This is a genomic window from Kitasatospora sp. NPDC101108 (assembly GCF_055584725.1).
Map to the genome: position 1 here is coordinate 1 of NZ_JBVJLM010000014.1, position 54,221 is coordinate 54,221.

The 54,221-nt window shown below is 73.0% G+C and carries 55 protein-coding genes, 2 tRNA genes and 1 other RNA gene (2 of these 58 only partly in view); 29 read left to right on the forward strand and 29 right to left on the reverse strand.

The features are described from left to right. Positions 1-149: 149 nt before the first annotated feature. A complete protein-coding gene (locus ACZ6Z8_RS26820) occupies positions 150-2,438 on the reverse strand; it encodes a hypothetical protein (RefSeq protein ID WP_465612597.1) in 2,289 nt (762 codons plus the stop codon). A gap of 464 nt (positions 2,439-2,902) precedes the next feature. Here ACZ6Z8_RS26820 and ACZ6Z8_RS26825 point away from each other — a divergent pair, with 464 nt between their 5' ends. Beyond that, entirely contained in the window at positions 2,903-3,739 is an 837-nt protein-coding gene (locus tag ACZ6Z8_RS26825; protein ID WP_465612598.1) for a tyrosine-protein phosphatase, read from the forward strand. A 12-nt stretch (positions 3,740-3,751) separates the two neighbouring features. On the opposite strand, the gene ACZ6Z8_RS26830 is transcribed toward ACZ6Z8_RS26825, so the two are convergent. The 8 genes from ACZ6Z8_RS26830 to ACZ6Z8_RS26865 all read right to left on the reverse strand — a co-directional run bounded on the left by ACZ6Z8_RS26830 (position 3,752) and on the right by ACZ6Z8_RS26865 (position 8,636). After that, on the reverse strand, positions 3,752-4,639 hold the full coding sequence (locus ACZ6Z8_RS26830; RefSeq protein ID WP_465612599.1) for an RNA polymerase sigma factor SigF: 888 nt from the start codon (positions 4,637-4,639) through the stop codon (positions 3,752-3,754). 145 nt (positions 4,640-4,784) lie between these two features. Then, positions 4,785-5,567: an RNA polymerase sigma factor SigF gene (locus ACZ6Z8_RS26835; RefSeq protein ID WP_465612719.1), complete on the reverse strand. Its 783-nt coding sequence runs from the start codon at positions 5,565-5,567 to the stop codon at positions 4,785-4,787. A gap of 334 nt (positions 5,568-5,901) precedes the next feature. Further along, a complete protein-coding gene (locus ACZ6Z8_RS26840) occupies positions 5,902-6,195 on the reverse strand; it encodes a Dabb family protein (protein WP_465612600.1) in 294 nt (97 codons plus the stop codon). A 12-nt stretch (positions 6,196-6,207) separates the two neighbouring features. Next, complete coding sequence (locus ACZ6Z8_RS26845) at positions 6,208-6,372, reverse strand: hypothetical protein (protein ID WP_188304848.1); 165 nt, start codon at positions 6,370-6,372, stop codon at positions 6,208-6,210. A gap of 446 nt (positions 6,373-6,818) precedes the next feature. Then, positions 6,819-6,905 (reverse strand) — tRNA-Ser (locus ACZ6Z8_RS26850). Positions 6,906-6,972: 67 nt separating this feature from the next. Then, positions 6,973-7,500, reverse strand: a complete 528-nt coding sequence (tadA, locus tag ACZ6Z8_RS26855; RefSeq protein ID WP_465612601.1) for a tRNA adenosine(34) deaminase TadA — start codon at positions 7,498-7,500, stop codon at positions 6,973-6,975. Between the two features lie 50 nt (positions 7,501-7,550). Next, positions 7,551-8,108: a tRNA adenosine deaminase-associated protein gene (locus ACZ6Z8_RS26860; RefSeq protein WP_465612602.1), complete on the reverse strand. Its 558-nt coding sequence runs from the start codon at positions 8,106-8,108 to the stop codon at positions 7,551-7,553. Positions 8,109-8,399: 291 nt separating this feature from the next. Beyond that, positions 8,400-8,636, reverse strand: a complete 237-nt coding sequence (locus tag ACZ6Z8_RS26865) for a hypothetical protein (protein WP_465612603.1) — start codon at positions 8,634-8,636, stop codon at positions 8,400-8,402. Between the two features lie 162 nt (positions 8,637-8,798). On the opposite strand from ACZ6Z8_RS26865, the gene upp reads away from it, so the two are divergent. Further along, the gene (gene upp, locus ACZ6Z8_RS26870; protein WP_030278500.1) at positions 8,799-9,434 is read left to right on the forward strand and encodes a uracil phosphoribosyltransferase; all 636 of its coding nucleotides are present in this window, start codon (positions 8,799-8,801) and stop codon (positions 9,432-9,434) included. A gap of 96 nt (positions 9,435-9,530) precedes the next feature. Here upp and ACZ6Z8_RS26875 read toward each other — a convergent pair whose 3' ends face one another. Beyond that, the gene (locus ACZ6Z8_RS26875) at positions 9,531-10,229 is read right to left on the reverse strand and encodes a LytR C-terminal domain-containing protein (RefSeq protein ID WP_465612720.1); all 699 of its coding nucleotides are present in this window, start codon (positions 10,227-10,229) and stop codon (positions 9,531-9,533) included. A 250-nt stretch (positions 10,230-10,479) separates the two neighbouring features. Further along, a complete protein-coding gene (locus tag ACZ6Z8_RS26880; protein ID WP_014136828.1) occupies positions 10,480-10,776 on the reverse strand; it encodes a type II toxin-antitoxin system VapB family antitoxin in 297 nt (98 codons plus the stop codon). A gap of 181 nt (positions 10,777-10,957) precedes the next feature. On the opposite strand from ACZ6Z8_RS26880, the gene ACZ6Z8_RS26885 reads away from it, so the two are divergent. Continuing rightward, positions 10,958-11,173, forward strand: a complete 216-nt coding sequence (locus tag ACZ6Z8_RS26885; protein ID WP_465612604.1) for a hypothetical protein — start codon at positions 10,958-10,960, stop codon at positions 11,171-11,173. A 1-nt stretch (position 11,174) separates the two neighbouring features. Here the strand turns inward: ACZ6Z8_RS26885 and ACZ6Z8_RS26890 are convergent, their stop codons facing one another. Both ACZ6Z8_RS26890 and ACZ6Z8_RS26895 read right to left on the reverse strand, forming a co-directional pair. Next, complete coding sequence (locus tag ACZ6Z8_RS26890) at positions 11,175-12,341, reverse strand: hypothetical protein (protein WP_465612605.1); 1,167 nt, start codon at positions 12,339-12,341, stop codon at positions 11,175-11,177. Between the two features lie 85 nt (positions 12,342-12,426). Next, on the reverse strand, positions 12,427-13,101 hold the full coding sequence (locus ACZ6Z8_RS26895) for a rhomboid family intramembrane serine protease (protein WP_465612606.1): 675 nt from the start codon (positions 13,099-13,101) through the stop codon (positions 12,427-12,429). Positions 13,102-13,184: 83 nt separating this feature from the next. Between ACZ6Z8_RS26895 and ACZ6Z8_RS26900 the strand changes: the two genes are divergently transcribed. Continuing rightward, positions 13,185-13,703 (forward strand): YbhB/YbcL family Raf kinase inhibitor-like protein, encoded by a 519-nt coding sequence (locus ACZ6Z8_RS26900; RefSeq protein ID WP_465612607.1) that lies wholly within the window; start codon positions 13,185-13,187, stop codon positions 13,701-13,703. 101 nt (positions 13,704-13,804) lie between these two features. On the opposite strand, the gene ACZ6Z8_RS26905 is transcribed toward ACZ6Z8_RS26900, so the two are convergent. Next, complete coding sequence (locus ACZ6Z8_RS26905; RefSeq protein ID WP_465612608.1) at positions 13,805-14,773, reverse strand: helix-turn-helix transcriptional regulator; 969 nt, start codon at positions 14,771-14,773, stop codon at positions 13,805-13,807. 94 nt (positions 14,774-14,867) lie between these two features. Between ACZ6Z8_RS26905 and ACZ6Z8_RS26910 the strand changes: the two genes are divergently transcribed. Together ACZ6Z8_RS26910 and ACZ6Z8_RS26915 are read left to right on the forward strand one after the other, a co-directional pair. Continuing rightward, on the forward strand, positions 14,868-16,349 hold the full coding sequence (locus tag ACZ6Z8_RS26910; RefSeq protein ID WP_465612609.1) for an MFS transporter: 1,482 nt from the start codon (positions 14,868-14,870) through the stop codon (positions 16,347-16,349). A 107-nt stretch (positions 16,350-16,456) separates the two neighbouring features. Then, a complete protein-coding gene (locus tag ACZ6Z8_RS26915) occupies positions 16,457-16,678 on the forward strand; it encodes a KTSC domain-containing protein (RefSeq protein ID WP_465612610.1) in 222 nt (73 codons plus the stop codon). A gap of 25 nt (positions 16,679-16,703) precedes the next feature. Here the strand turns inward: ACZ6Z8_RS26915 and ACZ6Z8_RS26920 are convergent, their stop codons facing one another. Further along, complete coding sequence (locus ACZ6Z8_RS26920) at positions 16,704-17,345, reverse strand: HhH-GPD-type base excision DNA repair protein (RefSeq protein WP_465612611.1); 642 nt, start codon at positions 17,343-17,345, stop codon at positions 16,704-16,706. A gap of 284 nt (positions 17,346-17,629) precedes the next feature. Between ACZ6Z8_RS26920 and ACZ6Z8_RS26925 the strand changes: the two genes are divergently transcribed. The 4 genes from ACZ6Z8_RS26925 to ACZ6Z8_RS26940 all read left to right on the forward strand — a co-directional run bounded on the left by ACZ6Z8_RS26925 (position 17,630) and on the right by ACZ6Z8_RS26940 (position 21,961). Continuing rightward, a complete protein-coding gene (locus tag ACZ6Z8_RS26925) occupies positions 17,630-17,977 on the forward strand; it encodes a DoxX family protein (protein ID WP_465612612.1) in 348 nt (115 codons plus the stop codon). A 158-nt stretch (positions 17,978-18,135) separates the two neighbouring features. Further along, positions 18,136-20,535, forward strand: a complete 2,400-nt coding sequence (locus ACZ6Z8_RS26930) for a terpene synthase family protein (protein ID WP_465612613.1) — start codon at positions 18,136-18,138, stop codon at positions 20,533-20,535. 137 nt (positions 20,536-20,672) lie between these two features. Then, complete coding sequence (locus tag ACZ6Z8_RS26935) at positions 20,673-21,470, forward strand: VOC family protein (protein ID WP_465612614.1); 798 nt, start codon at positions 20,673-20,675, stop codon at positions 21,468-21,470. Next, positions 21,470-21,961 (forward strand): DinB family protein, encoded by a 492-nt coding sequence (locus ACZ6Z8_RS26940; RefSeq protein WP_465612615.1) that lies wholly within the window; start codon positions 21,470-21,472, stop codon positions 21,959-21,961. The genes ACZ6Z8_RS26935 and ACZ6Z8_RS26940 overlap by 1 nt, the downstream gene beginning before the upstream one ends. Positions 21,962-21,983: 22 nt before the next feature. On the opposite strand, the gene ACZ6Z8_RS26945 is transcribed toward ACZ6Z8_RS26940, so the two are convergent. Beyond that, complete coding sequence (locus tag ACZ6Z8_RS26945; RefSeq protein WP_465612616.1) at positions 21,984-22,751, reverse strand: ArsR/SmtB family transcription factor; 768 nt, start codon at positions 22,749-22,751, stop codon at positions 21,984-21,986. An 82-nt stretch (positions 22,752-22,833) separates the two neighbouring features. On the opposite strand from ACZ6Z8_RS26945, the gene ACZ6Z8_RS26950 reads away from it, so the two are divergent. Beyond that, positions 22,834-24,108, forward strand: coding sequence for a cytochrome P450 family protein (locus tag ACZ6Z8_RS26950; RefSeq protein WP_465612617.1), 1,275 nt, complete (start codon positions 22,834-22,836; stop codon positions 24,106-24,108). Next, positions 24,105-24,896 (forward strand): isocitrate lyase/PEP mutase family protein, encoded by a 792-nt coding sequence (locus tag ACZ6Z8_RS26955; protein WP_465612618.1) that lies wholly within the window; start codon positions 24,105-24,107, stop codon positions 24,894-24,896. Before ACZ6Z8_RS26950 ends, ACZ6Z8_RS26955 begins: the two co-directional genes overlap by 4 nt. A gap of 30 nt (positions 24,897-24,926) precedes the next feature. Here ACZ6Z8_RS26955 and ACZ6Z8_RS26960 read toward each other — a convergent pair whose 3' ends face one another. Further along, positions 24,927-25,703: a TetR/AcrR family transcriptional regulator gene (locus ACZ6Z8_RS26960; RefSeq protein ID WP_465612619.1), complete on the reverse strand. Its 777-nt coding sequence runs from the start codon at positions 25,701-25,703 to the stop codon at positions 24,927-24,929. Positions 25,704-25,947: 244 nt separating this feature from the next. Between ACZ6Z8_RS26960 and ACZ6Z8_RS26965 the strand changes: the two genes are divergently transcribed. Together ACZ6Z8_RS26965 and ACZ6Z8_RS26970 are read left to right on the forward strand one after the other, a co-directional pair. Continuing rightward, positions 25,948-27,465 (forward strand): MFS transporter, encoded by a 1,518-nt coding sequence (locus ACZ6Z8_RS26965; protein ID WP_465612620.1) that lies wholly within the window; start codon positions 25,948-25,950, stop codon positions 27,463-27,465. Between the two features lie 177 nt (positions 27,466-27,642). Further along, complete coding sequence (locus tag ACZ6Z8_RS26970) at positions 27,643-28,341, forward strand: helix-turn-helix domain-containing protein (RefSeq protein WP_465612621.1); 699 nt, start codon at positions 27,643-27,645, stop codon at positions 28,339-28,341. A 9-nt stretch (positions 28,342-28,350) separates the two neighbouring features. Here the strand turns inward: ACZ6Z8_RS26970 and ACZ6Z8_RS26975 are convergent, their stop codons facing one another. Further along, on the reverse strand, positions 28,351-28,752 hold the full coding sequence (locus tag ACZ6Z8_RS26975; RefSeq protein ID WP_465612622.1) for a VOC family protein: 402 nt from the start codon (positions 28,750-28,752) through the stop codon (positions 28,351-28,353). Positions 28,753-28,950: 198 nt separating this feature from the next. Between ACZ6Z8_RS26975 and ACZ6Z8_RS26980 the strand changes: the two genes are divergently transcribed. Then, positions 28,951-29,916, forward strand: a complete 966-nt coding sequence (locus ACZ6Z8_RS26980) for a molybdopterin-dependent oxidoreductase (RefSeq protein WP_465612623.1) — start codon at positions 28,951-28,953, stop codon at positions 29,914-29,916. Here the strand turns inward: ACZ6Z8_RS26980 and ACZ6Z8_RS26985 are convergent. Further along, entirely contained in the window at positions 29,891-30,976 is a 1,086-nt protein-coding gene (locus ACZ6Z8_RS26985) for an alpha/beta fold hydrolase (RefSeq protein WP_465612624.1), read from the reverse strand. The genes ACZ6Z8_RS26980 and ACZ6Z8_RS26985 overlap by 26 nt on opposite strands. Before the next feature lie 118 nt (positions 30,977-31,094). Here ACZ6Z8_RS26985 and ACZ6Z8_RS26990 point away from each other — a divergent pair, with 118 nt between their 5' ends. Further along, a complete protein-coding gene (locus tag ACZ6Z8_RS26990; protein WP_465612625.1) occupies positions 31,095-31,826 on the forward strand; it encodes a TetR/AcrR family transcriptional regulator in 732 nt (243 codons plus the stop codon). Between the two features lie 81 nt (positions 31,827-31,907). Here ACZ6Z8_RS26990 and ACZ6Z8_RS26995 read toward each other — a convergent pair whose 3' ends face one another. The 4 genes from ACZ6Z8_RS26995 to ACZ6Z8_RS27010 all read right to left on the reverse strand — a co-directional run bounded on the left by ACZ6Z8_RS26995 (position 31,908) and on the right by ACZ6Z8_RS27010 (position 38,696). After that, complete coding sequence (locus tag ACZ6Z8_RS26995; RefSeq protein WP_465612626.1) at positions 31,908-33,659, reverse strand: helix-turn-helix transcriptional regulator; 1,752 nt, start codon at positions 33,657-33,659, stop codon at positions 31,908-31,910. Positions 33,660-33,874: 215 nt separating this feature from the next. Continuing rightward, positions 33,875-35,155 carry an MFS transporter gene (locus ACZ6Z8_RS27000; RefSeq protein WP_465612627.1) on the reverse strand — a complete coding sequence of 427 codons (1,281 nt, stop codon included), beginning with the start codon at positions 35,153-35,155 and terminating at the stop codon, positions 33,875-33,877. Positions 35,156-35,265: 110 nt separating this feature from the next. Further along, positions 35,266-36,600 (reverse strand): preATP grasp domain-containing protein, encoded by a 1,335-nt coding sequence (locus ACZ6Z8_RS27005; RefSeq protein ID WP_465612628.1) that lies wholly within the window; start codon positions 36,598-36,600, stop codon positions 35,266-35,268. A gap of 35 nt (positions 36,601-36,635) precedes the next feature. Beyond that, the gene (locus tag ACZ6Z8_RS27010; protein WP_465612629.1) at positions 36,636-38,696 is read right to left on the reverse strand and encodes an anthranilate synthase family protein; all 2,061 of its coding nucleotides are present in this window, start codon (positions 38,694-38,696) and stop codon (positions 36,636-36,638) included. 283 nt (positions 38,697-38,979) lie between these two features. Here ACZ6Z8_RS27010 and ACZ6Z8_RS27015 point away from each other — a divergent pair, with 283 nt between their 5' ends. The 3 genes from ACZ6Z8_RS27015 to ACZ6Z8_RS27025 all read left to right on the forward strand — a co-directional run bounded on the left by ACZ6Z8_RS27015 (position 38,980) and on the right by ACZ6Z8_RS27025 (position 42,267). Continuing rightward, positions 38,980-40,302, forward strand: a complete 1,323-nt coding sequence (locus ACZ6Z8_RS27015; protein WP_465612630.1) for an NAD(P)-dependent malic enzyme — start codon at positions 38,980-38,982, stop codon at positions 40,300-40,302. A 47-nt stretch (positions 40,303-40,349) separates the two neighbouring features. Further along, on the forward strand, positions 40,350-41,531 hold the full coding sequence (locus ACZ6Z8_RS27020; protein ID WP_465612721.1) for a 3-deoxy-7-phosphoheptulonate synthase: 1,182 nt from the start codon (positions 40,350-40,352) through the stop codon (positions 41,529-41,531). Between the two features lie 100 nt (positions 41,532-41,631). Next, a complete protein-coding gene (locus ACZ6Z8_RS27025) occupies positions 41,632-42,267 on the forward strand; it encodes an isochorismatase family protein (RefSeq protein ID WP_465612722.1) in 636 nt (211 codons plus the stop codon). A 179-nt stretch (positions 42,268-42,446) separates the two neighbouring features. Here the strand turns inward: ACZ6Z8_RS27025 and ACZ6Z8_RS27030 are convergent, their stop codons facing one another. The 3 genes from ACZ6Z8_RS27030 to ACZ6Z8_RS27040 form a co-directional block, all read right to left on the reverse strand. Further along, on the reverse strand, positions 42,447-43,139 hold the full coding sequence (locus tag ACZ6Z8_RS27030; protein WP_465612631.1) for a transglycosylase family protein: 693 nt from the start codon (positions 43,137-43,139) through the stop codon (positions 42,447-42,449). Between the two features lie 511 nt (positions 43,140-43,650). Then, positions 43,651-44,055 (reverse strand): carboxymuconolactone decarboxylase family protein, encoded by a 405-nt coding sequence (locus ACZ6Z8_RS27035; RefSeq protein ID WP_465612632.1) that lies wholly within the window; start codon positions 44,053-44,055, stop codon positions 43,651-43,653. Next, the gene (locus ACZ6Z8_RS27040) at positions 44,052-44,717 is read right to left on the reverse strand and encodes a class II aldolase/adducin family protein (protein WP_465612633.1); all 666 of its coding nucleotides are present in this window, start codon (positions 44,715-44,717) and stop codon (positions 44,052-44,054) included. Before ACZ6Z8_RS27040 ends, ACZ6Z8_RS27035 begins: the two co-directional genes overlap by 4 nt. Before the next feature lie 141 nt (positions 44,718-44,858). Between ACZ6Z8_RS27040 and ACZ6Z8_RS27045 the strand changes: the two genes are divergently transcribed. Continuing rightward, on the forward strand, positions 44,859-45,242 hold the full coding sequence (locus ACZ6Z8_RS27045; protein ID WP_465612634.1) for a MerR family transcriptional regulator: 384 nt from the start codon (positions 44,859-44,861) through the stop codon (positions 45,240-45,242). A 271-nt stretch (positions 45,243-45,513) separates the two neighbouring features. Here the strand turns inward: ACZ6Z8_RS27045 and ACZ6Z8_RS27050 are convergent, their stop codons facing one another. From ACZ6Z8_RS27050 to ACZ6Z8_RS27060, 3 genes are all read right to left on the reverse strand, one after another. After that, complete coding sequence (locus ACZ6Z8_RS27050; RefSeq protein ID WP_465612635.1) at positions 45,514-45,780, reverse strand: Txe/YoeB family addiction module toxin; 267 nt, start codon at positions 45,778-45,780, stop codon at positions 45,514-45,516. After that, a complete protein-coding gene (locus ACZ6Z8_RS27055) occupies positions 45,777-46,055 on the reverse strand; it encodes a type II toxin-antitoxin system Phd/YefM family antitoxin (RefSeq protein ID WP_465612636.1) in 279 nt (92 codons plus the stop codon). Before ACZ6Z8_RS27055 ends, ACZ6Z8_RS27050 begins: the two co-directional genes overlap by 4 nt. 90 nt (positions 46,056-46,145) lie before the next feature. After that, positions 46,146-46,230 (reverse strand) — tRNA-Ser (locus ACZ6Z8_RS27060). Between the two features lie 108 nt (positions 46,231-46,338). Here ACZ6Z8_RS27060 and ffs point away from each other — a divergent pair. Next, positions 46,339-46,435, forward strand: an RNA gene (gene ffs, locus ACZ6Z8_RS27065) — signal recognition particle sRNA small type. A 77-nt stretch (positions 46,436-46,512) separates the two neighbouring features. Further along, entirely contained in the window at positions 46,513-48,696 is a 2,184-nt protein-coding gene (locus ACZ6Z8_RS27070) for a DNA polymerase III subunit gamma and tau (RefSeq protein ID WP_465612637.1), read from the forward strand. Positions 48,697-48,799: 103 nt separating this feature from the next. Beyond that, the gene (locus ACZ6Z8_RS27075; protein ID WP_380417389.1) at positions 48,800-49,141 is read left to right on the forward strand and encodes a YbaB/EbfC family nucleoid-associated protein; all 342 of its coding nucleotides are present in this window, start codon (positions 48,800-48,802) and stop codon (positions 49,139-49,141) included. A 206-nt stretch (positions 49,142-49,347) separates the two neighbouring features. Next, complete coding sequence (gene recR, locus ACZ6Z8_RS27080; RefSeq protein WP_402817020.1) at positions 49,348-49,947, forward strand: recombination mediator RecR; 600 nt, start codon at positions 49,348-49,350, stop codon at positions 49,945-49,947. After that, positions 49,940-50,671, forward strand: coding sequence for a DUF5063 domain-containing protein (locus tag ACZ6Z8_RS27085; RefSeq protein ID WP_465612638.1), 732 nt, complete (start codon positions 49,940-49,942; stop codon positions 50,669-50,671). Before recR ends, ACZ6Z8_RS27085 begins: the two co-directional genes overlap by 8 nt. Positions 50,672-50,991: 320 nt before the next feature. Continuing rightward, positions 50,992-52,272: an aspartate kinase gene (locus ACZ6Z8_RS27090; protein ID WP_030288196.1), complete on the forward strand. Its 1,281-nt coding sequence runs from the start codon at positions 50,992-50,994 to the stop codon at positions 52,270-52,272. Between the two features lie 28 nt (positions 52,273-52,300). Beyond that, entirely contained in the window at positions 52,301-53,362 is a 1,062-nt protein-coding gene (locus tag ACZ6Z8_RS27095) for an aspartate-semialdehyde dehydrogenase (protein WP_465612639.1), read from the forward strand. Between the two features lie 318 nt (positions 53,363-53,680). Beyond that, positions 53,681-54,221, forward strand: partial view of a SigE family RNA polymerase sigma factor gene (locus tag ACZ6Z8_RS27100; protein WP_465612640.1) — the 5' portion only. It continues 5 nt past the right edge of the window; only the first 541 of its 546 coding nucleotides appear in the window; its start codon is at positions 53,681-53,683; the stop codon falls past the right edge of the window. Next, positions 54,219-54,221, forward strand: the start of a protein-coding gene (locus tag ACZ6Z8_RS27105) for a hypothetical protein (protein WP_465612641.1). It continues 1,152 nt past the right edge of the window; only the first 3 of its 1,155 coding nucleotides appear in the window; it begins with the start codon at positions 54,219-54,221; its stop codon lies off the right edge, out of view. The genes ACZ6Z8_RS27100 and ACZ6Z8_RS27105 overlap by 8 nt, the downstream gene beginning before the upstream one ends.

The following is a 54,221-nucleotide window of genomic DNA, read 5'->3' on the forward strand; positions in this document are numbered from 1 at the left end:
GGGGGGGGGGGGGGGGGGGGGGGGGGGGGGGGGGGGGGGGGGGGGGGGGGGGGGGGCCCGGGGGGGCGGGGGGGGGGGGGGGGGGGGGGGGGGGGGGGGGGGGGGGGGGGCCGCCCCCCCCCCCCCCCCCCGCCACGGGGTGTTACGTGTTACCGCTTGCCGGGGTGCTGGGCGCCGTTGCCCTTGACGGCGTCCTTGCCGGGCACCGGGATTCCGCTGCCGGGCACGAGGGACTTGGCGGCGGGCTTGCGGGTGGTGTCGCCGGGGCCCGCCGGGACGGGGGTGGCGACGCCCTGCGGCACGACCTTCTTGTCCGCCGGCGCCGGTGCCGGGACGGACTTGGCCGCGACGCTCGGCGCGACGGCGGCCGGGGCGGCCGGTGCGACGGCGGTCGGGATCTGCAGGGTGACGCTGCTCTGCAGGGCGCCCGGGGAGGCCCAGCCCGAGAGCGTACCGGCGTAGGCCGAACCGAAGGCGGCCGTACCGATGGCCATCTTCTGAGCAGTTCCGGTCGGCATGGTGGCCTGGACCTGAACACCGGCCGGCGCGCTGACGGTGACGGTGTTGCCGATCCGGTAGGCGGTGACCTGGCCGGAGGCGAGGGCGTTGTTCCACGCCGCGCGCTTCTGGAACTCCTGGCCGATCTCACGCTCGCCGAGGTTCATGATCGGGGTGCTGTCGGCGAACAGCGAGCGGTAGTTGCCGAGGATCTTCTCCAGCACCGGGTACAGGATCCGGCCCTCGGAGAGGTTCGACTGGTGCACGAAGTGCGGGCGCGGGTCGTTGTTCAGCACGTGGCCGAGGTCGATCCGGGCCTCCAGCGGCACGATGTACGACTGGTAGCCGGTGGCGGTGTCCAGCGGCTGGGGCAGGCAGGTGGAGTTGGCGTTGTTCTCGCAGACGCCGCTGCCGCCGTTGGCCTTGCTGGTGTAGATCCAGTTGTACTCGTCGGTCTCCTCCTGCGCCGAACCGGCGTTGTAGAAGACGTTCATCGGGTACCGCGGCACGGTCAGCGTGGACGAGCCGACGGCCCGCTGGGCGGGCTCGCGGGAGGCGTCGCTGCCGGTGAACCTGATGCCGTTGGCGGCCAGCGCCGGCGCCAGGTTCGGGTTGTCGCTGGTCTCCTGGGGGGCGGTGAGCAGACCGGAGTGCTCACCGGTGACGAGCACCTGCGGGTCGGCCTTGAGGCCGTTGGCGGTGGCCCAGTCGAAGTTCTGCTTGATCTGGGTGGAGATGGTGTTCTGGTCGGTCCAGACGGTGTTGCCCGCGGCGTCCTTGGAGCACTTCCACGGCACCACGCTGACGTCCTGCACGCAGCCCAGGTACGGGTGGGAGTAGGTGTGGTTGACCCAGCGGTAGCTGTTCTGGTCGGCGATCATCTGGCTGGCGGTCGGGTCCACCGTGGCCTGGTGGTCGGACTTCCAGTCCTCGCTGCCGCCGCCGTTGAACAGCATGTCCAGCGTGAAGTTGTTGGTGGTCTGCCACTGCTTGAGGACCTGGGCGTCGGCCTGCGTCATCCGGATCGGGTTGCCCGTGTCCGGGGTGCCGGGCGGGCAGGTGACGTCGCCGGGGGTGCACTTGAGCGTGGTGCTCCAGCGGTCGTCGGCCAGGAAGACGTCGTCGACGTGGGTGGCGAAGTAGTTGCGGTCGTAGCCGAGGTGGACGCCCTGGGTGATCCAGTCGACCATGCCGCGGGCCAGCAGCCGGTACTGCTGCTGGTACTGGTTGTAGACGAAGGTGACGACCAGTTCCTTGCGGCCGTCGTGGGTGTACTCACCGACCAGCGAACCGCGGCTGGTCGTGTTCGGTATCGCCGCGTCGACCAGCGGGACGAAGGACGCGCCGGACGGCAGGTTGGCGAGCGGGGTCGCCAGGTAGCCGTAACTCTCGCTCACGTTGGGGTCGTTGTCCTCGAACGGGACGCTGCCCTTGAGGTACCCGAACGGACCGGAAGTCCCGGCCGAGGTGGTGGCCGCCTGGAATCCGTCGAGGGTGCCGACGAATCCCGGATTCTGGGCGTAGTTCAGTCCGACCGCCGGACTGGCCCACGTGTACGCGTCGATCTGCCGGACGTTGAAAGCGGCTTCGTACGTGGCGATCGCCGTCATCTCGGCGGCGCTGTTGGGGAAGGGGTTTTCGTTGGGCAGCACGATGCCCTGGTACTTGCCCCGGGGGGACCCGTTCACCGTGTCGCTCAGGAAAGCCGAGTTGATCACGGGGCGGTTGGGGTCATTGAGGGTGACGACCTTGTACGGCGTGCCCTGGCTCTTCAGCTCGGCGGTGATCGCCGCGACGGACGGTCCCCCGTCGTCGATGACCAGGACGGTGAGGTCGATCCTGGGCGGCGTGGTGTCGCCGTGGGCCAGGGTGGTCTGCAGGCCGCTGGCCAGCAGAACTGCCGCTGCGCAAGCGGCAAATCTTCGGGTCGCGTGACCCATGTCTGATCCTCCCCTTGGGTCAGGCACCGCGCTGCTCGGCGCTCGCCTGCCCGTGTAGCTGTTCGCGGGCAGCAGGCTGCCCGGCGCCCATCCTGGTCGAGGGTCGACGGTGCGAGGGACCAATTGGGCGAGAGTGCAGCGAACCTGTTACCAACGTTCATGGTGAAGCCATGGAGGCGCTGATTGTGACCGCATCCGGACCGCCCGCGCAAATAATGAATTGAAAATGAAAAACCGGAAGCCGACCGCTACAGCTGGTTACCGACAGTGCGGCTCACACGGATCCGTGGGACACCTACACTGTCGTCGTTGCGCCAGACACTCTCGCACATCTCGCCGCCCGAATGGGCAGGTTCATGCAATATCGAGCACCGCTGTGCCATGTGACAGTCCGAATATGCAATGGAGGCTCACGGGTGACGGAAGGTCGGATCGCGTCCGAGCGAATCGGGGCCGTACGGAATGTGCTCCCGGAGCCGGACCGGGCGGTCCTGGCCGGACGCAGTCTCGGCCTCCGCGGTGCGGTCAACGCCCGGGACCTGGGCGGCTACCGGACGGCCGGAGGGCGGGTGGTGCGCGGTGGCGCGGTCCTGCGCAGTGACGGCCTGAACCATGTCACCACCGAGGACCTCGACCCGCTGGGCGCGCTCGGCCTGCGCGCGGTGGTCGACCTGCGCAGCGCCGAGGAGGTCCGCGAGGCCGGCCCGGACCGGCTGCCGGACGGCGTCGCGACCCACCACCTCCCTTTGTGGGCAGCGGACTTCGACATCAACGCGACGCTGCGCGACGCCCTCGCCGACCGCAGCGCGCGCCGGCAGCGCAGCCTGCTCGGCAACGGCCGGGCGGCCGCCATGATGACCGGCCTCTACCGCTGGTTCGTCACCGACCCGGTGGCCCGCGAGCGGTTCGCCGCCCTGCTGCGGCTGCTGGCCGACCCGGACGGCGTCCCACTGCTGTTCCACTGCTCGGCCGGCAAGGACCGCACCGGCTGGGCGGCCGCGCTGGTGCTGACCGCCCTGGGCGTGGAGCGCGAGACGGTGTTCGCCGACTACCTGCTCACCAACGAGCGCTCCGCCGCCGTGGTCGAACGGGTGCTGGCGGACTTCGGCAGCCGGGGCGTGATGCACGAGCCCGAGCTCCTCCTGCCGGTGTTCCGGGCCGACCGCGGCTACCTGGACGCGGCCTTCGCGGAGGTCGAGGCCGGCTGGAGCGGCTTCGACGCCTTCTGGCGGGAGGGGCTCGGGCTGGACGACGAGGTGCTCGACGGGCTGCGCGCCAACCTGCTGGACGGCGCGGGGTGAACCCGGCGGCGGTCAGCCCTCGCTGATCAGCCCCTCGCGGAGCTGGGTGAGCGTCCGGGTGAGCAGCCGGGAGACGTGCATCTGGGAGATCCCGATCTCCTCGCCGATCTGCGACTGGGTGAGGTTGCCGAAGAACCGCAGCATGATGATCCGGCGCTCGCGCGGCGGCAGCTTGGCCAGCAGCGGCTTGAGCGACTCCCGGTACTCCACGCCCTCCAGCGCGAGGTCCTCGTAGCCGAGCCGGTCGGCCAGCGGACCCTCGCTGTCCTCCTCGCCGGGGCTGGAGTCGAGCGAGCTGGCGGTGTAGGCGTTGCCCACCGCGAGGCCCTCGACGACGTCCTCCTCGCTGACCCCGAGGCAGGCGGCCAGCTCCGCCACGGTGGGGGAGCGGTCCAGCCGCTGGGACAGCTCGTCCCCGGCCTTGGTGAGCGCCAGCCGGAGCTCCTGCAGCCGACGCGGCACCCGGACCGACCAGCTGGTGTCCCGGAAGAAGCGCTTGATCTCGCCGACCACGGTCGGCATCGCGAAGGTGGGGAACTCCACCCCGCGCTCCGGGTCGAAGCGGTCGATCGCCTTGATCAGGCCGATGGTGCCGACCTGGACGATGTCCTCCATCGGCTCGTTGCGGCTGCGGAAGCGCGCCGAGGCGTACCGGACCAGCGGCAGGTTGAGCTCGATCAGGGTGTCGCGGACGTAGGTGTGCTCCTCGCTGCCCGGGTCCAGCGCGGCCAGCCGCAGGAACAGCGAGCGGGAGAGCGTCCGGGTGTCCAGCCCGGAGCCGGGCGGTGCCTGGGCCGGCGCCCCGGAGCCGGCCCGTTGGAGCGGGATCCGGTCCTCGGTGACCGTCGTACCCTCGGCCTGACCAGCGTGGATCTCCGCAGTGCCCAGCTCTCCGGACATGCGCCCACCCCCTTGTGACTGACAGTTGAACGGGGGCCGTCGCACGGAGGTTCCCGGCGGGGGCCCAACCCCCTCCATACCGGAACACGGTGCACGGCAAACCCGAACGTCGCAAGATGTCACGCGGGGGTAACGCGCTGCAATCTCATTCTTCCCAGGAGTTGCCGGTCCGAAGCCTCGTCAGGATCCGGGAGAGCAGTCGGGACACGTGCATCTGGGACATCCCGAGCTCGGTGCTGATCTGCGACTGGGTCAGGTTGGCGAAGAACCGCAGCATCACGATCCGCCGCTCCCGCTCGGGGAGCTGGACCAGCAGGTGGCGGACCATGTCGCGGTGCTCGACCTCGGCCAGCGCGGCGTCCTCGTAGCCGAGCCGGTCCAGCAGGGCGAGGCCGCCCTCGTGCTCCTGGGCGGCCTCCAGGGAGGCCGCGTTGTAGGCGCGCCCGGCGTCCAGGCAGGCCCGGACGTCCTCCTCGGGGATCCGCAGGCTGGCGGCGATCTCGGGCACCTTGGGGGCCCGCCCGTGCAGCACCGTCAGCTCCTCCATGGCGCCGCTGACCTGCACCCACAGCTCCTGGAGCCGGCGCGGGACGTGCATGGTGCGGACGTTGTCCCGGAAGTAGCGCTTGATCTCGCCCAGGATGGTCGGCAGCGCGTAGGTGGGGAACTGGACGCCCCGGGTCGGGTCGAAGCGGTCGATCGCGTTGATCAGGCCGATGGTGCCGACCTGGACGACGTCCTCCATCGGCTCACTGCGGCTGCGGAAGCGGGTGGCCGCGTAGCGGACCAGCGGGATGTTCACCTCGATCAGCGCGGCCCGGACCCGCTCCCGTTCGGGGGCGTCCGGGGGCAGCTCGGAGAGCCGCTCGAACAGCACCCGGGTGAGCGTCCGGACGTCCACGGCGGGTCGGCCGCCGGGGCCGCGCAGCCCGTCGGGGCGGAGCTCCCCGGCCGGGCTGATGATCGCAGCCAGCACCTCGTCCACGGACACGTCACCCCTCCCAAAGTCTCGTCAACGGCGGGCCCTGCGGATCGGGTGTCGGGGCTGGTTCACACCTCGCCATGTCCGGCAAAACCGGTCATAGCATCACAAGGCGGGCGCAGGTCGGGCAAGCACCCGGCGGAGGTGTGTTGGTGGGGTGCCCGATCTCCGCGGCGCCCGTCGACGAGGCGCCGCACGGGTCGTTCCCGGACAGAGCAGAACGCCCCGCCCGGAGGCCGGGCGGGGCGACGCGGGCCGTCCGGGGGACGGCCGGGCGGGATCAGACCTCGATGTCGGCGATGACCCAGGTCGCGAACTCGCGCCACTGGCCGGCCGCCGCCTGGTGGGCGGGGTGGGTCAGGTAGGCCTGGAGGGACTTGCCGTCCTCGACCAGGCTGTTGATCGCGTAGTCGTACGCGATGTCGCGCTCGGTGGTGTTCCAGCCGCACTCCCACTCGCGCAGCTCGGGGATCAGCGAGCCGAGCTCGGCGAACGCCTTGGCGCCGGCGAGGACGCGCTGGTCGTCCCTGGCGACGCCCTCGTTGAGCTTGAACAGGACGAGGTGGCGGATCACGATGGCCGCTCCTTACTTGATCAGACCGGTCATGAAGGTGCCGACCGCCTTGGCCGCGTTCGAGATGCCCTCGAAGCCCAGCTGGACGAGTTCGGCGGACCGGGCCGGTGAGGTGATGATCGAGTAGAGCACGAAGATGAGCAGGAGGGCCATGCCGATCTTCTTCGCCTGCGCCATCGTGACCTTCCTCCCTGCGGTGGGCCGCCGTCATCCGGGTCCCCGAGCAGCCCTGCAGGGCAGCTTATCCACCGGACGGGCTATCAAGTGTGCGGCGCGTTGGCCCGGCGGGACGAAGGTCCCCGTGAGTGGGGCCTTTCTCCGGGTGCCCGGCCGCCGGCCGGGCGGCAGGATGGATGGCGTGCCGAGGGTCTGGCAGGAATCCCCGGCACGTGGATCCGGAGATCCCCGCTGTGGGACCGGTCGTCGCGACTCCCCCCGACGCGGCACCGGTTGTGGGACTCCGCCGGGGGAGCGGTCAGTCCCCCGAGCCGCTCCCCCTCCAGGCTCCGTACGAGCCGGGCCGTGGTGGTCACGGGCCCGGAGGTGCGGAGCCCTGTCCGCGTCCGAGGGTGCGCGGAAACGCCGAGGGCCCGTCCGGATCGGACGGGCCCTCGGGCTTTCAGCGGTAGCGGTGGGATTCGAACCCACGGTGGAGTTGCCCCCACACACGCTTTCGAGGCGTGCTCCTTTGGCCGCTCGGACACGCTACCGAGGGGAACTCTACCGGACGGGTGGCGCGGTCACGAAATCCGTGTCCGCGGGCGGCCCCTGGCGGGGTCAGCGGTGGGTGTCGAAGAAGGCGCGCAGCTGCTCGCCGCACTCCTCGGCGAGGACGCCCCAGATCACCTCGGGCCGGTGGTTGAGCCGGCGGTCGCGCATCACGTCGAAGAGCGAGCCGGCCGCGCCGGCCTTCTCGTCGAGGGCGCCGTAGACCACCCGGTCGATCCGGGACAGCACGATGGCGCCGGCGCACATCGTGCAGGGCTCCAGGGTCACCACCAGGGTGCAGCCGCTGAGCCGCCACTCCCCGATCTTCTCGGCGGCCTGCCGGATCGCGACCACCTCGGCGTGCGCGGTCGGGTCGCCCACCGCCTCGCGCTCGTTGTGGCCGCGCCCGAGCACCTCGCCGTCCGGGCCCAGGACGAGCGCCCCGACCGGGACGTCCCCGGTGGCCGGCGCCAGGGCGGCCTCGGCGATGGCGAGGCGCATCGGCGCCGCCCAGCGGTCGCGGACCGGGTCGGGGCGGACGGGAGCGGGCAGCGGGGGGACGTGCGGGACGGTCAGCGGGGTGGATGCGGGCTGCATGGCATCCAGTGTCGGGCATCCGGTGGTGGACACCGGCCTGACCGGTGCCGCTACCGGACCGCCTCCAGTACCTCGCCGCAGCCCAGGGCCTCGGCGATCTCCTCCAGGGCGTCGCCCGGCACCGCACCCTCGCCGCTGAGGGCGAGCAGCTCGTCGGCGGCCAGGCCGAACTCGGTGAGCAGGTGGGCGTCGCCCAGCGGGCCGACCGGGACGCCGCCGCGGCCGTCCGCGTCCTCGTCGGCCTGCTCCTCGGCCTCGGCCTCCTCGTCCAGCAGGTGGTCCAGGTCGCCGAACTCGCTCTCGCCGGCCTGGTCGACCAGCTCGTCGGTGAGGACGGAGCCGTAGGAGCTGCGGGCGGCGGCGGCGCCGTCCGACACGAAGATCCGCGGGTCGTCCTCACCGTCCACCCGGACGATGGCGAACCAGGCGTCCTCCTGTTCGATGAAGATCAGGACGCTGTCGTCGTCCTGCGCGGCGTCGCGGGCCAGATCGGTCAGATCGGCCAGGGTTTCGACGTCGTCGAGCTCCGTCTCGCTCACATCCCACCCGTCCTCGGTGCGAGCAAGCACTGCAGCGAAGTACGCCACCAGGGACACTCCCAAGATCATCGGTCTCGGCTGTCGGCGCGCTCGGGCGACGCGAAAATCTGGCCGCCCCCGCGCCAGAGGCGGTCCGCTTGTTCGGACCGTCCCATCGGAATCGTGACAGAAAGCCCGCCGTTGCGGGGGGTGTTCGGCAGCGCGTCTTTGCAGGTCGTGTCGGAAGGGCCGGGCGGTGGACGGCGGAGCCGGGCCGGGGCCCGCCGAAGCCGGTCGAAATTTGGCCCGAACGCCTGTCGGACCGCCGAGGGACGGGGACGGGGTCGGGTCGCGGGAGTGGGGAACCGGGCCGGGCCCGGGTCAGATGCGGAAGGTTCGCATCCGCATCGCCTCGCGCATCCGGCGTTCCTTCGTCCGCCGGGGCTGGACCCGCTCCCTCAGCTCGCGGGCCTCGGCGAGCTCACGCAGGAAGACGGCCCGCCGTTTGCGGCGCTCCGACTCGGTCTCCGGGGGGTCCTGCGGCGGGCCGGCGCGAAGGGCCGCTCCGCCGACGGGCTCGTCCTCCGAGCCGTCCCCGGCTTTCGGGTTGCTCGTCATAAGACGTGACATTCCCAGAACGGCCGGGTTGATACCACAGGAACCGGTTCGGTCCGGACATTCGCCCGCCGTCACGGCGTGTCACGGACAGGTGACCGCAGCCGGTGGGCGGCCTGGCACGGCGTGTCGTACAGGCGTCCAGGACCGGGCTAACCTCGGTACATGCGTCTCCACGTCGTCGACCACCCCCTGGTCGCCCACAAGCTCTCCACCCTGCGCGACGAGCGCACCGACTCGCCGACCTTCCGTCGCCTGACCGACGAGCTGGTGACCCTCCTCGCCTACGAGGCCACCCGGGACGTCCGCACCGACGAGGTGGAGATCACCACCCCCGTGGCGGTCACCCTCGGCACCCGGCTCAGCTACCCGCGTCCGCTGGTCGTGCCGATCCTGCGGGCCGGTCTCGGCATGCTGGACGGGATGACCCGCCTGCTGCCGACCGCCGAGGTCGGCTTCCTCGGCATGGTGCGCAACGAGGAGACCCTGGAGGCCTCCACGTACGCCACCCGGATGCCGGACGACCTCTCCGGCCGCCAGGTCTACGTGCTCGACCCGATGCTGGCCACCGGCGGCACCCTGGTCGCGGCGATCAGGATGCTGATCGAGCGCGGCGCCACCGACGTCACCGCCGTGGTGCTGCTGGCCGCGCCGGAGGGCGTCGAGGTGATGAAGCGCGAGCTGGCCGACCTGCCGGTCACCGTGGTCACCGCCGCGCTGGACGAGCGGCTGAACGAGAACGGCTACATCGTCCCCGGCCTGGGCGACGCGGGCGACCGGCTGTACGGCACGGCCGGCTGATCCCCCGTCCGAACGTCCGAGAGCCCCCGGCACTGCGTCTGCCGGGGGCTCCGTTCTTGTCCGGTCCTTCTTGCCGTCTTCCTTGCTGTCGTGCGGTCAGCAGCTGCCGGTGGCACTCGGGGTGGGGGAGGGCTTGGTGGCCAGGGCGAGGGCGGCGGCCGCCTGGGTCTCGTCCAGCAGGGCGTTGTAGCTGTCGCCGATCACGAAGTCCACGCTGGCGTCGGAGCGGGCGTCGGCGGTGACGGTGGCCCCGGCGATCTGGGAGCTCACCAGGGTGCCGGCGGCGGCGCCGGTCGGGCCGGCGATCACCTGGGCGGTGCCGGGCACCTTCTTGTCCAGTTCGGCGGGCGCGTTGCCGACCTTGCCGATGACGAAGCCGCGCTTCTTGAACTCCTCGGCGGTCCGCCCGGCCAGGCCGGCCTTGGTGGTGGCGTTGTAGATGTTCACCGTGACGGCCGTGGGCGCGGGGACGGCGTGCGGGTCCACCGGGGCGGCCGGGGCACCGGAGGCCGCGGGCGCGCCGGAGGCCGCGGGTGTGCCGGGGGTGGCGCCCGGGGTCGGGGCGGCCAGCGGCTTGCCGGACGGGTTGGCGCAGGCCCGCGCGGCGGAGTTCCCGGACCTGCCTCGGAAGATGTCGTACAGCTGCATGCCGCCGAGGCCGATCAGGGCCAGGGCGAGCAGGGCCGCGAGCGCGGCGATCACCTTGCGACTCTTCTTCGGGGGCCGGCCCAGCCGTGGGTAGGCGTTGCCGGTGACGCGGTACTGCTTCCCCTTGAGGCCTTGGGGAGTCAACATGCTCACGGTTTGTCTCCCCCTCGTCGGGGTGGGGTCGGGATGACGGGTGGACCGGGCAGAGGCGTCCTCCCGGTGCGGGCGGATCCCCTGGTCGCGGCCGTAGTCAGCAGCGTAGTGCCGGACGGCTGCGAAGGTACTAAACGATCATCATCTGGAGTACCCCGGTACCCGAAAGGAGGTACCCGGGTACGCGCGGACCGCCCTCCGCCGGGTGGCGAGGGGGCGGTCCGGTGAGGTCGACGCGCGGCCGTCAGTCCATTTCGAGGACGCGGGCGTGCAGCACCTGGCGCTGCTGCAGCGCGGCCCGTACGGCCCGGTGCAGCCCGTCCTCCAGGTAGAGGTCGCCGCGCCACTTCACCACGTGGGCGAAGAGGTCCCCGTAGAAGGTCGAGTCCTCGGCCAGCAGGGTTTCCAGGTCGAGTTGGCCCTTGGTGGTCACCAGCTGGTCGAGCCGCACCGGACGTGGGGCGACGTCAGCCCACTGGCGGGTGCTCGTCCGGCCGTGATCCGGGTACGGCCGCCCATTGCCGATGCGCTTGAAGATCACACGGAAAGCCTACCGTTCGGACGGCGGATGGCCCAGCAGCTGCGGGGGCGCCACGCGCACGGTTGTGAGCTGCGGGTGGGCGATTGCGGCTGTTTGATGGGAAATGTCGTGAACATCGCCCGGTCGCGGCCGGGTTCAGGCCGTGCTTCCGGCCTCCGATCCCGTCCAGGAGCGTGCACCGATGTCCTCCGCCCCCACCCCGCAGACCGTCCGGGAGATCGCCGACGGGTCCGCGCCGTCCGGACGGGCCCGGCGGGAGGAGACCGCGGGGGTGGGCGGGCTGCTGGGGTCGCTGCTCAGCAACCCGGCGGTGAAGTCCTTCGCCCGCTCGGCCGGGAGGCAGCTCGGGCAGGAGATCTCGCGCAGCCTGTTCGGGACGTCCAAGCGGCGGCGCTGAGTCAGCTCCCGAGGGCGGCGCCGATCCGGTCGAGCGAGGACAGCCGCATCAGGCCGTAGTGGTAGAACTCGACCTCGGGGACGCCGAGCCCGCGCAGGACGGCGATCTTGGCGGCGAGGTTCTCCGGGCCGTCGCAGTCCGCGGCCATCGGGCGCAGGATCACCGCCATCCGCTCCGGGCGGACGCCGTGCAGGGCGAAGGCGGCGAGCTTCTCCCGAACGGCCTCCGCGGTCCCGGCGTAGCCGAGGGTCTCGATCTGGTCGGTGGCCCCGGCGAGGGCGGGCAGGTCGATGCCGGCCAGCCAGCCCCTGCCGGGGCCGCCGCCGTCCATGAAGCTCAGCCGCATGCCGTGGTGGCGGGCCCGTTCGGTGAGTTCGGCGGCGAGCGAGGTGACGGTGGCGGCGGAGGCGTCCACGTAGGCGGCGAAGGCGCCGTCGGCGAGGGCGCTCAGGTCGGTGGGCTCGGCGGCGGCCTCCTGGTCGGCCAGGCGGCGGCGCAGCTCGGTCCGGACGGCCTCGGCGACCAGCTCGGCGGGGACGCCCGCGCGGGTGGCGGCGGCGCGGCAGTGCGGGCAGAAGCAGACGCCGAGCAGCGCCTCGGCGGTCGGGCCCAGTTCCTCGAAGTAGCGCTCGTGGTGGTAGCCGTGGCGCAGGCCGTGGAAGTGCAGGGACTCGGCGCGGATCGCGTCCACGCCGTACCGGGCGAGCTCGTCGACCAGGGTCAGGGCGTACTCGCGGACCTCGGGGTGGGCCGGGCAGAGCTCGGTGAGGTGGCGGTCGCCGAAGGCGTTGGCCGGCGCGCAGTCGGGGTGGGCGAAGCCGAGCCGGTCGTTGTGGCAGAAGACCGTCCAGGCGTGCAGTTTGAGGCCGCGGCGGCCGGCCTCGGCGGCGGCCTCGGCGAAGGGGTCGCGCTCGCCGATCGCGCCGGACGGGGCGGGGGAGAGGCGGCGGCCCGTCCAGCGGGCCGGGTCGGGGCGGAAGTAGGCGGCGCCGGGCTCCAGGTAGCGGATCACCCGGCGGGGGTTGTGCGGGAAGACGTCGCGGGCCTCGTGGTAGACGGCGGCCAGGGTGACGCCGCCGACGCCGGCCCGGTCGGTGAGGTTGCCGAAGAAGGTGTCGGCGCCCTCGTCGAGCAGGTCGGTGGCGAAGGCGAGGACGGACGACTCCACGGTGCGGCTCCGGAGCTGGGGGCGGGTGCGGCGTTCACGCTAGCCGGAGGGGCGGGAATGGTCTATACCTGGCGCCCCGTTCGGGTCACAGGCCCAGGTCGTCCAGTTCCTTGAGCAGGGCGGCGTTGGGGCCGGTGGGGGCGGGTGCCGCGGGGACCGGCTCCGGCCGCTCCCGGTCGCGGAGCTGCGCCGGGTTGCGGAGCAGGTAGGCGGCGGCCAGTCCGCCGAGCAGCCCGCCGAGGTGGCCCAGCCAGCTGACCCCGTGGGACACCGGCAGCAGGCCGATCAGGCTCGTCCAGTAGACGGCGGCGACGCCGAGGCCGACCACCGCGTCCAGCACGTTCCGGTCGAGGACGCCGCGCAGCACGACGTAGCCCAGGTAGCCGTAGACCATGCCGCTCGCCCCGGCCGTCACGGTGTTCGAGCTCTCCAGCAGCCAGATGGTGAGCCCGCCGGACACCGTGATCACCAGGCTGGCCAGCAGGAACTTCCGCATGCCGCGGTAGGCGGCCAGGAAGCCGAGCACGAACAGCGGCCAGGAGTTGGAGATGATGTGGTCCCAACCGAAGTGCAGGAAGGGCATGGTGAACATCTCGGGCAGGTCGTCCACCCGCTCGGGGCGCAGGCCGTACTCCTTGGACAGGTCGTAGTCGTCCAGCCAGTTCACCACCTGGAGGGACCAGATGACGGCCTGGAGGCCGAGCATGGTCAACAGCGCGCGGCGGGAATCCGAGAGCAACTGGGCGAGTTTCGAGGCCATGACGCCGACTGTAGGGGCGGCCTGATCGGTCGTGCACCCCATTACAGTGATCAATGTCATTCCGACCGTGAGAGGTGCACCCCATGAGTGTTCGTCCGCCGTTGCCGTACGAGTTCCTGCCGCAGGTGCCGTCCTTCGAGCTGAGCAGCCGGGACATCACCGAAGGCGGCACGCTGGGCCAGGAGTTCATCCACGGCGGCGGCAACCTCTCGCCGCAGCTGGCCTGGTCGGGCCTGCCGGAGGGCACCCGGAGCATCGCCGTCACCTGCTACGACCCGGACGCGCCGACCGGCTCCGGCTGGTGGCACTGGCTGGCCCTCAACCTGCCCGCCGACACCACCGAGCTGCCGCGCGGCGCCGGCTCCTCGGACGAGGCCCTGCCGGGCGCGGCCTCCTTCCACGGGCGCAACGACTTCCCGGACAACAAGTACGACGGCGCCGCCCCGCCGCCCGGGGCCCCGCACCGGTACGTGTTCGCGGTGCACGCGCTGGACGTGGAGAAGCTGGACGTCACCGCCGACACCCCGGCCGCCCAGATCGGGTTCAACCTCACCTTCCACACCCTCGGGCGGGCGCTGCTGACGGCCGAGTACGGGGTCTGAGTCCGCTTTTCGCACCGGGGTCCGTCGTCCACGGCGGGCCCCGGTTCGACTTCCCCGGCGGGACCTGCCCGGCGCGACTTCCCCGGCTCAGCTCTGCCGGTTCAGGTCTCCCGGTTCGCCGCGCGGCCGGCCCTGGCCGCGAGGGTGCGCAGCTGCTCGCGCAGCTCCGGGGGTTCGTGCACCTCGAAGTCGCAGTCCAGCATCAGCAGTCCGGCCGCCAGCCACTTCAGGGATTCGGCCCGGGAGCGCAGGCGGCAGCTGTGGTCGTCGATCGGTTCGATCTCGTAGTCGCCGGTCCAGGGCATACAGCCGTCGACCTCGGCGGCGGGGCGGTGGACGGTGGCCACCATGGTGTGGGTCGGTGATCGGCGGCGCAGCCGGCTCGCCACGAACACGGCGGCGTCCTCGGCCGGGAGCGGGCGCGGGGTGAAGCGGGCGCCGGTGGCGAACGGTTCGGTGATCCGGTCGACCCGGAAGAGCCGCCAGTCCTCCCGGTCCAGGTCGTAGCCGATCAGGTACCAGCGGCGGCCGGTCGAGACGAGCCGCTCGGGCTCGACGTTGCGCCTGGTCTCGGCGCCGTCGCGGGCCCGGTAGGCGAAGCGCAGCCGCTCGTGGTTGGTGACGGCGCCGGCGAGCAGGGTCAGGGCCTCCGGGTCGACGGTCGGGCCGTCCCCGGTGAGCAGCGGCACGGTGGCCGTGTTCAGGGTGCCGACCCGGTGCCGCAGCCGGCCCGGCAGCACCTGGAGCAGCTTGCCGAGCGCCCGTACCGAGGCCTCCTCGATGCCGACCACCGCGTGCCCGGCGGCCGCCCGCAGGCCGACCGCGATGGCCACCGCCTCCTCGTCGTCCAGCAGCAGCGGCGGCATCGCGGTGCCCGCGACCAGCCGGTAGCCGCCGACCGCGCCCATGGTGGCCTGCACCGGGTAGCCGAGGTCGCGCAGCCGGTCGATGTCCCGGCGGATGGTGCGCGGGCTGACGCCGAGCCGCTCGGCGAGTTCGCTGCCGGGCCACTCGCGCGGGGTCTGCAGCAGGGACAGCAGGTTCAGCAGCCGGGCCGGCGTGTCGCTCATGCCCTCCAGCATGCCGGAGCAAGTGGGACAGGACCTGACCTATATGGCCCGTACCGTTCCGGACGTGCAGCAGCGGACGAGTGAGGAGAACGGCATGAGTACGGCGGGAGCCGACCGGCGGAGGTGGATCGCGCTGGCGATCGTGATGGTCGCCTCCTTCATGGACCTGGTGGACGTCACCATCGTCAACATCGCCATCCCGAGCATCCAGCAGGACACCGGCGCCTCCTTCAGCGCCATCCAGTGGGTCACCGGCGGCTACGCGCTGGCCTTCGCGATCGGTCTGATCACCGGCGGGCGGCTCGGTGACATCCACGGCCGCAAGCGGCTGTTCCTGCTCGGCATCGGCGGCTTCACGCTGGCCTCGGCGCTGTGCGGACTGGCCTCCGGCCCGGAGATGCTGGTCGCGATGCGGATCCTGCAGGGCGGGACGGCGGCCCTGATGGTGCCGCAGGTGCTGTCGATCATCCACGCGACCTTCCCGGCGGAGGAGCGCGGCAAGGTCTTCGGGATGTTCGGCGCGGTGGTCGGGCTGGGCGCGGTGTCCGGTCCGATGATCGGCGCGCTGCTGACCGAGTGGGACCTGCTGGGCCTCGAATGGCGGCCGATCTTCCTGATCAACCTGCCGGTCGGGATCGCCGGGCTGCTGCTCGGGCGCCGCTTCATCGACGAGTCCAGGGCCGAGCACGCGCTCAAGCTGGACCTGGTCGGCGTGGCGCTGGCCAGCCTCGGTCTGCTGATGCTGATCTACCCGCTGACCCACGGCCGGGAGGCCGGCTGGCCGCTCTGGGGCTACCTGTCGATGGCCGGGAGCCTGCCGGTGTTCGTGCTCTTCGTGGTCTACGAGAAGGCCAAGACGCGGCGGGACGGCTCGCCGCTGGTCGAACTGTCGCTGTTCCGGGTGAAGAGCTTCGCGGCCGGGATCTGCGTCCAGCTGGCCTTCGGTGTCGCGCTCGGCATCTTCTTCCTGGTCTGGACGCTCTACATGCAGGTCGGCCTCGGCTGGAGCCCGCTCAAGGCGGGCGCCACCGGCATCCCGTTCTCGCTCGCGGTCTCCACGGCGGCCGGGATCTCGGTGCAGAAGCTGGTGCCGCGGTTCGGGCGCAAGGTGCTCCAGGCGGGCGCCCTGATCATGGCGGCGGGCGTGCTCACCTACATCGGGGAGGCGCACCGGTACGGGACGGGCATCGAGCCCTGGCAGATGGCCCTGCCGCTGGTGGTGATGGGCCTCGGGATGGGGCTGATCGTCGCGCCGATCACCGACGCGATCCTGTCCGAGGTGCCGCGCCGGCACGCCGGGTCGGCCTCGGGGCTGATCAACACCGTGCAGCAGGTGGGCAACGCGCTCGGGCTCGGGCTGGTGTCGGTGGCCTTCTTCGGGGCGATGGACGACGTGGTCGCGCCGGACGCGCTGGGGACGGCCTTCGGCGGGGCCTTCGTGCACGCGATGTGGTGGGTCGCGGGGGTGCTGCTGGCGGTGTTCCTGCTGATGTTCGCGCTGCCGCGCGAGCGGGGGGTGGCGGCCGGGGCCGGTGACCCGGACGGCGCGGAGCGGCGGGAGCCCGTCCTGGTGTGACGGGTCCGGCTCCGGGTTCCCCGGGACCGGCCCGGAGCCGATGGTTCCGGGGTGAGGGCCTCGGTCGCGCTGCGCGGCCGGGGCCCTCATCGCACACTGGGAGGGTCATGGACCGTACGGCGGTGGACTCCTCGGTGCTGCGCTCGGTCGGGTACGACCCGCGGGCGCGGGTGCTGGAGCTGGAGTTCACCGGAGGGCCGGTGTACCGGTACGCGGACGTGCCGGCCCGGGTGCACCGGGAACTGCTCGCGGCGGAGAGCCACGGACGGTACTTCGTCCGGTCGATCCGCGGGCGGTACGCCTACGCCCTGGTGTCCGGGCGCGGCTAGCCGCTGCTGTCCCGGGGCCGTGGCCTCAACGGGCCGCGGCGGAGGCGGCGGTGGCGGTCCGGGTGGTGGTGCGGGGCTTGGCGGCGGCCTTCGCCTCCTTCGCCGCGCGCTTCGCCTCCTGCTTGAACTCGCGTACCAGGGCGAGGGATTCGGGGCCGGTGATGTCGGCGACCGAGCGGTGTGCGCCCTCCTCGCCGTACACGCCGGCCGCCTCGCGCCAGCCCTCGGGCCGTACCCCGTACTGCTTGCCGAGCAGGGCCAGGAAGATCTGCGACTTCTGCTTGCCGAAGCCGGGAAGGGCGTTGAGGCGGCTGAGCAGTTCCTTGCCGGTGCGGGCGTCCTTCCACAGCGCGGCGGCGTCGCCGTCGTACTGCGCGACGAGGAACTGGCACAGCTGCTGCACCCGTTTGGCCATCGCGGCCGGGTAGCGGTGGACGGCCGGTTTCGCGGAGAGCAGCGCGACGAACTCCTCCGGGCTGTAGGTGGCGATCTCGTGGGCGTCGAGGTCGTTGCGGCCGAGGCGCTGGGCGATGGTCAACGGGCCGGTGAACGCCCATTCCATCGGCACCTGTTGGTCCAGCAGCATGCCGACGAGCGCGGCGAGCGCACTCCGTCCGAGCAGTTCGTCGGCCTCGGGCTGCTGGGCGAGCCGGACGGTGACGTTCATGAGGTTTGGCCTCCTCGGAGTTGACGTCGGTCGGCGCCCAGTCTGGATGACGCGGCGTGGACGGACCCGGTCAACACGCCCGTATCTGAGGAAGTCTTGGTGTTTCCAGCCCTTGTCAGTCCTGCTTTGTTCGTTGGCGGAGCGGTTGTTGAAAGTTCCCCCGAGTCGGCGCGGAAACATTTTTGTCCGCGGCTGTCACATCCGCCGGGCGCTCCGGGTCAGTGCTGTGTCCGACCGGATCCGACCGGCCCGGATCGACCAGTCACCGAACGGGGAGCACTCCAATGTCCGTCGCCCACACCGTCGTCACCGTCCTCGGCGCCCTCATGGTCGGCTTCTCGGCGTACTCCGTCTTCGCCGGCGCCGAGTACGTCGTGGGGCCGCTCGCCGAGTACGGCGTCCCGCGCGCCTGGTGGACCTGGCTCGGCGTGGCCAAGGCCGCCGGAGCCCTCGGGCTGCTGGTCGGTCTCGCCGTCCCGGCCGTCGGCTACGCGGCCGCCGTCGGCATCGTTCTGTACTTCCTCGGCGCCGTGATCACCGTCGCCCGCGCCCGCGCCTACGCCCACATCCCCTTCCCCCTGATCTACCTGGCTCCGGCCGCCGCCTCCCTCGCCCTGGGCCTCGCGGCCTGACCGGCCACCCGCCGCAGGGGCGGGCCGCCATCCGGTGGCCCGCCCCTGTTCGTTGTCAAATGGGTCATCTCATATGACTGTTGCTGTTGTTGCGGTGAACCGAGGTGACGTGGCGTCATCCTTGGTCCAATCGACGTGTCCAGAAAGGCTCGCCCGCCGTGACCCAGCCGTTCGAACTGCCGTCCTTCTACGTGCCGCACCCGGCGCGGCTCAATCCCCATCTGGACGGGGCACGGGCCCACTCCTCGGAATGGGCGCGGGAGATGGGCATGTTGGAGGGATCCGGGATCTGGGAGCAGACCGACCTGGACGCCCACGACTACGGGTTGCTCTGCGCGTACACCCACCCCGACGCCTCCGCCGAGGCGTTGTCGCTCGTCACCGACTGGTACGTCTGGGTGTTCTTCTTCGACGACCACTTCCTCGACATGTACAAGCGCACCAACGACCGGCGGGCGGGCAAGGCGCACCTCGACCGGCTGCCGCTGTTCATGCCGGCCGATCCGGAGGCCCCGGTGCCGGAGCCGGAGAACCCGGTCGAGGCGGGGCTGGCCGATCTGTGGCGGCGGACCGTGCCGGTGATGGGGGAGGACTGGCGGATCCGGTTCGCCGAGAGCACCCGCAACCTGCTCAACGAGTCGCTGTGGGAGCTCGCCAACATCGACGCGGGCCGGATCGCCAACCCGGTCGAGTACATCGAGATGCGCCGCAAGGTCGGCGGGGCGCCGTGGTCGGCGCAGCTGGTCGAGTACGCGGCCGGGGCCGAGGTGCCGAAGGAGGTGTCCGGTTCGCGGGCGCTGCGGGTGCTGATGGACGCCTTCTCCGACGGCGTGCACCTGCGCAACGACATCTTCTCGTACCAGCGCGAGGTCGAGGACGAGGGCGAACTGAGCAACGGCATCCTGGTGTTGGAGCGGTTCCTGGAGTGCTCCACCCAGGAGGCCGCCGAGGCGGTCAACGACCTGCTCACCTCGCGGCTGCAGCAGTTCGAGAACACCGTGTTCACCGAACTGCCGGTGCTGTTCGCGGAGACCGGGCTCGACCCGGCGGGCCGGGCCCGGGTGATGGCGTACGTCAAGGGGCTGCAGGACTGGCAGTCGGGCGGGCACGAGTGGCACATGCGGTCCAGCCGGTACATGAACGGCGGTGGGGCGGCGGCGGGTTCGGCCGGTGAGGTGGCACCGGGCTCCGGCGGGGAGCTGCCGGGGGCGCCCGGGTCCGGCAACTGGTGGGACCAGTACGCGATCGGCGGGATCGGGACCTCGGCGCTGGACGTGCTGCGCAAGGGCGCCGGGACGCCGCAGGCCCCGGCGGCTCCGGCCGTACGGCGGGCGCGCTCGCACGGACATGTGCCGTTCCGGCCTGTCGGGCCGTCCCGGCTGCCGGAGTTCGAGCTGCCGTTCGCGCTGTCGCTCAGCCCCCACCTGGACGGCGCGCGGGAGCGGGTGGTCGAGTGGGCCGAGCGGGTGGGCCTGCTGGCCGAGCACCCCGGAGTCCCCGGCTCGGGCATCTGGGACGCCGCGGCGATGCGCGACTACGACCTGCCGCTGTGCGCGGCCGGCATCCACCCCGACGCCACCGCCGACCAACTCGACATCAGCTCAGCCTGGTTGGCCTGGGGCACCTGGGCCGACGACTACTACCCGAGGATCTTCGGCCGCACCCGCGACCTGGCGGGCGCCAAGGCCGCCAACGCGCGGCTGCCGCTGTTCATGCCGGTGGACGGCGAGCCCGTGCCGGAGCCGGCCAACGCGCTGGAGCGCTCCCTCGCCGACCTCTGGGAGCGGACCGCCGGCCCGATGACCGTCGAGAACCGGGGCGCGCTGCGCGAGTCGGTCGAGGTGATGACGGCCGGCTGGATCTGGGAGTTGGGCAACCAGATCCAGAACCGTGTGCCGGATCCGGTCGACTACCTGGAGATGCGCCGCTCCACCTTCGGCTCCCAGCTCACCTCGATGCTCGCCCGGCTCGGCCACGGGAGGACCGTCCCGGCGGAGGTGCGCCGGCACGGCTCGATGCGCGCGCTGGAGAACTCCGCGATGGACTACGCGTGCATGATGAACGACGTCTTCTCGTACCAGAAGGAGGTCGAGTACGAGGGCGAGCTGCACAACGCGGTGCTGGTGGTGCAGAACTTCTTCAACTGCGACTACCCGTCGGCGGTGCGGATCGTCGACGACCTGATGCGCTCCCGGCTGGACCAGTTCCAGCACGTCGCGCGGCGGGAACTCCCGGTCATGTGCGAGGACCTGGAGCTCGGCGCGGAGGCCAGGGAGCTGCTCGACGGGTACGTGAAGGAGCTGGAGAACTGGCTCGCGGGCATCCTGAGCTGGCACCGGGGTTGCCGCCGGTACCGCACCGAGGACCTGGAGCGGCACTTCGGCACCGGGCGGGACCTCGCGGGCGCGGTCCGGGCCCGGGCGGCGGCAGCGGTCGAGGCCGGGGCCGGGGCGGGGACCGGAGCAGGGGCGGTGACGGGCGCGGTGCCGCTCGGCCCGACCGGCCTGGGCACCACCTCGCTGCGCCCGCCGGTGCGCGGGGCCGTGCCGGCGGGCTGAGCCGGGCACCGCGCCGCGGGAGCGCACCCGCGCGGGCCATCCCGCGCGGGTTCGCCGGACGCGCCCTAGGCTGACCAGTCGGGGGCCGTGCGCGCCTGACGGCGCGCGTCCGCACCGTCATGGACGAGGGCTGAGAGATGGCTGCGCTACCTGAGGGCACACCCTGTTGGGCCGACGCGATGTTCAGCGACGTGGAGGGCGCCAAGGCCTTCTACGGCGACGTGCTGGGCTGGACCTTCGGCGAGAGCTCGTCGGAGTTCGGCAACTACACCCAGGCGTACTCGGACGGCAAGGCGGTCGCCGCGATCGTGCCGCCGATGCCGGGCAGCCAGGCGCAGTCCGCCTGGTGCCTCTACCTGGCCTCGCCGGACGCCGCCGCCACCGCCGAGCGGATCCGCACCCATGGCGGCGAAGTGGTGATGGGCCCGATGCGGGTCGGCGACTTCGGCACCATGGTGATCGCCAGGGACCCGGGCGGAGTGGTGTTCGGCGTCTGGCAGGCCGGCATCCACCACGGCTTCGAGAAGCAGGGCGAGCCCGGGGCGTACAGCTGGGCCGAGATCGTCACCCGCGAACCCGGGAAGGCCGACTCCTTCTTCCCGGCGGTCTTCCCGTACGGCACGCAGAAGATGGACTCCGAGCAGATCGACTACCGGATGTTCCTGGTCGGCGGCCGGCCGGTGCTGGGCCGGATGGGGGCGGTGGGTGACTTCCTGCCGCCCGAGGCGCCCTCGTACGTGAGCGTCTACTTCGCCGTGGACGACACCGACGCGGCGATCGAGCGGCTGAGGAAGCACGGCGGCAAGGTGTACTTCGGGCCGATGGACAGCCCGTTCGGGCGGTTCGCGGCGGTCGGCGACCAGCAGGGCGCGGCCTTCGGGCTGATCGACCTCGGCCGGACGGAGGGCGAGCGGCCGCCGACCGTGGACGTCTGATGGGGGAGCGCGAGGACCTCGTCGAGACCCTGGACAAGCACCGGAACCTGCTGCGCCGCACCCTGCGGGACCTCACCGACGAGCAGGCAGCCCGGCGCACCACGGTCAGTGCGCTGTGCCTGGGCGGCCTGGTCAAGCATGTGGCGGCGGTCGAGGCGCGCTGGGTGCGGTTCATCACCGGCGGCGCGGAGGCGATGCGCGGCGGTGAGGGCGAGGGGGACTGGGCGGAGCAGTTCCGGATGACGGAGGGCGACACGCTGGCCGGGCTGCTCGCCGGGTACGAGGCGGTGGCGCGTGGCACGGACGAACTGGTGCGGAGCCTGCCCGACCTCGACGCCGCCCACCCGCTGCCGTCGGCGCCCTGGTTCGAGCCGGGGGCGAGCTGGTCGGCCCGGCGGGTGCTGCTGCACCTGATCGCGGAGACCGCGCAGCACGCCGGGCACGCCGACATCATCCGGGAGGCGCTGGACGGGGCGAAGTCGATGGGCTGAGCGGCCGCTGTCGCGAGTGGTCTCAGGACACCTCGACGCCGAGCAGCTCGTGCAGCGTCCGGCAGCCGCCCGGCGTGACCTTCAGGGCCCGGCCGGAGCCGATCGGCTCGACCCAGGCGCGGTCCAGCGCGGTGCGGCACAGGGCCGCGCCCAGCGCGCCGCCGAGGTGGCTGCGGCGCTCCGTCCAGTCCAGGCAGCTGCGCACCACCGGGCGCCCGCCCGGTCGGCCGGCGTGCGGCGGCAGTGCGATCGCCTGGGCGGCCAGCCAGCTGTGGCCGCGCTCGGTGACGGCGAGCCCGGCGCGGTCGGCGACCAGGCCGCGGTCGAGCAGGGCGTCGGCGACGGCCACGCCCAGGCGGCCGGCCAGGTGGTCGTAGCAGGTGCGGGCGCGGGCCTCGGCGCTCTGCCGCGTGGCCTGGCGGAGGTTCCGGGGCTCCGGCCGGCCGGTGCGGCTGGGAGCGCTGCCCGCGGGAGCGGTCCGGCCGGGCGCAGCGGCCTCGGCCGTGGCCTGGGCGAAGACGGCGAGGTCCTCGATCATCGTCGCGACGGCGGCGGAGGCCAGCCGGACGTACCGGTGCCGCCCCTGCCGCGCCTCGGCCAGCAGGCCGCCCGCGATCAGCCGGGACAGGTGCTCGCTGGCCGTCGACGGTGCGACGCCCGCCGACCGGGCCAGCTCGCCCGCCGTCCAGGCGCGGCCGTCCAGCAGCGCGCAGCAGAAGGCGGCGCGGGTGGGGTCGGCGAGCAGCGCGGCGAAGGCGGTGAGCGCCGGGCCCCGCGGGTCCACTGTCATGCGTCCATGGTCGGCCATGCCTCCAGGGTCGACCCGGCACTGTTCGGCCGGGACCGAAACGACCCGGGGCCACGATGACGGCATGAGCGATCCGAGGACCCAAGATCCGACGTGCCCCGCACTGACCCTCTCCCGCCACGAGGACGTGACGGCGGCCCTGGCCGACCCGGCACTGGTCCCGCCGCCCGCGACGCCCGGCCCGTACGGCACGGTGGCCTGGCTGCGGTCCACCGTCGCCCGGTTCAGCGCGGGCGAGCCGCACGCCCGGCGCCGGGCGCTGGTGGTGGCCGACCTGGAACGGCTGGACTCGGCCGAGCTGCGGGTCCTGGCCGCGGGCGGCTTCGACCCGGACCTCCGGCTGCGGGTGGTGCGGACGCTCGCGCGGGCGCTCGGCCTGGCGGACCCGGAGGCCGTCGCCCGGGACGTGAAGGCGGTCGCCCGGGCGTACTTCGAGCCGGCGCCCCACGATCCGGCGGCGGACGCGGCGGTGGCCCGGCTGCTGCCCGCGATGGGCGACGACGACCCCGAGACGGCCGCCAACCGGATCGGGCTGCTCGTCCAGGCCTGCGAGGCCACCGCCTCCCTGGTCGAGCACGCCCGGCGCAGCGGTGGCGGACCGGCCGACGCCCTGCGGGACGATCCGCCGGTCCGGGCGATGCGCCGCTTCGCCGCCCGGGCGACCGAGGTCGGCGGGATCGCGGTCCCCGCCGGGACGCACGTGCTGCTCGACCTCGACGCCGCCCGGGAGCCGGGCCGCGAGCCACTGGCCTTCGGTGCCCCGCCCCGGCTATGCCCGGGCCGCGCGCAGGCGCTGGTGATCGCCGAGGGCATCCTCCACGGCTCCTCCGATCCGGCGGACACCTCCCGGCCGCCCGCCGAGGAGCCCCTCGACCAGGCCGAACTCGCCGCCCTCATCCCGGAGATGATCGACCACGTGCTCGCCCTGGCGGACACCTGGACGGCCTGGGACGGCCGCCCGTTCCGCTCCGACGGCCGGACCTACACCCCGCACAAGGCGATCCGCCGGGTCACCGACCACCTCCTCGACCACTGGGCCGAGTGGGAGGCCCGGCTGGCCGGCGAGCCGGCCCCCGCCGACCACTGGCACGCCTCCAACGTCACCACCCCGGCCGACCTGGCGCCGTTCACCACCGCCGACCTGGACGAGGCCCGCAGCCGCCTCACCCGGCTCGGCCGGATCTGGTCCCTGCGGGTCGCCGCACTGCCGGAACGGCAGTTGGACGACTCGCCGGGGACGGGCTGGAGCTTCCGGCACATCGTGTGCCACCTCGCCGGGGCCGGCTTCTACTACGCGGACTCGGTGGGCCCGATCGAGCGGACGGAGGCGGCGCGATGACGCCCTCCGTCCCGACGGCCGCCTTCGCCGCCCTGCACCACCGCCCCGGCCGTCCGCTGCTGCTCCCGAACGCCTGGGACCACGCCTCGGCCGCCGCCCTCGCCGCGGCCGGCCACCCCGCGATCGGCACCACCAGCCTGGGGGTGGCGGCCGCCGCCGGACTGCCCGACGGCGCGGCCGCCACCCGCGCGGAGACCGTACGGCTGGCCCGGCGGCTGGGCCGCGACGGCTTCCTGCTGAGCGTCGACGTGGAGTCCGGCTTCAGCGACGACCCGGCCGAAGTGGCCGCTCTGGCCGTGGAGTTGGCGGAGGCCGGCGCGGTCGGCATCAACCTGGAGGACGGTCGGCCGGACGGCGCGTTGGCGCCGTCCGCCGTCCACGCGGCGAAGGTCGCGGCGGTGAAGGCCGCCGTGCCGGAGCTCTTCGTGAACGCCCGCACCGACACCTACTGGTGCGGCACCGAGGACCCCGAACCGGAGACCGTACGGCGGCTGGACGCCTACCGGCGGGCGGGCGCGGACGGGGTGTTCGTGCCCGGGCTCGCCGATTCGGCGGTGATCGCCCGGCTGGTCGACCGGCTGTCCGTCCCGCTCAACATCCTCTGGACGCCGACCGGTCCGGGCCTCGCCGAGCTGGCCGGGCTCGGGGTGGCCCGGGTCAGCCTGGGCTCGCTGCTGTACCGCTCGGCGCTGGCGGCGGCGGTGGCGACGGCCGCCGCCGTGGCCTCGGGGGGATCGGTCGCTCCGGTGCCGGGTTACGCGGAGGTCCAGGCGCTGAGCGGGAGTTGACGGCGCGTGGTCGGGGGAGGCGGTCCGGGCTCAGCGCGCGGGCCGCCTCGCCTCGATCCCGTCCAGGATCATGTTGAGGCCGCGCAGGAAGCTGCTGTCCCGGCCGGCCTCGATCTCGTCCGGCACCTGGGTGGTGTACAGGCGGTGCAGTCGCGGGTGCGTCCTGGTGGCCTCGACGACGGCGGGCAGCAGCTGCTCCATGAACTCCTGCTCGCCCTGGCCGCTCCTGGTCAGCGCGCTCAGCCAGGCGGCCTCCACGCTGGCGGTGCCGATGGTGTAGCCCATAACGACGCCCATCACGTCGTTGGCCTCGCCGATCTCGAAGCCGGCCGTCTCCATCAGGGCCAGCAGGGCCTCGGAGATCCGCATCCAGTTGGGGCCGAGGTAGACCATCCCGACGTCGCCCATCACGGCGACCATCCAGGGGTGGCGCACGACGGCGGCGCGCATGGCCTGGGTGCACTCGACGATGGCCGCGCGCCAGACCTGCGGGTCATCGGCGCCCTCGGCCCGGGCCAGCGGGAGTTCGCCGAACACGTGGTCGACGACCAGGGCGAGCAGTTCCTCCTTGTTGGCGACGTGGGTGTAGAGCGAGGTCGCGCCGGCGTTGAGGCGGGCGCCGAGCTTGCGCATGCTCAGTGCGTCGATGCCCTCGGAGTCCAGCAGCGCGAAGGCCTCGGCGACGATCTGCTCGCGGCTGAGGGCGGGCTGGGTCCGCCGTTTCTGCGGACGGTTCCACGGCGACGGGATGCCCGGCTGGGTACCGGTGCGTCGCTCCGGCGCGGTGTCCTCCGACTTGGCCGTCATCAGGCCCTCCATTCCACGTGCCCCCTGGTCGGGGGCGGTGCGTCCAGCATAGGCCCCGGCTCCGCACAGCGTACGGCCTTGCGAACGGTGTTCGGTCTCCGTACAGTGTTCGGCGTGGCGCACACCGTTCGGTCAGGGACGGGCGAACGGTGTGCGCCACGAGGGACTTCCGCGCGGCTCGTCGCCGACGCGAGGACGTGCGCGGGGCCGTGGCCGACGCGCCGAAACACAAGGGGGGATCGCGGTGGACCGTCACCCGCGTCGCTGGCTCATCCTGGTCGTGCTCTGCCTCAGCAGCCTGGTGCTGGTGATCGACAACATGGTGCTCACGGTGTCCATCCCGCCGATCGCGGAGGACCTCAAGGCCGGGGCGCAGGACATCCAGTGGATCATCGACTCGTACATCCTGGTCTTCGCCGGTCTGCTGCTGACCTCGGGGAGCCTCTCCGACCGGTTCGGCCGACGAAAAGTGATGATCCTCGGGCTGGCGCTGTTCGGTGCCGCCTCACTGGTCGCGGCGGTCGCCGGGAGCCCCGGTGAGCTGATCGCCGGCCGGGTGCTGATGGGCGTGGGCGGCGCCCTGGTCATGCCGAGCACCCTCTCCATCCTGATCACCGTCTTCGACGACGAGGAGCGGCCCAAGGCGATCGCCGCCTGGAGCGCGGTGGCCATGATCGGCCTGGTCGGCGGCCCGGTGCTGGGCGGCGCCCTGATCGCGCACTTCTGGTGGGGCGCGGTGTTCCTGCTCAACGTGCCGGTCGCGGTGGTGGCCATCGTCGCGGCGGTCGTGCTGATGCCCGAGTCCAAGGGCCCGTGGCGCAAGCCCGACCTGCCCGGCATGCTGCTCTCGATGGTCGGGATGACCGCCCTGGTCTGGTCGATCATCGTCCTCCCGAGGGACGGCTTCACCCACGTCGGCACCCTCGGCTCGATGGCCGTCGCGGTCGCCGCGCTCACCGGCTTCGGCATCCGGCAGGTCCGTACCGACTCGCCGATGGTCCCGCTCCAGCTGTTCCGCAACCGGGTCTTCACCGGCGCGAGCTTCTCCCTCGTCCTGCTCACCTTCGCCACCGGCGGCCTGATGCTGGTGCTCACCCAGTACCTGCAGTTCGTCCTGGAGTTCACGCCCACCGACACCGGCCTGGCCTTCATCCCGCTGGCCGTCGCCTCGCTCGCCTTCAACGTGATCGGCGCCGCGCTCGGCAAGAAGCTCCCGGCCCGGGTGCTGACCGCCGTCGGCATGGTGATCATCGCGGCCGGCTTCGGCCTGCTGGCCACCCTCTCGGTCGGCGACGGCTTCGCCAAGGTGGCCCTGGCCATGCTGGTGCTCGGCATCGGCTCCGGCCTGGGCATGCCGGCCGCCGCCAACGCCCTGATGGGGGCGATCCCCGGCGAGCACGCCGGCGTCGGCTCCGCGCTCAACGACACCATCCAGCAGTCCGGCGCCGCGCTCGGCGTGGCCGTCCTCGGCACCGTGCTCTCCAGCACCTACACCGGCTCGATGCCCGCCGACGCCCCCGCTCCGGCCCGGCACGCCGTCACCGACGCCCTCGCCCTCTCGGCCGGCAGCGGGGACACCGCCCTGGCCGGGGCCGCCCGGGCGGCCTTCAACACCGCCACCTCCACCACCTTCACGGTCGGCGGGATCGCCGTCCTGGTGGCGGCGGTGCTCACCCTGGTGCTGATGCGGGGCACGGCGGCCGCGGAGGCCCCGGTCGAGCCCGCCGAGGCCGCCGAGCCCCCCGTCGAGGCGGTGGTCTGAGCCCCTTCGAAGCGGCCGGTACCCCGCCGGCCGTAACCCCCCACCGGCCCCGGCTGCCCAGTGCAGCCGGGGCCGGCGGGCTTCCCGGGGCGCGGGCCTTCCCGGGGCCCGCAGGCTTCGCGGGGGGCGCGGGTTCTCAGGGCGCACGGCCCGTCCGGCCCGCGTAGCCTTCGGAACATGTCCACCCACTACGCGGAGCGCCCGTCCCGTTTGCCCGGAGCGGTGCTGTGGACGAAGACCGGCGCGGGGACCGACGGCGCAGCGGACGGGCTGGTGCTGCCGGACGGGTGCATGGACCTGCTGTGGACGGAGGGCCGGCTGCTGGTCGCCGGGCCGGACACCCGGGCGTTCCGGCCCGGACCGGGGCTGCGCGGGCCGTGGGCGGGCGTCCGCTTCCGCCCCGGGGCGGCGCCCGCGCTGCTCGGCGTACCGGCGCACGAACTGCGGGACCGCCGGGTCGAGTTGGCGGACCTGTGGCCCGGCCGCGAGGTGCGGCGGCTGACCGGGCGGATCGACGCGGCACCCGACCCGGCCGCCGCGCTGGAGGAACTGGCACTGCGCCTGGCGGCCGCGGCGCCGCCCGAGGACCCGCTGGTACGGGCGGTGGCCGCCGCGCTCGCGGCCGGGCACGGCGTCGCGGCGACGGCCGGGGCCGTCGGGATCGGCGCCCGGCAGCTGCACCGCCGCTCGCTGGTCGCCTTCGGCTACGGCCCCAAGACCCTCGCCCGGATCCTGCGGCTGCAGCGCGCCCTGGGGCTGGCCCGTTCCGGCGTCCCGCTCGCCGAGACGGCGGCCCGGACGGGCTACGCGGACCAGGCTCACCTCGCCCGCGACGTACGGGAGTTGACCGGGACGCGGGTGACGGCGCTGCTGTGACGCGGGGCGCTACAGCGGTGCGAGCAGGTCGACCCCGTTGCCGTCCGGATCGCGCAGCGAGGCGTACCGCTGACCCCAGAAGGCGTCCCACGGCTTCAGCTCCCCGTGGTACCCGGCGTCCGTCAGCTCCCGGTACACCGCGTCCACGTGCGCCGGGCTCTGGCAGCGGAAGGCCAGGGCCGCCCGGGCACCGCCGGTCGGCGGCTGCCAGCCGGGGTGGAACGAGCGGATGGTCGCCTCGGCGTCGAGGACCAGGAGCAGCCCGCCGGGCAGCTCGGTCTCGACGTGCGGCTCCTGCTCGGAGCCCTCGGGGAAGACGAGCCCCAGCCGCCGGTAGAAGGCGACCGAGGCGGCCATGTCGGCGACGGCGAGGCCGACGAAGGCGAACTGCGGTGCGGGTGTGCTGTCCATGCCCGCCACGGTAGGCGGGGAGCGGGCGGGCGGTCTTGAACGAATCGGACGTCCACGGGCAGTACCCAGCGGCCGCCGGGGAGTCGCTGAGCGCCCGCCGGGGAGTCCGGGGCCGGGCGGGGGCCGGGAGGCCCGTTGTCAGTCGTTCCTTGTACCGTCGATCACGGCAACAGTGGTCTTTGCACGGGGGTGTGACGCATGTTCAGGACGGATCCGGAGACGCCGGACGTCTTCCGCACGCCGGTCGACGAGGTCTTCGTCCGCAGTCACCTGGGCCGGTACCCGCGGCTCGGCCCCGCCGCCTGGACGCTCACCGTCGAGGGCCTGGTGGAGCGGCCGCTGCGGCTGGACTTCCGGGATCTCGAACGCCTGCCGCAGACCGCCTTCACCGCCGTCCACGAGTGCTTCGGCAATCCGCTGCACCCCACCGTGCCGACCCGCGCCGTCACCAACCTGGAGTGGGCCGGCGTCCCGCTCGCCGAGGTGCTGGCGCAGGCCGGTCCGCTCCCGGAGGCCCGGCACGTCTGGCTGGAGGGCGCCGACCGCGGCGACTTCGCGGGGGAGAGCGACGTCAGCTACCTCAAGGACCTGCCCCTGGAGGAGGCGCTCGCCGAGGTCGTCCTCGCCCACACCATGAACGGCGAACCGCTGCGCCCCGACCACGGCCACCCGGTGCGGGCGGTGGCGCCGCGGATGTTCGGCACCAACTCGGTCAAGTGGCTGACCCGGGTCGTGCTGGCCGCGGAACGGCCCGAGCACCTCTTCACCACCCGCCTGTACACCCGCGTCCTGCCGGGGGAGAGCGAGTCGCGGCCGGTCCGGGAGAAGGACGTCAGCAGCAAGCTGCTCAGCCCGGGGGACGGGCGGTCCGTCCCGGCCGGGAACTGCGAACTGGCGGGCTACGCCTGGAGTTCCACCGAGGTGACCGCCGTCGAGGTCGCCGTGGACGACGCCGACTGGCGGCCCGCCGAGCTGGACCGGCGCGGCCCCGGCCTCGGCTGGCAGCGGTTCCGGCTGCGGTACGACCTCACCCCGGGCCCGCACCGCATCCGCTGCCGGGCCACCGACTCCGCGGGGCGGGTCCAGCCGCTCACCGGGGACCGCAACGCCGTCCACGAGATACGGGTGACCGCGGAGGTCAGCGGGCGGCCGGCTGCGCGGTGACGGCCGGGCGGACGCGGGTGAGCATCAGGTCGAGGAACTGGTCGGGGTGGCGGAAGCTCGCGAAGTGGCTGGCGCCGCGGATCAGCGCGAACTCCTTGACCGGGGCGGTGACGTCGTCGAAGAACCGCCTGGCCGGCGCGGGCGGGGTCAGGACGTCGCTGTCGCCCTGGAAGACGAAGAACGGGATCCGGAAGTCCGTCCCCTCCGCCCGCTCGTCGACGGCGGCGGCCTCCAGCTGGAGCCGCTCGGAGAACTCCATGGCCTTGAGGTAGGACCGCAGGCCGCGCAGGGTGTGCAGGGGTGAGAACCAGAGCGAGCGCATCACCACGGTCTTCATGGTGTCGTAGGAGAGCGGGTCGCTGGTGAGGACCAGCTTGTTGAACTCGGCGAGGTCCTTGGTGGTCCACTTCGAGCGGTCGGGGCCCATCGCCACGGCGGTGGCCAGCTCCTTCTCCTTCTTCCGGCCGGCCGCGCGCAGCCGGGCGAGCAGGGCGTCGTAGGCGGTGCGTTCCCGGCCGCCGTCGATGATGTTCTGGTCGGTGCCGACGTAGCCGGAGTACAGCTCCGGGTGGTTGCGGGCCAGCCGCAGGCCGAGGACGGTGCCGAAGGAGTTGGCGACCAGCAGCAGCCGGTCGACGCCGAGCCGGGCCCGCAGGTGCTCGGTGACCTCCAGGGCGTCGCGGTACAGCTGCCGGTAGGTGAGCTCGCCCTGCCCCTCCGGGCCGCCCGCGGCGAAGGTGAAGCCTGCCCCGCGCATGTCCCAGCGGACGATCGTGAAGTGCTTCTCCCAGACCCGGGTGCGGGGGAGGAAGACCAGGTTGGAGGCGCCGGGGCCGCCGAGGATCTCCAGGACGACCGGGTTGCGGCGGTCCTCGCCGCGGATCGAGACCCACTGGTCGATGCCGCCGATCCGGACGAAGCCGGACTCCTCGATGCCCGTCGGGGCGGTGATCCGCAGCCTCCTGGCGAACGCGGCGCGCTTGAGCTGCCGGTGGCCCAGCAGACCGGCGACGGGAGCGGCGAGGGCGGCGGCGGAGACGGAGGCGATGGTGGCGAGCATGGTGTATCCCCCAAACTGTTTATCGCGTCAGCAGATGCGTTTAAGGTATATACAGTTCTGGGTGCTGTCAACGGGCGGCGCCCGGGATCCGTCGAGGACCGTCGAGAGGGAGGCCGGGATGGCCAAGGAGAAGGCACGCGACCTGCGCGCGGGCATCGCGCTGCTGTGGGGCGAGCAGGACCAGCCGACCCGGGGGCCCAAGCCCAGCCTCACCCCGCAGCGCATCGCGGCCGCCGCGGTGGAGATCGCCGACACCGAGGGGCTGGACGCCGTCTCGATGAACAAGGTCGCCGTCGGGTTCGGCGTCTCCGCGATGGCGCTCTACCGCTACGTGCCCGGCAAGACCGAACTCGTCGAACTGATGGTCGAGTCCGTGCTCGCCGAGGTCCCCGACCTGTCGACGGCCGGCGCCGACTGGCGGGAGCGCGTCGCCGCCTGGGCCCGCCGCTCGGCCGAGGTCCACCGCGCCCACCCCTGGCTGCTGGCCGTCACCGCCATGCGCCGCCAGGTCATGGGCCCCAACCAGCTCGGCTGGCTCGACGCCGCCCTCGCCGCCCTGGAGCCCAGCGGGCTCACCGCGGCCGAGCAGCACCGGGTCTTCGTCCTGGTCGCCGGCCTGGTGCGCACCGTCGCCCAGCAGGACGCCGACTTCGACGAGCAGCACAACCGGGAGTGGAACCTCCTCACCGGCGAGCTGCTGGAACGCCACGCCGACCGCTTCCCCACCCTCACCCGCGCCATCGCCGCCGGCGCCTTCGCCCCCGACCCGGTCGACCCGCTGGAGTTCGGCCTCGCCCGCATCCTGGACGGCGTCCAGCTCCTCCTCGACCGGCCCGCCGACCGCACCTGAGGCACCCGGGCCGCCGCCACAACGCCGACGGCCCGGACCGCTGCTCTACGGCCCGGGCCCTCCGGGCGTGGTGATGATCCGTCAGAAGATGCCGAGGTCGCCGATGCCCGGGCGGTCGGTGGCCCAGAGGTGGGCGTGGCGGGCGAGTTCGACGCGGGAGCTGAGGCCGACCTTCCGGAAGATGTTGCGCAGGTGGTAGTTGACGGTGTGGGGGGAGCGCTGGATGCGGGAGGCTACCTGCTGGTTGGTGAGGCCCTGGCTGACCAGGTGGGCGACGGTGCGTTCGACGTCGCTCAGGGTGTCGGCGTTCTCCTCGGCCGCGCGGGCCGCCGGGTCGGGCGCGGGTGTGACGGGCGGGACGGCCGTCACGGGCGGGACGGGTGCCGGGGCCGGCGCGGGGGTGGCCGGTGGGGCGGGCAGCCCGGGCCGGGCCGGGGCCTCGGCGAGGGCGTCGGCGGTGGCCTGGGCCGTACGTCGGCGGGACCGGGTGTCGAGCAGGGCCGCCAGGTCCTCGGCCGCGGCGGTCCGGGCCCAGTGGTGGCCGTGCTCGGTGGCCGCGCGGACCAGCCCGTCCGGGTCGCCGTGCAGCAGGCCGGCGGCGTGGACGGCGGAGGCCGCGAGGGTGGGGACGCCGGGGTTGTCCTCGGCGAGCCGCTCGGCCTCGTGGGCGGCGACCGCCGCCCAGTGCGGGTCCCCGGCCTCCAGGGCGGTGCGGACGAACCAGGCGGCGGCCTCCGGGTGGCGGGTGAACAGCGTGGCCCGCGGAGCCGGGTCGGCGTACCGCTGGTCCATCTGGGTCAGCGCGGCGTGCGCGCCGTGCCGGGCCGCCGTGACCTGCAGCTCGACCCAGTCGTAGACCGGTGAGGGCATCCGGCCGGCGCCGTCGGCGAGGGTCCGGCGGTAGCGGCGGACGAAGGCCTCGGCCCCGCCGTGGTCGCCGAACCGCAGGGCGAGCTGACCGAGCGTGGCCAGCAGCGGCGGCACGTACAGCAGGGTGCCCCGGCACATCGCGGCGGCCAGCGCCTGCTGGGCCTCGTCGCGGGCCTCGGCGAGCCGGCCCCGGTGGCTGAGCAGCCGGGCCCGGTGGAGGGCGACGATCGAGTCCATCCCGCCGCCGCCCAGCCCGATCAGGTCGGCGACGGCGGCCCGGCCGGTGGACTCGGCCTCGCCGTACGCCCCGACGTCGAGGAGCCGGTCGGCCAGCACCAGGTGCAGGTAGGCGCGCCAGACCGGTGACGGCATGGCCCGGGCGCCGTCCACGGCGGCCCGGGCCAGCCGGAGGCCCTCGGTGAGGCGCCCGTCGGACAGCACCCGGTCGGAGAGGACGGCCATGGCGGCCAGTACCTCCGCGTCCGGGGCGATCCGGTCGTCGTACCCGCGCAGCACGGACTCGGCGTGCCGGCGGCCCCGGTCGGGGTCCTGGAAGTGCCGGCCGAAGGCGCGGCCGGCCAGTACGGCGCTGCGCACGGTGGGCGGCAGCTCCGGCGTGCCGGGGGCGCCGCGGCCGAGGATCTCCTCCGCGGTGGCGAGGGCGAGCCGGACCTCGCCGGCGGCGAGCCGCAGTTCGACGAGCAGGCAGCGCAGCCGGGCGTTGAGTTCCGCGGGCAGCCCGAGGGTCAGGGCCGTGCCGAGGAGTTCCACGGCGCGGTCGACGGAGCCGACCGAGGCCAGCGCCCGCAGCAGCCCCAGCGGGTCGGTCACGAGGGCGCGCAGCAGTGCGGCGATCTGGTCGGCGCTGCCCTGGGTGGCGAGCAGGCGGGCGGAACTCAGGAGGGTCGAGTCCGCGCGCTTCTCGGTGATGCCGACGAGCGGGTCGGCCGCTCCGGTGGGCACGGCCGACGGTAAGGACAAGGACAATGGGTTCACACCGCTCTCCCCGTGTCCGCGGCGCGCGCGTGGTGGCCGCGGATCGATCGTCTCGCGCTGGTTCACCATGTCATCCGCGGCGTTGTGGAGCCGCGGACACGCAACGGATTCTACGGTCCTTGATCCGCCTTTGGTGTGAACACGACGTTAAAGGACACGGGGGGAGCGAACGGGCGTGCGTCTCAAGGAGCGTCCGTGGGCGCCTCCAACGGGGCACCGTGCGACCGGTATTCGGCCGAGGCGCTGACGAGGGTGAGCAGCAGGGTCAGCGCCGCGCCGCACAGCACGGCCGTACCCGGCTCCGCGTTGGCGAGGATGACGGCGGCGAGCGAGGCGGTGAGGCTGTAACCGACGCCCTGCACGGCGTACATGAGGGAGTACCCGGCCGCGAGCATCCCGGCGGGTACCCGCTCCCGCAGCGACAGGTTGCGGGTGACCATCACCCCGGACTTGAACGCGCCGGCCAGGACCAGCCCGACGGCGATGCCCACCAGCCCGGGCAGCACCGCGATCAGGGCGACGAACGCCGCCATCGCGACCAGCAGCACCAGGCTCTGCGCGCGCGGTCCGCCGGGCCAGCGGCGGGCGCCGTACAGCAGGCCGCCGACCACGCTGGCGACCGAGAACACCGTCAGCAGCGGACCGGACCAACTGACCGGCAGCCCACGGGACTCCAGCAGTGCGGGCAGCACCAGCTCGGCGGTGGCGAGCAGCGCCATCGCGGCGGCGCTGGTCAGGTAGACCGGCCAGCCGGCCGCCAACGCCCGCCCCCGGGACGGCGGTTCGCCCGCGCCCTGGCCGGCCTGCTCCCCGTCGGTGCCGACGGCGGGCAGCAGCCGGACCCCGGCCGCGGCCAGCGCGGCGCAGCAGGCGGCGAGGCCGAGCGGGGCGCCTGGCGCCGCGCCGAGCGCCAGGAACGCCACCGCGGCCGGGGCGACGGCCCAGATGCCCTGGGTGAGCGTGGTCTCCACGCTCAGCGCCCGGGCCACCCCGTGCTCCGGTACGGCGGCGACCAGCAGTGCGCGCAGTCCGCCGGCGTGCGCGGCGGGTGCGGCCCCGGCGAGGAAGGCCAGCACCACGGCGAGCGCGGGCGGCGCCGAATGGCAGAAGGCGAGCCCGGCGAAGGCGCCCGCGCCGCCCAGCAGACCGAGGGCGAGCTCGCGCCGCAGCCGGGTGCCGTGCAGCCGGGCACCGAGCAGCGGCGCGCCGACGACCTCGCCGACCACGTACGCCCCGCCGAGCACGGCGCCCAGGGTGTACCCGCCGGGGGTCTCGCGCACCAGGAACACCAGGGCGAGCGGCGCCATGGCGACCGGCAGCTTCGCCGCCAGGGTGACCAGCAGCCAGGGGCGTATCCCGGGGCGGCCCAGCAGTTCCCGGTACCCCATGGCCGGGGGCTCGACCCGGTCCTGCTGCTCCAGCGTGCTGCCCTCGGCGGCGCTGCGCCGCTCGCCCTCGCTCACCGGCGTTCTCCTTCACTCACTGCTGTTCTCCTTCCGGACCGGTTCCCGGTTCCGGGTTCCGGGTTCCGGGTTCCCGCCGGGCGTCCCCGGTTCCCGCCGGACGTCCCGAATCACTCGCCCGCGGTCCCGAACAGGGCGTCCACTTCCTCCTCCAGTACCCGCGCGGCGGCGTCGTCCTCCGCGATCAGGCAGCAGCCGCCGAATCCGCCGGTGCGGCCGTTGTCGTGGACGGTCACCACGACGCCGGTGCGCCGGGCCGGGTCGAAGGCCAGTGAGGTGGCGGTGAGCTTGTCCAGGGTCGTCCGGAAGTCGGGGAAGGCGACCCGGCGCTTCTCGATCAGGACGCGCTCACCGGTGTAGTCGCCGCCCACCAGCTCCTCGCCGATCCGGTGGATGTGCGCCGAGCCGACGACCCGGCCGTTGATCTCGTTGACGAGGACGGTGTCGTCCGGGGTGACGATCGCGTCGACGCTGAGGCTGCCCCGGTAGCCCATCCGGTGGAGCGTCTCGGACAGCCGCCGGGAGTCGTCGAGGAAGTCGGCGAAGGCGGGCAGCCGGACCGAGGGCGCGGGCACGATCAGCCCGTTGATCACCGGCTTCATCCGCATCTCGCCGTGGCCGACGAGCCGTACGCCCTCGTCGGTGACCAGCAGTTCGGAGTAGATGGCGGGTGACTCGGGGGTGTAGTGCTCCAGGACCACCCGGCCCCGGTGCGGGCCCGCGTAGTGCGCCCAGCGGCGGTCCAGGTGGGCGGTGAGCGCGGCGCGGTCGGTGATCAGCTCGGTGCCGGTCGCCCCGATCGGGCGGATCCCGGGCACCGGACTGACGATCTCGTTCCCGATGCCGCCGACGTGGAAGTCCTGCTTGACGATGACGGGCTGCCCGTTGCCGATCGCCTCCCAGAGGAACTCCTCGGCCTCCTGCCGGTCGTCGGTGACCGTGCCGAACGGCACCGGGATGCCGTGGCCGACGGCCAGCGCCCGGAAGGCGGCCTTGCTGTTGAGCAGGGCGGTGCCGCTCTGCGCGGCGAACGGGAAGCCCGGGGTGTGCCGGTCGAGCCCGAGGGCGCGGGCGAGCCGCACGCTGACCCGGTCGAAGTGGAACGGCAGGATGGTGCTGACTCCGTGGTCCCGTACGGCGGCCTTCAGCCGGGCGAGGAACTCCGGGTCCTCCAGCCGGTCCCGGGAGAGCACGTCCTCGCCCAGGCCGCCGACGGGCGGCACCACGACGGCCCAGGAGCCGCGGTCGATGCCCTTCAGCGCGGCGACGTAGGAGAGGAACTCCTCGTCCAGCTCGACCGGGAGGACCAGGACGTCGCCCGCGTCGGCGAGCCAGACCATCCGCTGGGCCTGGCCGGCCACGTAGCGCCGGTACTCGGGGGTCAGCGAGCCGAGGTCGCCGATCATCTCGTCGGTCCGCTGGTTGCTCACGATCAGTTTCGGCATGACGGGTCCTCTCCGGAGGGGGATGGGTGGGGCGCTCAGACGGTGTGTGCGACGACGGCCGGGGCGGTGGTGACGGCGGACGGTACGGCGGCGGGCGGGACGGCGGCGGCGGTCGGAACGTCGGCAGCGGCGGCCGGGAGGCCGAGCAGCCCGGTCACGGACTCGCGCAGGACGTCGAAGCCGTCGGTGCTCAGCACGGACTCGGGGTGGAACTGCAGCGAGTGGAAGTGCGGTCCGCGCAGGCCGTGCACCTCGCCGGTCCCGGGGTCCCGGCTGACCGCGACGCTCCCCGCCAGGGTGGGGGGCGTGAAGCCGTCGCCGTCCGCGACGGCCGCGAAGCTGTTGTAGAAGCCGACCCGGCGCTGCCGGCCGAACAGGTCGACGACCTGCTGCCGCCCCTGGTTCGGCTGCGGCTTGCGGACCAGGGGCAGCCCGAGCTCGCCCGCCAGCACCTGGTGACCGAGGCAGATCGACAGAAACGGCCGCTCCCCGCCGAGCAGTTGGCGGGTCAGCGCGCGAAGGGTGGCGATCTTGGCGTCGCCGACCTCCCGCGGGTCGCCCGGCCCCGGGCCGACCACCACTAGGTCGGCCCCGTGCAGCTCGACGCGGCCGTCCGGACCCCGCACCAGGTCGTCCCAGCGGCGGATCTCCGGCTCCAGCCCGAGCGCGGCGAGTTGGTGACCGATCATCGCGGTGAAGGTGTCCTCCGCGTCGACCAGCAGCACCCGGCCCCGGACGACCCCGTCGGCGACGCCGTCCGGCCGGCTCAGCCAGAACGGCGCGAGCTGGGCGTTGCGCCCGGCCAGCGCGGCCCGGATCCGGGCGTCCCCGGCCCAGGCCGAGGTGTCGACGGCGGCCGGGGCCGGCCCGGCGGCGTCCGGCGTCCCGCGGACGGCGGCGAGCATCCCGGCCGCCTTGGCGTACGTCTCCGCGACCTCGGCCCGCGGGTCGGAGTGGCGGACCAGCGTCGCGCCGACGCCCATCCGCAGCCGGCCGTCGCGGTCGATCCGGGCGGTGCGGATCAGGATCGCCGAGTCCAGCCAGCGCCCGCCCGCCGCGTCCCGGCCGACCAGGGCCAGCACGCCGCTGTAGTAGCCGCGCCCGCCCGGCTCGTAACGGCTGATCAGCTCGCAGGCGGACTCCAGCGGGCTGCCCGTCACGGTGGGCGCGAACAGGGTCTCGCGCAGGATGTCCGGTATCGGCCGGGTGCTGTACCCCTCGATCAGGTACTCGGTGTGGGCCAGCCGCGCCATCGGCTTGAGGTACGGGCCGACGACCCGCCCGCCGCCCTCGCAGATCCGGCCCATCATCTTGAGTTCCTCGTCGACCACCATCAGCAGCTCGTCGGTCTCCTTGCGGTCCGCGAGGAAGTCGAGCAGCCCGGGCACCGACGGCCCGCCGGCCGGGTAGCGGTACGTCCCGCTGATCGGGTTCATCACCACCTCCCCGTCGATCGCGCTGACGTGCCGCTCCGGCGAGGCGCCGACGAAGTAGCGGTCGCCCGCGCGGACCAGGAACGTCCAGTACGTGCCGCGCTCCTGGGCCAGCAGCCGGCGGAAGACGGACAGCGCCGCCCGCGCCCCGAAGCCGTCGATCTCGGCGGTGAACGGTCGCTCCAGGACGAAGTTGGCGCCGCGCCCGTGGCCGATCTCCTCGGTCAGCACGGTCCGGACGAGCTCCGCGTACGCCTCGTCGTCGAGGGCGAACTCGGCGTTGCGGACGGCGAGTTCGTCGTCCGGCAGCAGGCGCAGCGCATCGGCGAGGCCGACCGACTCCTGGTCGGTGACCCGCAGCGCGAGCAGCGGGGCGCCGTCGTCGGGGGCGGCGAAGCCGCGCTCCGCGACCTGCCGGAACGGCACGACGACCAGCAGCTCGTGCCGGGGGCCGGCGGGCCGTACGGGGCCGTCCTCCAGCGGGAGTTCGGCCAGTGAGGCGAGCTCGGCCACCTCGCCGACCACCACCTCCACCCGGTCGGCGGCTCCGCTCTCCGGCCGGTGCAGCAGGGCGTACGCGGCGGGCTCGCGGCCCGGTGCGAGCAGCGTGCCGAGCAGGCCTCCCGGGGCCTCGTCGTACAGCGGCCGGGTGTGCCCGGTCATGGCGCCTCCTGGAACGGCTGGAGCGAGCGGAAGGGGGGATGGCAACGACACTTCCGCACGGCCGGGAGGCCCACAACTACTCGAATTCGCAGGTCAATCGAGGAATGCGGCGATCGGGTGGGGCGGACCCACTCGGTCGAGTAGTTCCGCCCGTGTCGGCGCCGCGGCTAGCGTCGAACTCGATCACCTTCGCGACGGACCTCCCGGCAACGGAACACCCGGCGCCCTGCGCCCCGTGAGGATCCCCGAGGCTCCCCCGAGATCTCCCGAGAAAGGGACGCCAGTGTCGGTCGCACACCAGGACCGTGCCGAAAGGCTCACCGAGGACGAGATATTCCGGGCCCACCGGGGCGGCAAGCTCCGCACCCAGGTCCCCATCACACCGCTGGACGCCCGCGCGCTGTCCGCCATCTCCACCCCCGGGGTCGCCCACGTCAGCCGGGCGATCGCCGAGGACGGCCGACTGGCCGCCGACTACACCTGGGCGCACCGGCTGGTGGCCGTCGTCAGCGACGGCACCGCGGTGCTGGGCCTGGGCGACGTGGGCCCGGCCGCCGCGCTGCCCGTCATGGAGGGCAAGGCGGCGCTGTTCAAGGCGCTGGGCGGGCTGGACTCCGTACCGCTGGTGCTGGACACCCGGGACGTGGACGAGATCGTCGAGACGCTCGTCCGGCTGCGCCCGTCGTTCGGCGCGATCAACCTGGAGGACGTCGCCGCGCCGCGCTGCTTCGAACTGGAGCGCGCCCTGGACGCCGCGCTGGACTGCCCGGTGATGCACAACGACCAGCACGGCACGGCGATCGTGGCGCTGGCCGCGCTGCGCAGTTCGGCCGACCTGCTCGGCAAGCCGCTGCCGTCGATGCGGGTGGTGGTCTCCGGCGCCGGCGCGGCGGGCACGGCCTGCGCCCGGATGCTGGTCGCCGCCGGGGCGGGCGAGGTCGTCGTACTGGACTCGCGCGGCATCATCCACCAGGGGCGCTCCGAACTCTCCGCTCCGAAGGCCCAGTTGGCCGAGCTGACCAACCCGCGCGGACTGCGCGGCGGCCTGGCCGACGTACTGCCGGGAGCCGACGTGTTCATCGGCGTCTCCTCGGCGACCGTGCCCGAGGAGCTGATCGCCGCGATGGCGCCCGGCGCCGTGGTGTTCGCGCTGTCCAATCCCACCCCCGAGATCGCGCCGGAAGCGGCCGCCCGGCACGCCGCGGTGGTCGCCACCGGGCGCAGCGACCACCCCAACCAGATCAGCAACCTGCTGGCCTGCCCGGGGATCTTCCGCGGCGCCCTGGACGCGGGGGCCACCCGGATCACCGAGCGGATGATGCTGGCCGCCGCCGACGCCATCGCCGCCCTGGCGGCGGAGGACCTCGCCCCGGACCGGGTGGTCCCCAGCGTGCTCGACCCGCGGGTCGCCCCGGGCGTCGCCGCCGCGGTCGCCGCGGCCGTGCGTGAGCCGGGTGGCGCACGTGAACCGGGCGGCGTACGGGAGCCGGCCGGCGCACGGGAGGCGCTCGTCGCCGGTGCGCCGCTCGCGGCAGGCCCACCGCTCGCCGCAAGCGCCCCGCTCGCCGCCGTTCCGTCTTCCGTTTCCGTCGAGGAGCGACCGTGATCGACCGCACCAGCACCCTCACCGCACTCGACTCCTTCCGCGCCCCCCTGGCCGAGGAGGAGTTCCTGCCCTACCGCAGCCGCCCCGCCGGGCAGCAGCCCGACTGGGGGGACGCCTGGCTGGTCGACAAGGTGCGCGCCGACCTGTCCGCCCTGCCCGGCCTGGTCGCCTGGGACGAGGTGCGCCAGCTGCGCACTCTGCTCGCCGAGGCGGCCGCCGGACGGCTGCTGGTCGTCCAGGCCGGCGACTGCGCCGAGGACCCGGCCGACTGCACCCCGGAGGCGATCTCCCGCAAGGCCGGACTGCTGGACGCGCTGGCCGGCGTGCTGCGGATGAACACCGGACTGCCGGTCGTCCGGGTCGGCCGGATCGCCGGCCAGTTCGCCAAGCCCCGGTCCCGCCCCACCGAGGTCGTCGACGGCGTCGAACTGCCGGTCTTCCGCGGCCTCATCGTCAACGCGCCCGACCCCCAGCCGATGGCCCGCCGCCCCGACCCGCTGCGCCTGGTCACCGGCTACCGCGCCGCCGCCCGGGCGATGGCCCAGCTGCGCCGGCACGAGGAGACCTGGTCCCCGCTGCCCGACCCCATGGTCTGGACCAGTCACGAGGCCCTGCTGCTGGACTACGAACTGCCACTGCTGCGCCGCTCCTCCGACGACCGGCTGCTGCTCACCTCCACCCACTGGCCGTGGATCGGCGAGCGCACCCGCGAGCCGGACGGCGCCCACGTGCGGCTGCTGGCCGACGTGGTCAACCCGGTCGCCTGCAAGGTCGGCCCCGGCTGCACCCCTGCCGAACTGCTGGAACTGTGCCGCCTCCTGGACCCGGACCGGGTGCCCGGACGGCTCACCCTGATCGCCCGCTTCGGCGCGGGCCGGGCCCCCGAGCGGCTGGCGGACCTGGTCCGGGCCGTGCGCGAGGCCGGTCACCCGGTGAGCTGGCTGTGCGACCCGATGCACGGCAACACCGTCGGCGCGCCCGACGGCCGCAAGACCAGGGCGGTGTCCGCCGTGGTCCAGGAGGTCGGCGAGTTCCTGACGGCCGTCCGCCGCGGCGGCGGCGTCGCCGCGGGCCTCCACCTGGAGGCGACGCCCGACCCGGTCGCCGAGTGCGTCGCCGACACCGCGGCCCTCGCCGACGCCGGCCGGCTCGGCCCGTACACCACGCTCTGCGACCCGCGGCTCAACCCGGAGCAGTCCCTCACCGTCGCGGCGGCCTGGCGCCCCTGACCCTCACCGCCGACCGACCGCCGCCGCGCCCCTTCCCACCCCCGCCACCACACCCCGACGAGGTCCCGCCTTGAGCATCAGCCCCATCCCGCCGTACCCCATGCCCACCGAACGCGACCTGCCGGAGAGCCGGGTGCCCTGGACCCCGGACCCGGACCGCGCCGTCCTGCTCGTCCACGACATGCAGGAGTACTTCCTGCGCCCCTTCACCGCCGACCGCTCGCCCGCCTCGGAGCTCCTGCACAACTGCCGCCTGCTCCGCACCCGTTGCGCCGACCTCGGTGTCCCCGTCGTCTACACCGCCCAGCCCGGCGACATGGACGACGAACAGCGCGGCCTGCTCAAGGACTTCTGGGGCCCCGGCATGCGCGCCGAACCGGGCGACCGCCGGATCGTCCCAGCCCTCACCCCGCAGCCGCGCGACCACGTCCTCACCAAGTGGCGCTACAGCGCCCTGCACCGCTCGGGCCTGCTCGAACTGCTCCGCGACAGCGGCCGCGACCAGCTCATCCTGTGCGGCGTCTACGCCCACGTCGGCGTCCTGATGACCGCCGTGGACGCCTTCTCCCACGACGTCCAGCCCTTCCTCATCGCCGACGCCGTAGCCGACTTCTCCCTCGACCGGCACCGCATGGCCCTCTCCTACGCCGCCAACAACTGCGCCTCCGTCACCACCACCCGCACCGCCCTCCTCGCCCTCGGCGCCACCGCCACCGCGGCCCTCCCGGTCTCCTGACCCGACCGCACGGACCGCCCCGGAGGTCCGGACCGCTGATCGGTCCGGGCCTTCGCTAAGGCGGAGGCCACGAGATCCGAACTCGTGAGGGGTCCCGCCCGATCCGGCCCTCTTGTGGAACCCGCCGGGGGACACGGGCCGAGCCGGCGGCGAGCACATGGCAGGCCTTTTCGCGTCAATCAGCGCAGTGCGAGGACCTGGCCGGGCAGGATCAGGTCGGGGTCGTCGCCGATTGTGTGGTGGTTGAGTTCGTAAAGGGTCGGCCAGCCCCCGGGGTAGCCGAGCTCCTGTGCGATGCCCCCGAGAGTGTCGCCGGGACGCACGGTCCAGCTGCCCACGTCGGCTCCGTCCGCGTCCGTGCCTCCGTCGGTGGCTGCGGGTACGTCCGCCGGGACGGTGCGGTCGGTACGCGGGGTGGGCGCGGCGGGAGCGTGCGACCGGGGCTGTGCGGGGCGGTGGCCCCGGGCATGGGCGCTGGTGTGACTGTTCGAGCGTTCGCCGCCGTGGCCGGTACGGGCCGCGCAGACCGGCCACGGGGCGAGGCCGCGGCTCGCGGTGAGGTGCTCGGCCACAGCGATCTGCTGTTCGCGGGTCGCCCCGTCCGGGCGGGGAGCGTAGGCGAGGCCGCCGTTGGCGCGCCAGGTCGCCGTGTTGAACTGCAATCCGCCGTAGTAGCCGTTCCCGGTGGCGGCATGCCAGCGCCCTCCGCTCTCGCAGTGGGCCAATGCCTCCCAGTCCACCCCCTCGGCGCGGACCCCTGCGGGCACCGCAACAGCGGACGACTCCTTGGCGGCGCCGAGGACGGTGGCGAGAGCGAGCAAGGGGAGCAGCAGAGCGACGACAAGGCGACGGACCACGGACAGCGACGGCATGAACACTCCGCACCTCAGGGAACAGGGGCCAGGCGCTGAAGCGCCTTCTCCACTCATGCGTCACGCGAGCACGGACGGTTGCCAGGGACACCGCAATCTCGCTCTGTCGGCGGCCCGACACCACTCGAACGCTCTGGACGTCGCCATCCGTCAGGCGATCGCGGCTGGGGAATCCGCGGGAGATGTCGGAACTGCAGCCACGGAACGACGAAGGCCCGGGCCGCTGAGCGGTCCGGGCCTTCGTGAAGGCGGAGGATACGAGATTCGAACTGAATGAGACCAAAACTGAGACCAGAGCCAGGCCGGGCTCTCCCAGGTCCATCGGCAGACTCCGTGCGAGCTGCGCCATCCGTCCCCGCCTTCGGCCGGGAGGTGCCTCCCCATGCCGCTCGGATGGCCGGGTCGATGCCCGTGACGTTGTGACGTTGTGGAGTCGTGGGGGCCGGTCACGTGACCGGTCCCGGGCAGGGGACAGCGACTTCGCGCGTCCTGCGTTACCCGTGTTCGGTGGTCAGCCGGCCTTGCCGTCGTCGTCCTGCAGGAGTTCGACGATGATCTCGATGCCGAGCGCGTAGGCCGGCGTGCCCGAGGTGATGAGCGCGGTCTCGGCGACTCCGATGAGGTCGGCGATGCCGGCGCCCGCGTGGAGTGCTCCCCGGGCGTGGATCCGGGCCGGTTCTGCCCGGCCGAGAGCCAGCAACTGCCCGAAGTGGACCAGTTGTTGCACTCGACCGCCGAGCGGGCTGTCGGCCAGAACTATGTGACGCAGGGCCGTGAACGCCTCCTCCGTGGGGAGCCGGCCGAAGGCCTGGGCCACCCGCAGACGGTCCTCCACTGCGCGAGGGACGGCTCCGAGCGTCGTGCGGTAGCGATCCCGCAGGGCTTCGGAACGTTCGGCGAAGGTGTGGTCGGTCATGACGAGACCCGTGAGATCGAGGCCTGGACAGCCTTCAGGGCGCCCTCGGGGAAGTCCACGGCCCCGCCGATCGCCGCGGCGGCGATCTCGGCCTCGGCGCTTTCCTCGATCGCCACCACGAGGTGGCCGGCAGCCGCCGCGTCCGGGCCGAACACCAGCAGCCCGTGGTTGGCCAGGAGGACCGCGGCCGTCGTCGGGCGTCGTTCCAGGACCTCGGCGATGCCCCGGACCGACACGTCCGACCCGCGCGGCCCCCAGGGCACCACCGGTACGTCCTCGGGCTGTCCGAAGCGCAGCATCGGTTCGGTGCGGCACGGCAGCGGCCGGTGGGCCACCGCGAAGGCCGTGGCGGCGGGTGAGTGGGTGTGGATGATCGCGCCCACGTGCGGGCGAGCACGGTAGACGACGCTGTGCATGGCGATGATCTCGACGCTGACGGAGCGCAGTTCTCCTTCCAGAACCTGCCCGTCGAGACCGACGGTCGCCAGCTGGTGGGGCTGCAGGTCGCGGACGAACCCCGGAGTCAGCAGGAAGCGGTCGGCGTCGAGCCGAACGCTCAGGTTGGCGTGCCCGGAGTGCGACATCACCCCCGCCGCGAAGAGCTGCCGGGCAGCCTCGACGAGCTGGTGGGCCCGGCTCTTCAACTCAGGTGCGTCTGCCATCTCTTCATCTCCCAATTCCCTGTCGGCGGTGGCCGGTTCGCCGCCGCTGCACGTGCCGGCCACTCTGCGACTTGAACTAAGGTTCAAGTCAAGCGTCAGGCCGGCACGGCGAGACGACGAGAGAAAGAGGAGGGGCGGAGCATGCGCATGACGATCGGTCAGCTTGCCGAGATCACCAACGTTCCCGCGTCGGCCATCCGGTTCTGGGAGCGCCACGGTCTGTTGCCTGCGCCCGAACGCCAGAGTGGGCAGCGACGCTATCCGCCGCAGGCCGCAGAGCGGATCGTGCTGCTTCGCAAGTTCCAGCAAGCCGGGCTGAGTCTGGCCGAGGTCAGGGAGTTCCAGCAGGACCAGCCGCGGAGGCAGGCGATGATCCGCGCCAAGGTCGCCGAGATCGAGCAGCGCATGGTCGACCTCGGCCACGCCCACCAGCTCCTGACCCATGCCCTCCAGTGCGGCAAGACGGACATCGTCAGCTGCCCGACCTTCCGGGAACAGATGGCGACGTGGAGCCAGTCCAGCTGACGGCAAAAACCGCAACCACGAGACGACGAAGGCCCGAACCGCTTCGCAGCGGTCCGGGCCTTCGATCAAAGGCGGAGGATACGAGATTCGAACTCGTGAGGGGTTGCCCCCAACACGCTTTCCCATTCGATCGAACCCCGTCCGCCAAGGTTCACGGTGATTCTGACCTGCGGCGGAGCGAACCGCCGGGCAGCGGCTGAACTCGGTCGGACGGGGGTGAATGAGACCAGAACTGAGACCAGCGCGCGTGTCCCTCCGGTGATCTCGGGCTCTACTTGCCGTAGTGGTAACGGCATGCGATGACGCACAGGGCGTCGGCCTGCTCGTCAAGAACGTAGACCAGGCGGTGTTCCTGATCGATCCGGCGGGACCAGGCCCCGGCGAGCTCGTGCCGCAAGGGTTCGGGTTTGCCGATGCCCTCGTTGCCGTTTTGGCGGATGTCGTCGATCAGCAGATTGACGCGCTTGAGGAGGCGGCGTTCGTCGGCCTGCCAAGACAGGTAGTCGCTCCAGCCGCGCTCGGTGAACTGGACCTTCACGCGAGCTGCTCGGTGAGGTCTTCGGGGTCGATCAGTTCGCGGGCCACCGCACGGCCCTCCCGGTACTCCTGCAGGGAGCGGCGAAGGTGGTCGGCGTTGGCCGGGGAGCGCAGCAGGTAGTCGGTCTCGCGGAGCGAGGCGTACTCGGCCAGCGAGACGACGACCAGCGGCTCATGGCCGGCGCGTGTGATGACGAGCTCTTCGGCGTCGCTCTCGACGGCATCGAGCGCGGCGGCGAGATTGCCGCGGAGCTCGGTGGCACTCATCGTCTTCATGTTGTACAGAATAACGTACATCGATTGAGCGGTGCCAGAGGGCAAACGACGAAGGCCCGGGCCGCTGAGCGGTCCGGGCCTTCGTGAAGGCGGAGGATACGAGATTCGAACTCGTGAGGGGTTGCCCCCAACACGCTTTCCAAGCGTGCGCCCTAGGCCTCTAGGCGAATCCTCCGTGGGAGAGCTTAGTACATGTTTCGGGGTGCTCGCGACCAGCTATCCCGCAGGCCGGAGGGCGGGGGTGGCCTGTGGATCGTGGGGGCCGGGATCCGGTAGTGTGGGGGTCAGCCCCTCGTGTGGCGTCATCTCTCTGAACCCCCCCAGGGCCGGAAGGCAGCAAGGGTAGGAGGGCTCTGGCGGGTGCACGGGGGGTCTTTGCGTTCCCGGGGCGTCCCGGGCGGGGGCCGGGGGAGAAGGGGCGACGCGTTTGTCGGCCCGTCCCGATATCGTCGGTGGTGTGTCCCTAGCCCTGTACCGCCGCTACCGCCCCGAGACCTTCGCGGAGGTCATCGGGCAGGAGCACGTGACCGCTCCGCTCCAGCAGGCCCTGCGCAACAACAGGGTCAACCACGCGTACCTGTTCAGCGGGCCGCGCGGCTGTGGCAAGACGACGAGCGCGCGCATCCTGGCCCGTTGTCTGAACTGTGAGCAGGGGCCGACGCCGACGCCCTGCGGGGAGTGCCAGTCCTGTCGGGACCTCGCGACCGGCGGGCCCGGCTCGATCGACGTGATCGAGATCGACGCCGCCTCGCACGGTGGTGTGGACGACGCGCGCGAGCTGCGCGAGCGGGCCTTCTTCGCGCCGGTGCACAGCCGGTACAAGATCTTCATCCTGGACGAGGCGCACATGGTGACCTCGGCCGGCTTCAACGCGCTGCTCAAGGTGGTCGAGGAGCCGCCGGAGCACCTCAAGTTCATCTTCGCGACCACCGAGCCGGAGAAGGTGATCGGGACGATCCGGTCCCGCACCCACCACTACCCGTTCCGGCTGGTCCCGCCCGGCACGCTGCGCGACTACCTGGCGGAGGTCTGCGGCCGCGAGGGCATCCAGGTCGAGGACCCGGTGTTCCCGCTGGTGGTGCGGGCCGGCGCGGGCTCGGTGCGTGACTCGATGTCGGTCATGGACCAGCTGCTGGCCGGTGCCGGCGAGGGCGGTGTCACCTACCAGATGGCGACCGCGCTGCTCGGGTACACGGACTCGGCGCTGCTGGACGAGGTGGTGGACGCCTTCGCCGCGCAGGACGGGGCGACGGTGTTCCAGGTGATCGACCGGGTGGTCGAGGGCGGGCACGACCCGCGCCGCTTCGTTACCGACCTGCTGGAGCGGCTGCGCGACCTGGTGATCCTCGCCACCGTGCCGGAGGCGGGGGAGAAGGGGCTGATCGACGCCCCGGCGGACCGGATCGCCGTGATGCAGGCACAGGCGGACGCGTTCGGCGCGGCCGAGCTGAGCCGGGCGGCCGACATCGTCAACACCGGGCTGACCGAGATGCGCGGCAACGCGGCGCCGCGGCTCCAGCTGGAGCTGATCTGCGCCCGGGTGATGCTGCCGGGTGCGTACAGCGACGAGCTGTCGCTTCAGGCGCGCCTGGACAAGCTGGAGCGCCGGGCGGCCGCGGGCGGCTTCGCCGCGCCGGCCGGGATGGCCGGGATGGCACCGATGGCTGCCGCACCGATGGCCGCCGCACCGATGGCCGCGCCCTCGGTGGACATGCCGACGGAGCGGCCCGCCCCGGCGGCCGCCTCTGCCGTCGCGCCCGTCGTCCCGGCACCGGCCCCCGCGCAGGCGACCCCGCCTCCGGCCCCCGCCGGGCCCGCCCCGGGTGCCTGGCCGATTCCCCGCAGCTTCCCGCCCGCAGGCGGCGCACCCGCCCAGCCGCCGCAGCAACCGCAGCCGCAGGCGGCTCCGCAGCCCGCGCCCACCCCGCCTCCGGCCCAGCCGACCGCCCCCGCCGCCCCCGCGGCCCCGGCCGCCGTCCCCGGCGGCCAGCCGTCCGCGGCCGCCCAGCAGGGCGCGGCGCAGGTCCGGCAGCTGTGGCCGCAGATCCTGGAGGCGGTGAAGAACCGCCGCCGCTTCACCTGGATCCTGCTCAGCCAGAACGGCCAGGTGGCCGGGTTCGACGGCAGCACCCTCCAGGTCTCGTTCATCAACGCGGGCGCCCGGGACAGCTTCGTCGGCAGCAACAGCGACGACGTGCTGCGCCAGGCGCTGTCCGACGCACTGGGCGTGGACTGGCGGATCGAGTGCATCGTCGACCCGTCCGGTGGCGGAGGTGGCGGAGGCGGCGGCACGGCCCCGACCGCGACCGCCTCGGCCGGTGGCGGCTGGGGGGCCCCGGCCCGTCCGGCGGCCGCCGCGCCGCCGATGGCCGCCCCCGCCCCGGCGCAGCCGCAGGTGCAGGCGCCCGCCCCGGTCCAGTCGCAGCCCCGGCCGTCGGCCCCGGCCCCCGCGCCGGTGCAGGCTCCGCCGCCCGCGGCGCCGGTGCCCCCGGCCCGCCCGGTGCAGTCGGTGGCTCCGGAGGACGACATCCCGGAGGAGGACGACCCGGACCTCAACGAGGAGGCGTTCTCCGGCCAGGAGCTGATCATCCGCGAGCTGGGCGCCACGGTGCTGGAGGAGATCCACCACCGGGGCAACTGAGCGGGCCGGCCGGGCGACCCCCTGTGCGGTCCCCACGGGCGGCCCCGGCCCCGTAGGCTCGGCCGTGACGAACGACGTACCGCGTGACAGCAAGGAGTGAGCCGTGTTCCCCGGTGGTGGTCAGCCCAACATGCAGCAGCTGCTCAAGCAGGCGCAGAAGATGCAGCAGGAGCTCGCGAAGGCCCAGCAGGAGCTGGCCGAGGCGAAGGTGAACGGTACGGCCGGCGGTGGCCTGGTCGAGGCCACGGTGACGGGCTCGGGCGAGCTGGTGGCGCTGACCATCGCCCCGGCCGCCGTGGACCCGGAGGACACCGAGACCCTGGCCGACCTGATCCTGGCGGCCGTCCGGGACGCGACCCAGGCGGCCCAGAAGATGCAGGCCGAGCGGATGGGCCCGCTCACCCAGGGTCTGGGCGGCGGCGGCATCCCGGGTCTGCCGTTCTAGGGCCTGTCCCAGGACCTCCCGGTCCGGGAGGTCCTTCCGGGAGCCCTTCCGGAAGGGTCTCCGGGATGTCCCTTCCAGGACGTTCCTCATGTGATTTCTGTGGGAGTCGGGCGTCGGCCGGTGTGTCCGGCGCCCGATTCGTTGGATGATGGCACCGGAGCACCTCCGACCAGGAGCACACCGACCATCCGAGGGAAGGCGCGACGTTGTACGAGGGCGTGGTTCAGGACCTGATCGACGAACTGGGCAGGCTGCCCGGCGTCGGGCCCAAGAGCGCCCAGCGGATCGCCTTCCACGTGCTGCAGGCCGACCCGGTCGACGTGCGCCGCCTCGCGCACGCGCTGCTGGAGGTCAAGGACAAGGTCCGCTTCTGCGTGGTCTGCGGCAACGTCGCGGAGGCCGAGCAGTGCCGGGTCTGCCTGGACCCGCGCCGCGACCTCGGTGTCATCTGCGTGGTCGAGGAGCCCAAGGACGTCGTCGCCATCGAGCGCACCCGCGAGTTCCGCGGCCGCTACCACGTGCTGGGCGGCGCGATCAGCCCCATCGAGGGCGTCGGCCCGGACGACCTGCGCATCCGCGAGCTGCTCACGCGCCTCGCGGACGGCACGGTCACCGAGCTGATCCTGGCCACCGACCCCAACCTGGAGGGGGAGGCGACCGCCACCTATCTGGCCCGGCTCTGCAAGCCGATGGGCCTGAAGGTGACCCGGCTGGCGAGCGGTCTGCCCGTCGGCGGGGACCTGGAGTACGCGGACGAGGTCACCCTCGGCCGCGCCTTCGAAGGGAGACGACTGCTCGATGTCTGACCGGACGATCAACCAGCAGCCCAAGGGCCCGCAGCCCCAGCCGGGGCCGGAGGCCCACGCCCCGCACATCCACGGCACCCACGGCCCGCACACCCACGGCCACGGCTCCGAGCCCGACGACCTCGCCGTGCAGATCGCCGACTCGGTGGAGAGCTTCGTGCTCGCCGTCACCGAGGTCGCCAAGGGCGACGAACCGGGCAGCGCGGTCTCGCTGCTGCTCCTGGAGGTCTCGCAGCTGCTGCTGGCGGGCGGCCGGCTGGGCGCCATCGAGGACGTCGTCCCGGAGGACCGCTTCGAGCCCGACGCCGGGCCGGAGCCGGACGGTGAGCAGCTGCGCGAGCGTCTCGCCGAGCTGCTCGCGCCGATCGACGTCTACCACGAGGTCTTCGACCCGTACGGTCCGCCGGAGAAGCCGAACGCCTTCCGGATCTCGGACGACCTGGCCGGTGTGGTCAGCGAGCTCCAGCACGGTCTGACCCACTACCGGGAGGGCCGGGTCAGCGAGGCGCTGTGGTGGTGGCAGTTCTCGTACCTCTCCAACTGGGGCACGACCTGCACGGCGGTGCTGCGGGCGCTGCAGTCGCTGATCGCCCACGTCCGGCTGGACAGCCCGATCGGTGCGGCGCCGGACGGCGCGGACACCGACGACGACGGGCTCACCGACGAGCAGCTGGAGCAGCAGGCGGGCGACCTGATGGCGGCGGAACTCGGCCTCGGCCGGTAGGTCCGGAGCCCGGCCGGTGATCCGCAGCAGTCCGAGGCGGATTGTGACGAATGCCTCAGCGATCCGCCCGGAGAAGAAATCCGATCGCGGTGGGGGGCATTCGTCCGAGGATTCTGCGGAACCGCGCCGAATGCCCCGCAGACCTGCCGGTGGGACCACCGGGGAATACCGACCACCTGCTGAAACTGCAGTCTCATCATACGGAAGGCGCCGGTCGGGACACCCCTGCTCGGTAGACTGGCGCGGACCGCACCCCCCTCTTCCCAGGGGGGTACGGGGGCCTGGCGCCCCCGGAAAACGACACTAGTCGAGGAGCGCACGTGGGCCTTGTCGTGCAGAAGTACGGCGGCTCATCCGTTGCGGATGCCGAAGGCATCAAGCGCGTTGCCCGCCGAATCGTTGATGCCAAGAAGGCCGGCCATGAGGTCGTCGTCGTGGTGTCCGCGATGGGCGACACGACGGACGAGCTCATCGAACTCGCGGAGCAGGTGTCACCGCTCCCTGCCGGCCGTGAGTTCGACATGCTGCTGACCGCTGGAGAGCGCATCTCCATGGCGCTGCTGGCCATGGCGATCAAATCGCTGGGTCACGAGGCCCAGTCCTTCACGGGCAGTCAGGCCGGTGTCATCACCGACTCCGTCCACAACAAGGCGCGCATCATCGACGTGACGCCGGGCCGCATCCGCACCGCCCTGGACGAGGGCAACATCGCGATCGTGGCCGGCTTCCAGGGCGTGTCCCAGAGCAGCAAGGACATCACCACGCTGGGCCGCGGCGGCTCGGACACCACCGCCGTCGCGCTGGCCGCCGCGCTCAAGGCCGAGGTCTGCGAGATCTACACCGACGTGGACGGCGTGTTCACCGCCGACCCGCGCGTGGTGAAGAAGGCGCGCAAGATCGACTGGATCGCGTACGAGGACATGCTGGAGCTGGCCTCGTCCGGTTCGAAGGTGCTGCTCGACCGCTGTGTGGAGTACGCCCGCCGCTACAACATCCCGATTCACGTACGCTCGTCCTTCTCGGGTCTTCCCGGGACGATCGTCAGCAACGACAACCCGAACAAGCCCGAAGGGGGCGAGATGGAGCAGGCCATCATCTCCGGAGTCGCCCACGACACCTCCGAGGCCAAGGTCACGGTCGTCGGCGTCCCCGACAAGCCGGGCGAGGCGGCGCGCATCTTCCGCGCCATCGCCGACGCCGAGGTCAACATCGACATGGTGGTGCAGAACGTCTCCGCCGCGTCGACCGGCCTGACCGACATCTCCTTCACCCTGCCGAAGACCGAGGGCCAGAAGGCCATCGACGCACTCGGCCGGGTCAAGGAGGGCATCGGCTACGAGTCGCTGCGCTACGACGACGCGATCGGCAAGATCTCGCTGGTCGGCGCCGGCATGCGCTCCAACCCGGGCGTCACCGCCACCTTCTTCGAGGCGCTGTCCGCCGCGGGCGTCAACATCGAGCTGATCTCCACCTCGGAGATCCGCATCTCGGTGGTCACCCGCGCCGACGACGTGCCGGAGGCGGTCCGCGCCGTGCACAGCGCTTTCGGCCTGGACAGCGAGAGCGACGAGGCCGTCGTCTACGGCGGCACCGGGCGATGACCCGGCAGCCGGGCAGGGGCCCCCGGAAGTGACCCGGCGGCCCAACCTCGCCGTCGTCGGCGCCACCGGCGCTGTCGGCGAGGTGCTGCTCGGCCTGCTCTCGCTCCGTCAGGACATGTGGGGCGAGGTCCGACCCGTCGCCTCCCCGCGCTCGGCCGGCCGTACGCCGCTGGTGCGCGGGGAGCCGGTCGAGGTCGTCCCGCTGACCGAGGAGGCCTTCGCGGGGATCGACGTCGCCGTGTTCGCCGTCCCCGACGCGGTCTCCGCCCAGTGGGCGCCGATCGCGGCGGCCAAGGGCGTCGTGGTGGTCGACGACTCGGCCGCCTTCCGCACCGCGGGGGACGTGCCGCTGGTCGTCCCCGAGGTCAACGCGGCCGCGCTGCGGATCCGTCCGCGCGGCATCGTGGCCAGTCCGGCCGGCACCACGCTCGCGCTGGTGGCGGCGGTCGGCGCGCTGCACGCCGAGTACGGGCTGGAACAGCTCGTGGTCGCCACCTACCAGGCCGCCAGCGGCGAGGGCCGGAACGGCGTGGCGGCGCTGCGCGAGCAGACCGCCCTGGTGGCCGGCACCGAGGTCGGCCGGCAGACCGGCGACCTGCGCGCGGTGATCACCGACGAGGGGCCGTTCGCCGCCCCGCTCGCCCTCAACGCCGTGCCCTGGACCGGCGGCCTGTGCGAGGGCGGCTGGTCCGCCCAGGAGGTGGGCCTGCGCGACGAGACCCGCAAGGTCCTCGGCCTGCCCGCCCTGCGGGTCTCGGCGACCTGCGTGCGCATCCCGGTCGTCCGCACCCACGCGCTGGCCGTGCACGCCCGCTTCGAGCGCGAGGTCAGCCAGGAGCACGCCCAGGACATCCTGCGCGAGACGCCTGGCGTGGTCCTCTACGACGACCCGGCGGCCGGGGAGTTCCCCACCCCGAACGACGTGGTCGGCACCGACCCGGTCTGGGCCGGGCGGGTGCGCCGGGCGCTGGACGAACCGGACGCGCTCGACCTCTTCCTCTGCGGCGACAACCTGCGCAAGGGCGCCGCGCTCAACCTGCTGCAGATCGCCGAGCTGGTGGCCGGCGAGCTGACGGTCGGCCTGGACTGACGGTCGGCCTGGACTGACGGTCGAGGAGCCGGGGATCCGTCACCGGCCCGGTTCCGAGGGCCCTTTGTGCCCGAGGATGTCCGGACCTGTGTCCGCTCCTCGACACAATCCGTCCGGAATCCCGTGGGAATCCCCTGGAGGCCTCTTCGGCCGATGCGGAAGAATGGGCCCCGGGCTGGGCAACCATGACAGGGGATCGAGTGTCCAACGGGCGTGGCGAACGTGATGGTGGGGGCAAGGGCGGGCATCCCGGCGAGGGCCGTGGTGACCTTCCCGACGCGCGCCCCGTGGTCGTCGAGTAGGCCGGAAGAAGACCAGATGACGGCGGCCGCACCCGGTGCGGCGGACTCCGGTGCCGGTACCGACGCGGGTACCAGCGAGGACCTGCTCACCGCGACCTACCAGGCGCACTACCGATCCCTGCTGCGGCTCGCCGCGCTGCTCCTGGACGACCTCTCCACCTGCGAGGACGTCGTGCAGGAGGCCTTCATCCGGGTGCACGCCGCCCGGCGCCGGGTGCGCGAGCCGGACAAGACCCTGGCCTACCTCCGGCAGACGGTGGTCAACCTGTCGCGCTCCACGCTGCGCCGCCGCATCCTCGGTCTGCGGCTGCTGCCGAAGCCCATGCCTGACATGGCCAGTGCAGAAGAAGGTGCCTACGATGCCCTGGAGCGCGACCAGCTGAAGGCTGCGCTGCGGAGTCTGCAACGCCGTCAGCGGGAGGTTCTGGTGCTGCGTTACTTCGTGGACATGACGGAGGCGCAGGTCGCCGAGACCCTGGGCATCTCACTCGGTTCGGTGAAGGCGTACGGCTCACGCGGACTCGCCGCCCTCCGGATCCAGATGGAGGCCGGACATG

Excerpts from the sequence above, each read along its gene's own strand:
- ACZ6Z8_RS26820 (WP_465612597.1), bottom strand. The coding sequence starts at position 2,438 with ATGGGTCACGCGACCCGAAGATTTGCCGCTTGCGCAGCGGCAGTTCTG.
- ACZ6Z8_RS26830 (WP_465612599.1), bottom strand. The coding sequence starts at position 4,639 with ATGTCCGGAGAGCTGGGCACTGCGGAGATCCACGCTGGTCAGGCCGAG.
- ACZ6Z8_RS26845 (WP_188304848.1), bottom strand. The coding sequence starts at position 6,372 with ATGGCGCAGGCGAAGAAGATCGGCATGGCCCTCCTGCTCATCTTCGTG.
- tadA (WP_465612601.1), bottom strand. The coding sequence starts at position 7,500 with ATGCAGCCCGCATCCACCCCGCTGACCGTCCCGCACGTCCCCCCGCTG.
- ACZ6Z8_RS26860 (WP_465612602.1), bottom strand. The coding sequence starts at position 8,108 with ATGATCTTGGGAGTGTCCCTGGTGGCGTACTTCGCTGCAGTGCTTGCT.
- ACZ6Z8_RS26865 (WP_465612603.1), bottom strand. The coding sequence starts at position 8,636 with ATGACGAGCAACCCGAAAGCCGGGGACGGCTCGGAGGACGAGCCCGTC.
- upp (WP_030278500.1), top strand. The coding sequence starts at position 8,799 with ATGCGTCTCCACGTCGTCGACCACCCCCTGGTCGCCCACAAGCTCTCC.
- ACZ6Z8_RS26875 (WP_465612720.1), bottom strand. The coding sequence starts at position 10,229 with ATGTTGACTCCCCAAGGCCTCAAGGGGAAGCAGTACCGCGTCACCGGC.
- ACZ6Z8_RS26885 (WP_465612604.1), top strand. The coding sequence starts at position 10,958 with ATGTCCTCCGCCCCCACCCCGCAGACCGTCCGGGAGATCGCCGACGGG.
- ACZ6Z8_RS26895 (WP_465612606.1), bottom strand. The coding sequence starts at position 13,101 with ATGGCCTCGAAACTCGCCCAGTTGCTCTCGGATTCCCGCCGCGCGCTG.
- ACZ6Z8_RS26900 (WP_465612607.1), top strand. The coding sequence starts at position 13,185 with ATGAGTGTTCGTCCGCCGTTGCCGTACGAGTTCCTGCCGCAGGTGCCG.
- ACZ6Z8_RS26905 (WP_465612608.1), bottom strand. The coding sequence starts at position 14,773 with ATGAGCGACACGCCGGCCCGGCTGCTGAACCTGCTGTCCCTGCTGCAG.
- ACZ6Z8_RS26910 (WP_465612609.1), top strand. The coding sequence starts at position 14,868 with ATGAGTACGGCGGGAGCCGACCGGCGGAGGTGGATCGCGCTGGCGATC.
- ACZ6Z8_RS26915 (WP_465612610.1), top strand. The coding sequence starts at position 16,457 with ATGGACCGTACGGCGGTGGACTCCTCGGTGCTGCGCTCGGTCGGGTAC.
- ACZ6Z8_RS26920 (WP_465612611.1), bottom strand. The coding sequence starts at position 17,345 with ATGAACGTCACCGTCCGGCTCGCCCAGCAGCCCGAGGCCGACGAACTG.
- ACZ6Z8_RS26925 (WP_465612612.1), top strand. The coding sequence starts at position 17,630 with ATGTCCGTCGCCCACACCGTCGTCACCGTCCTCGGCGCCCTCATGGTC.
- ACZ6Z8_RS26935 (WP_465612614.1), top strand. The coding sequence starts at position 20,673 with ATGGCTGCGCTACCTGAGGGCACACCCTGTTGGGCCGACGCGATGTTC.
- ACZ6Z8_RS26940 (WP_465612615.1), top strand. The coding sequence starts at position 21,470 with ATGGGGGAGCGCGAGGACCTCGTCGAGACCCTGGACAAGCACCGGAAC.
- ACZ6Z8_RS26945 (WP_465612616.1), bottom strand. The coding sequence starts at position 22,751 with ATGACAGTGGACCCGCGGGGCCCGGCGCTCACCGCCTTCGCCGCGCTG.
- ACZ6Z8_RS26950 (WP_465612617.1), top strand. The coding sequence starts at position 22,834 with ATGAGCGATCCGAGGACCCAAGATCCGACGTGCCCCGCACTGACCCTC.
- ACZ6Z8_RS26955 (WP_465612618.1), top strand. The coding sequence starts at position 24,105 with ATGACGCCCTCCGTCCCGACGGCCGCCTTCGCCGCCCTGCACCACCGC.
- ACZ6Z8_RS26960 (WP_465612619.1), bottom strand. The coding sequence starts at position 25,703 with ATGACGGCCAAGTCGGAGGACACCGCGCCGGAGCGACGCACCGGTACC.
- ACZ6Z8_RS26970 (WP_465612621.1), top strand. The coding sequence starts at position 27,643 with ATGTCCACCCACTACGCGGAGCGCCCGTCCCGTTTGCCCGGAGCGGTG.
- ACZ6Z8_RS26975 (WP_465612622.1), bottom strand. The coding sequence starts at position 28,752 with ATGGACAGCACACCCGCACCGCAGTTCGCCTTCGTCGGCCTCGCCGTC.
- ACZ6Z8_RS26980 (WP_465612623.1), top strand. The coding sequence starts at position 28,951 with ATGTTCAGGACGGATCCGGAGACGCCGGACGTCTTCCGCACGCCGGTC.
- ACZ6Z8_RS26985 (WP_465612624.1), bottom strand. The coding sequence starts at position 30,976 with ATGCTCGCCACCATCGCCTCCGTCTCCGCCGCCGCCCTCGCCGCTCCC.
- ACZ6Z8_RS26990 (WP_465612625.1), top strand. The coding sequence starts at position 31,095 with ATGGCCAAGGAGAAGGCACGCGACCTGCGCGCGGGCATCGCGCTGCTG.
- ACZ6Z8_RS27005 (WP_465612628.1), bottom strand. The coding sequence starts at position 36,600 with ATGCCGAAACTGATCGTGAGCAACCAGCGGACCGACGAGATGATCGGC.
- ACZ6Z8_RS27010 (WP_465612629.1), bottom strand. The coding sequence starts at position 38,696 with ATGACCGGGCACACCCGGCCGCTGTACGACGAGGCCCCGGGAGGCCTG.
- ACZ6Z8_RS27025 (WP_465612722.1), top strand. The coding sequence starts at position 41,632 with ATGCCCACCGAACGCGACCTGCCGGAGAGCCGGGTGCCCTGGACCCCG.
- ACZ6Z8_RS27030 (WP_465612631.1), bottom strand. The coding sequence starts at position 43,139 with ATGCCGTCGCTGTCCGTGGTCCGTCGCCTTGTCGTCGCTCTGCTGCTC.
- ACZ6Z8_RS27035 (WP_465612632.1), bottom strand. The coding sequence starts at position 44,055 with ATGACCGACCACACCTTCGCCGAACGTTCCGAAGCCCTGCGGGATCGC.
- ACZ6Z8_RS27040 (WP_465612633.1), bottom strand. The coding sequence starts at position 44,717 with ATGGCAGACGCACCTGAGTTGAAGAGCCGGGCCCACCAGCTCGTCGAG.
- ACZ6Z8_RS27045 (WP_465612634.1), top strand. The coding sequence starts at position 44,859 with ATGCGCATGACGATCGGTCAGCTTGCCGAGATCACCAACGTTCCCGCG.
- ACZ6Z8_RS27055 (WP_465612636.1), bottom strand. The coding sequence starts at position 46,055 with ATGAAGACGATGAGTGCCACCGAGCTCCGCGGCAATCTCGCCGCCGCG.
- ACZ6Z8_RS27085 (WP_465612638.1), top strand. The coding sequence starts at position 49,940 with ATGTCTGACCGGACGATCAACCAGCAGCCCAAGGGCCCGCAGCCCCAG.